The following is a 57,553-nucleotide window of genomic DNA, read 5'->3' as shown; positions in this document are numbered from 1 at the left end:
TACAACCTCTACTTCACGCCCGACGGCTCGAAGGCCATCGTCGTCGCGGAGCGCCTGCACCGCCTCGACTTCCGCGACCCGCACACGTGGAAGCTCATCAAGAGCGTGTCCATCGGCCCCGCGGGCGTCGACCACCTCGACTTCACCGCGGACGGGTCGCAGCTCGTCGCGAGCTGCGAGTTCTCGGGCTGGCTCGAGCGCGTCGACGTCAACACGATGACCGTCACGGGCTCGTTGCGGGTCGGCGGTCAACCGATCGACGTGAAGCTGTCGCCCGACGGGACCGTGATGTACGTCGCGAACCAGTCGCGAAGCGGCGTGTCCGTGATCGACCCGGCGACGATGCGCGAGGTGCAGTTCATCCCGACGGGGTCGGGCGCGCACGGTCTGTACCCGAGTCGCGACGGCAAGCTGCTCTACGTCAGCAACCGCGCGGCCGGCTCCATCTCCGTGATCAGCTTCGCCACCCGCTCCGTGATCGCCACCTGGCACATCGGAGGATCGCCCGACATGGGCGGCGTGACCGCGGACGGCAGCCAGCTGTGGCTCAGCGGCCGCTACAACTCGGTGGTCTACGTGATCGACACGGCGACGGGCCGCGTGATCCACACCATCCCCGTCGGCAACGGCCCGCACGGGCTCGACGTCTTCCCGCAGCCCGGCCGCTACAGCATCGGACACACCGGCAACTACCGCTGAGCCGTCGTCGAGCTCATCCGACGGCGAGCTCGACGGCGCCGTTCACGTACGACGACGGCGCGGCCTCGCCACCGACGAGATAGGCGGTCGAGCCGATGACGGCCGCGCCCGCGTCAGAGATCGCGCGCGGCAAGTGCGCGACGGTGTGCAGCGAACCCGTTGCCGGGTCGAGCTCGGAGACGTCGTCGGTCCAGCTACCGGCGACGTGACCACCGAGGACGTACACGTGGCCGTCGAGCGTCACCGCGGTCGCGTGCGAGCGCGTCTGCGGCATGCGCGCGAGCACCGACGCCGCGCCGGTCGCGAGGTCGATCACCTGCACCGCGTTCGTGTCCACGCCCGCGTTCTCGCCGCCGCTCGTCGCGCCCCCGACGACGAACAGCTTCCCGCCGACGACCGCGACCGCGGGGTACCGCACGGGGACGGGAAGACGTGCGATCGAGCGGAACGCGACGCCGTCGCTCGTCGCGAGCACGTCGGGAACGAGGTTCGTGCCGTCGTACCCGCCGACGACGTACACCGTGCCGTCCGCCGACGCCGCGCTCACGTCGGCTCGGCGCGTCGGCAGGTGCCCGATGACACGCGCCGCCGCGCCCGCGGTCGTGAGCTCCTGCACGGCATCCGTCGTTGCCGACGAGCCGCCGCCGAACACGACCGGCCGTCCGCCGACCAGAGCACCGGCGGCGTCGTGCACCGCCATCGCGAGTGACCCGTCGGACCGGGCCGCGCCCGTCGTCGCGTCGACGGCGAGGACCGCGGCCGTCGTGCCGCCGACGGACGTACCGCCGAGCACGACGAGCTGGTTCCCGACCGCGACCACGACCTCGCGCGCGAGCGCGTGCGGCAACGACCACGGCGCGACGGAGACACGCACGGTGGCGGGTGCGGGCGCGGCGGTGGTGGACGTCGGCGACGACGGCGCGCGCGTGGTGGCGCCCGTGGTCGTCGCACCGTGCCCACCCTTGCTCGCGCTGCTCGAGCACCCGACGACGCCGAGCGCGAGCGCGACGAACGAGGCGCACGTCGCCGCGCCGCGCACGCGACGACGCGTCACGACGCGACCGGGACGCCCTCGAACACCGCGGCGCGCACGCCGCGCGCCGAGAGCTCGCCGAGGAACGGCACCGCGCTCACCAGCGTGGCGAGACTGTGCGCACCCGCCGGCCGCGCCTCGGCGAGCACGTCGAGCGCGCCGGCGAGCGCGGCCGCGGTGACCGCGAGAACGCTCCCGGCGGCGGTCGACGTCTGCTCGATCACGCCGTACACGATGCTCTCGCGCGCACGACCACGGCTGCCCCATACCTCGACGCGCGCGGCACCCCATCCCGCGCCCGGAACCGGCGGGCGGAGCCATCGCAGCACGGGCCGCTGCTCGGGCGGCTCCGCGTAGCGAACGGTGACGTGCGACAGCCCGGCGAAGCTCGACGCGAGCAGCTCGACACCGTTCGCCACGAGCGTGCACTCGAGCGCGCCGATCGGGTCGGGGAACCACACGAGCTCCGCACCCACGCGACGGCGCGACTCGACGAGCTGCCCGTCGTGCCACTCGAGCGCGTGCTCGTGTCGCGCGCGACGAACCGTCGCCGCGGACGCGGGCCCGGCCGCGCCCGCACGCGCGACGTGGACCTCGTCGACCGTGTCGAGCGCTCCGGCCGCGTGGCGGGCGAGCACATCGGAGAGGCCGGGCGCGAGCCCGCAGCCGACCGCGATCGCGACGTCGCGCGTGCGTGCGTCACGATCACGCGCAAGCAGGTCGTGGAGGATGCGCGTGTCGTCGCACGACGACGCGAACGGGACACCGACCTCGAGCGCGCGGTCCGCGACGAGCGGGTCGGCATCGCCGTTCGCCGCGCAGGCCACCGCGTCGACGCCGTCGGGCAACGGTGCATCCGCGCTCCAGTCGATCACCTCGACGCGATCACCCAGCGCGTCGGCGACCATCTCGGCCCGGTCGGACCTGCGGTCGGTGACGAGCAGCCGGTCGACGGCGGGGGTATCGATGATCTGGCGGGCGGCACGGGCCCCGACCGCGCCGAGACCAACCAGGAGGAGCGTCGTCATCGGGCGGCGTCCGACGTCAGCGGAAGTCCGGGCCCTGCAGCTCGCGCCAGCCGCCGCTCGTCGGCGGGACACCTCCGGTGCCGCGCAGGCGGATGACGCCTCCCACGAGCGCGGCGATGACGGCGACGAGCAGACCCCGGCGGAACACCCTCACGGCGGCGAGTGTACCGACACGCACACGAGCACCCGCAGCCCGCCTCGCGGGCGCGACGCCCGCTCAGCTGATCGTGATGTCGGACGGCTCGACGCCGCCCGCGACGGGAGGCTCGGGCTCCGTCTGCAGGAGCACGTACCGATGCACGATCGCGGCGATGACGCCGCCGACGAGCGGCGCCACGATGAACAGCCACACCTGCCGGAGCGCGTCACCCCCGAGCACCACCGCGGGACCGAGACTCCGGGCCGGGTTGACGGACGTGCCGGTGATCGGGATGCCGAGCAGGTGCACGACGGTGAGCGCCATCCCGATCGCGAGCCCGGCGAAGCCGGCCGACGCGACGTAGCTCGTCGCCGACAGCACGACGAGGACGAACAGGAACGTGAGCACGACCTCGGCGCCGAACGCGCCGCTCACGTTGATGTGCACGAGCGAGTGCTTGCCCCAGCCGTCGGCGCCGAGACCGGTCGTCGAGCGCGAGTACTGGGGCGACCCCTCGAAGATCGCCCACAGCACGACGGCCCCGACGATGCCGCCCGCGAACTGCGCGATCCAGTATCCGATCGCCTCGCTGATCGTCATCCGGCCCGACGCGACGAAGCCGATCGTGACGGCCGGGTTGACGTGACATCCCGAGATCGGGCCGATCGCGTACACGAGCGCGAGCAGCACGAGCCCGAACGCGAACGCGGTCGTCACGACACCGGCCGAGGTGCTCGCGCCCGCGAACTTGAACCCGAACGACAACGTGGCGACGCCGACGGCGAACACCACGAGCATCATCGTGCCGAGGAACTCGGCGACGAGCTTCCGACCGTCCACGGGCGCGCCTCCCCGTCCGGCGACCCGCGGATGATCGCGCCGCAAGCCGTCGAGTGCTATCACCCTCGCGGCGACTGCTGCTGCGCGACCCCGACGCCGACCCGATCGCCATCATCGGTGCGCGTCGTTAGCCTTCGCGCGCGAGTCGCGCGACCAGGAGGAAGCGATGGGCCTCTACCGGGAGCAGATCCTCCCCCGCGTGCAGGACAAGGTCATGTCGGTCGCGCGGATGCGCGACGTACGGGCACGCGTCTGTGCCGGCCTGAAGGGTCACGTCGTCGAGATCGGCTTCGGGACGGGCCTCAACGCGACGTACTACCCGGGCGAGGTGACGAAGGTGTACGCCGTGGAGCCGTCGCGCGTGTGCATGCGCATCGCACGACCGAGGATCGAGCAGGCAGCGGTCCCCGTGGACGCGGCCGGTCTGACCGGTGAGCGTCTCGATCTGCCGTCGGGCGCGTTCGACGCGGTCCTCTCGACGTGGACCCTGTGCACGATCCCCGACGTTCAGTCCGCGTTGGCGGAGTTGCGCCGCGTCCTCAAGCCGGGTGGCACGTTGCACTTCGTGGAGCACGGCCACGCGCCGGACCCTGCCGTCGCGCGGTGGCAGCATCGCATCGAGCCGGTGTGGAAGCCGATCGCGGGCGGATGCCATCTCACGCGCCGCATCGACGAGCTGATCGAGGGCGCGGGGTTCGCCGTCGAGTCGATGGACCGCTACTTCATGGACGGCGAGCCCAAGTCCTTCGGGTACACGTTCGAGGGACGGGCGACCAAGCCGTGACCGTTCGGTCCGGTCAGTCAGTCAGTCAGTGGGGCTAGGTGGAATCGAACCACCGACCTCACCCTTATCAGGGGTGCGCTCTAACCGACTGAGCTATAGCCCCGGGGAGACGTTCACGTTACCCGAGCGGCTGTCGCGTCAGATCCTCGGGCCGATGTCGTCCTCGACGATCACGACCTCGACGCCGCCGACGAGCTCGGCGAACAGGTTGTAGAACGCGGCGGCGACCACGGTGATGATCGTCATCAGCGCGACGAGGACGAGACCGACGAGGATCGTGCCCTCGAGGATCTGCGCCGACAGGAACTTGAAGTCCTTCGAGCTGAGCAGGTCGCCCATGAAGTGCTCGACGTCGTGGATGACACCGAACGCGTCGGCGATCAGCCACAGCACCACACCGGCGACGATCGTCACGATCAGGCCACACAGGTAGAAGCACAGCGACAGCTTCAGCACCGACCACAGGTCGAGCTTCTGCACGGTCTGGCGGTAGCGGCGCTGGGGAAGGCGCGCCGCCGGGCTCACCGGGAGCGCGTCGCGACCCGCCTTCTTCGATCGTCTGGACGCGGCACCCGACGCCGGGTCGACCGCTGCATCGAATCGGGCCACGTCCCTACTCCCCGTCGGCCTCCAGGACCGGCGCGACGGCTACGACGTTCTCGCCCTCACCGAGGCGGGCCACCCGGACGCCCGTCGCGTCCCGCCCCTGAGAGGAGATCTCGCTGGCTCCCATGCGGATGATATTGCCGCCCGAGGAGAAGACGAGGATCTCGTCGTCCGCGCCCACCATGAACGCGGCGACGACCTCGCCGCGACTCGCCGTGACGCGCATGCCGCGCACACCTTGCCCGCCGCGTCCCTGCCGGTTGAACCGGTCGAGCTTCGTCCGCTTGCCGTGGCCGCTCGAGCTCACGAAGAGCATCACCGCGTCGTCGCGCGCGACGTCGCAGGAGACGACCGCGTCCTGCGCGTTCTTCAGCTTCATGCCCCGCACACCCGCGGTGGCACGGCCCATCGCGCGGACATCGTCCTCGCTGAACCGGATCGTCATGCCGGCCTTCGACACCATGAAGATGTCGTCCGAGCCACGGGTCTGCACGACACGCACGAGCTCGTCGTCGTCGCGCAGGTTGATCGCGATCAACCCGGTCCGCAGCGACGAGTCGTACTCGGACATCTTCGTCTTCTTCACGATGCCGTGCTTCGTCGCGAAGAACAGGAACGCGCCCTCCTCGTAGGTGCGCGTGTCGATGACCGCCTGGATCTTCTCGTCCGGTTGGAGCGCGACGAGGTTCACGAGCGCGGTGCCGCGCGCGGTGCGTTCCTTCATCGGGATCTCGTGGGCACGCAGCCGGTACACGCGGCCTCGGTTCGAGAAGAACAGCAGGTACGAGTGGGCGGTCGTCTGGAGCAGGTGCTCGACGTAGTCCTCGTCACGCAGGTTCCCGCCCTTGACCCCCTTCCCGCCCCGGCCCTGGCGGCGGAAGGCGTCGACCGGGACCGTCTTGACGTAGCCCTTGTGCGAGAGGACGACGACGACCTCTTCGTCCTCGATGAGGTCGAGCACGTCGAGGTCGCCGGTGTCGTAGGTGATCTCGGTGCGCCGGTCGTCGCCGAACTCGTCCCGGACCTCGATGAGCTCCGTCTTGATCACGCCCCGCAGCTTCTGCTCGTCGGCAAGGATCGACTCGAGCTCGGCGATCGTCGCGGTCAGCTCCTCGTACTCCTCACGCAGCTTCTGGCCCTCGAGCTGGGCGAGCCGGCGCAGCTGCATGTCGAGGATGTGGCTGGCCTGGATCTCGGTGAACGAGAACGGCTCCGCCATCAACGCCTCGCGCGCGGCGTTGGCGTCCTCGGAGCCGCGGATCAGCGCCACGATCGCGTCGATCATGTCGAGAGCGCGGATCAGGCCCTCGACGATGTGCGCGCGGTCGCGCGCCTTCTTGAGCCGGTACTCGGTACGGCGGCGGACGACCTCGACCTGGTGGTCGACGTACACCTGGATCGCCTGCTGGAGGTTGAGCAGACGCGGCACGCCGTCGACGAGGGCCAGCATGTGGCACGGGAAGTTCGTCTGCATCGGCGTGTGCTTCCACAGCTGGTTCATCACCACCTGTGCGTTCGCGTCGCGCTTCAGGTCGACGACGAGCCGCGTGGAGTCACCCGACGACTCGTTGCGCACGTCGCGCACGCCGTCGATCTTCCGCTCGTTCACGAGCTCGGCGATCTTCTGCCCGATCACCTCGACGGACGTCTGATACGGCACCTCGGTGACGACGATCCGCTGCGTGCCCTTGCGGTCCTCGTCGATCTCAGCGACGGCGCGCATCTTCACCGAGCCACGACCGGTCCGGTACGCGTCGAGAATGCCCGCACGACCGAGGATGAGCGCGCCGGTCGGGAAGTCGGGACCCTGCACGAACTGCATGAGGTCGTCGGGTGTCGCGTCGGGGTGGTCGATGAGGTGGACGCACGCGTCGATCACCTCACGCAGGTTGTGGGGCGGGATGTTCGTCGCCATCCCGACCGCGATGCCGCCGACCCCGTTGACGAGCATGTTGGGGAAGCGCGCGGGCAGGACGACCGGTTCGTTGTTCTGGCCGTCGTACGTCTCCGCGAAGTCGACGGTGTCCTCGTCGATCTCGCCGAGCAGCTGCATCGCGAGCGGAGCAAGCCGGGCTTCGGTGTTGTGGTTGACGAACCCGTTGGCGAGGAAGGCGTGGCTCTCGGAGTCGACCCGGATCGAGTAGACCGGTTGGACGCCCGCATCCTCGACCGACTCGACCGTCGCGAAGTACCAGTCGTTCGCGACGAGCGGCGTGATGACACGCTGGCACTCGTCGCTCGGGATGTGCGCGAGAACCTCGCGGCCTTCGCCGCGGTCCCACCGGTCGATCGCGTCGAGCGTGTGCTTCTCGAGCCACTTCTTGTCGGCCCCGCGCGCACCACTCGCGTCGCGGATGTACTCGGCGACGAACGGGATGCGGTCGGTGGTGCGCGTGCTCGGGCCGACCGGGACCTGCGCGAGCTCGCGCTCGAGCTTGTCCTGCTTGGCGCCGAGGAAGCCGACGTACGAGGCGAAGCGCGCGGCGTCGCGGCGGTTGCCGATGAACAGCTCGATCTCGCCATTGGCGTAGTGCGCTTGACGGGCGACGATGCCGAACTCGAGCAGCAGGAGCTGGACGTCCTTGGCGAGCTGTTCGCTGCGAGTCGAGTAGCAGACCTGGATGCTGTTGCGTGGGTGCAGCGACGACGAGGCGTCCCCCTCGAACAGCGCCTGCAGGAAGACGCGCTTGAAGTCGGGGCTCGCGGTCCACACGAACGACGGCACCCGCTTGTCGGCGCTGCGCAGATCTGCGAGTTCACCAATCCCGCTCTCACGGAACTGCTGCGAGTGAGTGTCGAGGCGGTAGAGAGCCTTGCCCGACGGTTGTGCGACCGTCCGGACACGGCGATACCCGCCGACGAGGAAGTCGAACGCGTCGAGGACCGCTGCGAAGTACGCGCCATCGGTGTTCGCGAATCCGACGCTCTTCTCCGTTGCCCAACCCTCGGCGACCATCGCGCCCGCGAGCAGAGCGAGCTTGCGATCGCGGTCGGTGAGCTCGCCGAGCTCGTGCTCGCGCGCACGCGAGATCACGACGCGCGCGCCGGGCTCGATCTCCTCGAGCAGCTTCCACTGGAGCATCGGCACGCCGGCGATGCGTTCGACACACAGGACCGGATGGTTGGAGGTGCCGGTCAGCTCGAACCCTTCACGCGTGCGCAGACGCAGCGCCGGGTGGTCGCCGCTGTGGAACAGCTTCGTCGCGCGAACCGGATCGCCGTACTCGTCGCGGACCTTCAGGTCGACGTCGACCTCCGAGTTGGGCTCGATCTCGGCAAGCTCGTCGATGCGCCGCGTCGCACCCTCGACACGAACGAGTGTGTCGCCGGTCACACAGTACCTCATGGCCGCCGGGCGGTCGTTCGGGTCGGGGGAGCCGAAGTTCCCGTGACCGTCGATGAGCGGGTACCGGAGCGAGAAGTCCTGCGCCATGCGCGCGAGCGCGTCGTAGATCGCGGTGTCGCCGTGCGGGTGGTACTTGCCCATCACGTCGCCGACCGCGGTCGCGCACTTGCGGTGCTGACGGTCGGGACGCAAGCCGCCCTCGTACATCCCGTACAGGATCCGGCGGTGTACGGGCTTCAGCCCGTCGCGCGCGTCCGGCAACGCGCGCGCGGTGATGACCGACATCGCGTAGTCCAGGTAGGAGCGCTCCATCTCCTCCTGGATCTCGATGGGCTCGATGTTGCCCAGCGTCTGCTGGTCGTCGGGCATGCGCCGACACCCCTTCCCGACTCGGTTTCCTTGGCTCCCTCGGGCCGGCCCGTCCCGCGCATCCGCGCACGGGCCGGCTTCGTCCGCGCCGACCCGCGCACAGCTCGATCAGATGTCGAGGAAGCGCACGTCCTTCGCGTTCTCCTGGATGAAGTCGCGCCGACCCTCGACGTCGTCACCCATCAACGTGGAGAAGATCTCGTCCGCGATCGCGGCGTCCTCGACCGAGATCTGCAGCAGCGTGCGCGTCGACGGGTTCATCGTCGTGACGCCGAGCTCCTGCCAGTCCATCTCGCCGAGGCCCTTGAACCGGTTGACCTCGATCTTGCGGCCCTCGTGTTCGGCCTCGAACGCACGCAGCGCGGCGTCGTCCTTCAGGTACGTGCGGTCGTTGCGTCCGAGATCCGCGCGGTACAGCGGCGGCTGCGCGATGTACACGAACCCGCGGCGCACGAGCTCGGGGAGCTGGCGGTAGAAGAACGTCAGCAGCAGCGTGCGGATGTGCGCACCGTCGACGTCGGCGTCGGTCATGAGGATCACCTTGTGGTACCGGATCTTGTCGCCGTCGAACTCCTCGGCCACGCCGGCGCCGATCGCGGTGATGAGCGCCTGGATCTCCTCGTTCTTGAGCATCCGGTCCATGCGCGACCGCTCGACGTTCAGGATCTTCCCGCGGATCGGCAGGATCGCCTGGAACGACGGGTCGCGTGCGCGCTTCGCGCTGCCGCCCGCGCTGTCACCCTCGACGATGAACAGCTCCGCCTCGTCGGGGTTGCGGGAGGAGCAGTCGGCGAGCTTGCCGGGCATCGCCGCGCTCTCGAGCAGCGACTTGCGACGCGTGAGGTCGCGCGCCTGGCGCGCCGCGAGGCGTGCACGCGCGGCCTGCGTCGCCTTCGACACGATCTGGCGCGACTCGGTCGGGTGCTCCTCCAGCCAGTCGCCCAGCTTCTCGTTCATCGCCTTCTCGACGAGCGAGCGCATCTCGGTGTTGCCGAGCTTCGTCTTCGTCTGGCCCTCGAACTGTGGGTTGCGCAGCTTGACGGAGATGATGGCGGTCAGCCCCTCGCGGATGTCCTCACCCGTGAGGTTCTCGTCCTTTTCCTTCAGCAACCCCTTCGCGCGCGCGTACTTGTTGACCACGTTCGTGAGGGCCTTCTTGAAGCCCTCCTCGTGCATGCCGCCCTCGGTCGTCGCGATGTTGTTCGCGAACGAGTGGATGCCCTCGTAGTAGCCCGTGTTCCACTGCAGCGCGCACTCGATCTCGCCGTTGTCGTACGCCTCGTCGAACGACACGACCCGCTTGAACAACGGCTCCTTCGACGAGTTCAGGTGCTTCACGAAGTCGACGATGCCGCCCGGGAACTTGAAGACCTGCTCGACCTTCGGGTCGGGACGCTCGTCCGTGAAGCGGATCTCGAGCCCCTTGTTGAGGAACGCCATCTCGCGCAGCCGCTCGAGCAGCGTCTGCGCGCGGAACTCCACGTCCTCGAAGATCGTCGGGTCGGGCCAGAAGGTGACGATCGTCCCGCGCCGCTTCGACGGCCCGATCTTCGTGAGCTTGTCCTGGGGGACACCGCCCTTCGCGAAGTGCTGCACCCACTTGCCGCCGTCGCGGTGGATCTCGAGGTCGAGGCGCGTCGACAGCGCGTTCACGACGGAGACGCCGACGCCGTGCAGCCCGCCGGAGATCTTGTAGCCCTCGCCGCCGAACTTCCCGCCCGCGTGCAGGACGGTCATCACGACCTCGGCCGCGGACTTGTTCTTGTAGTCCGGGTGGTTGTCGACGGGGATGCCGCGCCCGTTGTCGAAGACGCGGCAGCCGCCGTCGGCCAGCAACGTGACCTCGATGCGGGTCGCCTCGCCCGCCATCGCCTCGTCGACCGCGTTGTCGACGACCTCGTACACGAGGTGGTGCAACCCGGACGGACCGGTCGAGCCGATGTACATCCCCGGGCGCTCGCGCACCGGCTCGAGGCCCTTGAGAACGGTGATGTCCTTTGCCGCGTATGCCACGCGCGCGCACCTCGTCGGGATGGAGTCGAGGGCCGGGCCCGAACCCTTCGGAGTGGGGGTGCCGACCGGCGGGCGTCAGGTGGAAAACCCGACGAAAGACCTGGTCAGGGCCCGTATTGCCACTCCTGTCAGTGTACCAGACGGGTGTGACGCCCTCGTGCTCCTCCGACCGCGCGCGGTAGCCGGGTCAGCGGCGTCGTGCGCCGCGACCCGCCGGCTGACCGCGCCCCGCGCGCGTGCGGCTGTGACGCCCGCGCGACGTGTTGCGACGATGACGGCGACGGTCCTGTCGCGAGACGGTCTCGTCGGCGGTCGCGCCCGCGACGCGCGTCGCGCGGGAGCCGCGTCGCGGGCGGCGGCGGCGGCGACCCGTGAACGCGACGACGATGCCGACGAGAACCGCGAGCGCGATCACCGTGCCCGCCGCGACGAGCGCGACCGTCAACATGCTCGTGGAGCGCGTCTGCTTCGCGGGTGTCTGCGTGTCGTTGTGCGGCTTGACGTTCGCGAGCGCGGACTTCGTCGCACCCGTGACGGTGACGACACCGTCCCAGTCGAACGTCTTGCCGTTCTCCCACGCGAGATGCACGTGCACCGGGTACGTGCCCTCGCGGGCGTCGTCCATCCACGGCACCTTGTACGTGATCGACGTGCCAGGGACGAACGTGTCGATCTTGAACTCCTTGACGAGCTGCGTCTTGTCGACCCGCACGATGCCGTTGCCGTGCGCGTAGCCCGTACCGGTGTTCGCGAGGTCGAGGCCGAGCAACACCCCGCTGTGGTTCGCGATCGCCTTCGCGCCCGTCACGGTGAGGTTCCCGACCGCCACGCCGGGCGTGTCGATCTCGACCGCGATCGTGCGCGCGAGCTGGACGTCGGCGACCACACCGAAGTGCCCGGTCGCCGACGGCGCCGAGTGCGCGACGGGCGAGTAGACCGTGATCCCCGCGAGGTGGACACCGGGCGTCGCGTCGAGCGGCACGTGCACGGTGAACGGCTCGTCACGCGTCTCACCCGGTTGCATCGTGAACTCGACGTCGCGCGGCGTGACCCACGTGCCCGCGGCCGTCTGCTGCGCGGTCGGGCTCGCGAAGGACGACCCGGTCTCGGGCGACGTCAGGCCGTCGACACCGGCGAGCCGCACGTCCACCTCGTGGTCGTTCGGGTTCGTGACGCGCACGCTCTGGGTGAGCGTCGCGCCCGGCGCCATCGCGAGCTGGTAGTACCCGCCGGTCTGCACGAGCGCCGAGCCCGGCGCGGGCACCGCGCCGATCTGGTCGCTGGTGTTCCCCGCCGACGCAGCCTGCGCCGTCGCGACGAGCGCGACCAAGGCGACGGTCATCACTGCCGTGAGCCTGCGCATCGTGCGTTGCTTCCCCTCTTGTCCTCTGTCGGGCGGCGAGCAGCGGCCCCGGGCGAGTGGACCCGGGGCCGCGTGCTCGAGTGGTGGTTGGTTACGGGGCGGTGACGAGGTCGACCGTCGCCGTCGTGCTGTAGGTGCCCGCGTAGGCGTCCGCGGGGACGTGGAGCACGAACGGGCGGGGCGAGACGAGGTACACGCCCATGCCGGCACCGATCGCCGCCGAGACGACCTTGTGCGCAGCGCCGTCGTCGACACCCGGTGCGTCGAACACGCTGGGGGCCGCCGACGTCGTGCCCGGGTCGGTCGTGACGACCGGAGCCTTCGTGTCGACCGAGCCCGTCGCGAGCGTGTGCGGCGTGCCGCCGCCCGTGCTCAGCTGGGTCAGCGTGTAGTCGACGTGCCAGCCGGAGCCGCTACCGGTCGCGTCGTTGACCATGAAGCGGGTCAGCGCAGCGCTCGTGAGCTGCGGCGAGCCGTTCAAGGTGATCGTCGCGAAGTTGCCGAGCGTGGGCTTCGCGATCGTGTTGTCGAACGACAACGACCCCGCGTTCAGCGTGGCGGTGGCGGTGTTGTTGTTGCTGTCGTCCGCGACCGCCGGTCCGGCGAACACGGCCGTCAACAAGGTGGCGACGGCGAGGCCGAGCACCACCCTCTTCGTCTTGGACATGGTGATCCTCCTGATCGGGCGCACCCGGACCTCCGTTCCCGGGTCGGCGCGTATGACGACGCTCCTGCGCCGTTGATCGGAGAATCGGCAGGTCGGAGGGGGTTCGAAGGAGTTGCTGGAAGGAATTCGGCACCGTATGGGCGGTTTCGCTCACGCCCGGCGGCGCTCCCTCCGACCCTCGGCAACCGCGGCGGCGCGGGCCCGACGGCGGCGGCCCGGTGCGGGCGTGGCGCGGCGGCGCGCCGCGACGGCCATGCCGGCCCCGACGACGAGCGCCGCCGCCGCGGCCCCCAGCACCCACGGCACCGGTGAGGTGCCGCCGTGCGACGCGCCTCGTGCGGTCGCACGCGGCCGCGCTGGCGCTGCCACGCCTCCGACGCCGACGAGGCCCGACCAGTCGAGGCGCGAGCTCGCGTAGTCGAGCCCGAGCTGCGCGGGGTACCGCGCTGTGCCGGCGGAGTCGGGCCACGGCGCGTCGACGTCGACGCTCGTCCCGGGCACGAACGTGCGCACGACGACGTCACGCTGGATGCCGAGCGCGGGGACGTGCAGCGTTCCCGTCGCGCGCACGAGCGCGTTGCCCGCGTTCGTGACCTTCACGACGAGACGCCGCGCGCCCGCATCGCCCACGATCGCCGCTGACGTCACCGCGAGGTGCGGCGCCAGCGCGCCCGGCACGTCGACCTCGACGCCGAGGACCCGCTGCGACTCCATCGTCACGTCGACCGCGACGTTGGACGACCCGGAGTCCGTCGCGCTGCCGGCCGCCGCGCGCGCGGAGACGCTGATGCCGCCGAGGTGCTGCCCGCCGGGCGCGCCCGCGGGGACCCGCACCGCGAACGAGACGTGCGCCTGCTTGCCGGCCCCCAGGGTCACCGCCGGCACGTCGGGCTGGATCCACGTGCCGACGCCCGCGGGCGTGTCGGACGGGAGGCCGTAGACGGCGCCGCGGCCCACCGCGCTCCCGGCGTCGACGCCGCGGACCTGCGCCGTCACCGAGGCGCTGCCGTGATTCGTGAGCACGAGCGTCTCCCTGGCCGTGGTGCCCGCGGCGGCGTGCAGCACGAAGTACGAGCTGGTCGGGTCGACCGACGAGCCGGGCGCCGGTGCGGCACCGACGAACGCCGCGGGTCCGGATCCCGATGCCGACGCGGGCGCGGCCGCGAGCGCGACCGCGACCGCCAACCCGACCGTCGCCGCCGCTACCCGCGCGCCCCGCCGTCCCACCGCGCTACGGGCCCGTGGACAGCGTGACCGTGAACGTCGACGTGTACGTGCCCGCGAAGGCGGCGGCGGGGACCGTGAGCACCGCGGGGCGGGGTGAGAACAGCCACGTGCCCGGGCTGCCGAGGTGGTCGCCGGTCGCGGGGTCGGCGACCGCGACCGCGCACCCCTGCGCGGTGTCGAGCGCGGACGAGCCGGTGCAGTCCTGCGCGGTGGGTGGCGTCGAGGTCGTCCCGCTGCCGGCGGTGACCGCGGGCGCGGCCATCGTCACCGACCCCGACGGGAGCGCGTGTGTCCCCGTCGTCAGCGTGGACATGCGGAACACGAGGTTCCAGCCGGCGCCGCTGCCCGTCGAGTCGGTGACGGAGAACGGCGACAGCGCGGCGCTCGTGAGCTGGGGCGAGCCGTTCAGCACGACCGCCGTGAACGACCCGAGCGACGGCGCGCCGGGAGGATCGAAGTCGAGCGTCCCCGCGCCACGCGCGGGTGCCGCCGTCGTGAGGACGAGCGCGAGCAACGACACGGTCGCGACCGCGGCCGCGACGCGAGCGCGCCGCGTGGCGCTCCGTGCGCGTTCCACGCAGTCAGTGTGGTCGATCGCGTCGCGCGATCCGTGTTATTCGCGTGGGCCGCGCGACGGGTCGACGGCGAGGCGTACCCGCTCGACGGCACCGAGGCCGACCCGTGCCTGCAGTCGCGCGAGCAGGTCCGCTTCGAGGTAGCGCAGCTGTGTCGCCCACGGCGCGGAGTCCACGGCGATCGTGAGGACGCGGTCGCGCAACGTGCGCGGGTGGCTGTGCGACGCGATCTGCCCGCCGACGAGGTCGGGCCACGCGGCCCGCAGCTCCCGGATCGTGGACGGGTCGGGCAACCCCAGCCCGCGGGTCACCTCCGGCAGCACGTCGCCGAGGCGCTTCGGCGCCGGGGGCTCGGGGCGGGCGTACCAGCCCCCCCGCTCGTCGTCGTGGGCGCTCACGACGGTCCGTCCAGCTCGGTGAGACGGCCGTCCGCCACCCGCAGCCAGCGCTGGGGCCGCACCCCGGTGGGGACCACACCGGCCGTCGTCAGCAGGGTCTGACCGTGCGGGAGGTGCTCGACGAGCGCCGCCGCCCGGCCCGGGTCGAGCTCGGAGAACACGTCGTCGAGCAACAGGACGGGATCCTCGCCGACGACGTCCGCGGTGACGCGGTGACCGGCGAGGCGCAGCGACAGCGCGAGCGTTCGTTGCTCACCCTGCGACGCGTGCGTGCGCGCGTCGAGACCGTCGACCTGCAACCTCCACTCGTCACGATGGGGGCCGACGACCGTCGTCGCGCGCGCAAGCTCCTCCCGACGCCGACCCGCGAGCGCGGCACGCAGCGCGTCCGCGACGTCGTCCGCGCGATCGCGCTCGACCACACCTTCGGCCCACTCCGCCTCGTAGCGCGCGTCGATCGCGACCTCTGCGCGCGCGAGTGACCGGTAAGCGTCGACAAGTGGCGGGTGCAGCCGGTCGATCAGCCGCAACCTCCCGCGCACGAGCTCCGCACCCGCGCGTGCAAGCTGCTCGTCGAACACGTCGAGCGTGAACTCGTCGTCGTGACCGTGGAGGCCGGCACGCAACAATGCGTTGCGCTGACGGAGCACGCGCTCGTAGTCGGCGCGGGCCGCGTCGTACCGGGGTGCGCTCGCGACGAGGAGGTCGTCCAGGTAGCGGCGCCGCTCGGACGGCCCACCCTTCACCAGCTCGAGGTCGTCCGGCGAGAACACGGTCACCCGGAGCGAGTCGGCCAGGTCGCGCCGCCGGGCCAGGGCCCGCCGGTTGACCTGGATCCGGTTCCGGCCGACGGCCCTGATCTCGGCCTCGAAGAGCTGGTCACGGCCGTCGCGCTCGAACTCGGCCCGGACCACCGCAGTCGCGGCACCGGACCGCACGAGCGCGGCGTCGGGGACGCCCCGGAACGACTGCGCCGTCGCCACCCAGCCGACCGCCTCGAGCACGCTGGTCTTGCCCTGACCGTTGGCGCCCACTACGACCGTCGATCCCTCCGCCGGCGCCAGCTCGAGCTCCTGGTAGCAGCGGAAGTCCGTCAGCCAGAGCTGCCGCAGACGCACTGCGGCTACGAGATCCGCACCGGCATGAGCAGGTACAGGAAGTCACCGCCGTCCGTCGCGCGCAGGGTCGCGGGCTTGAGCGCGTCGACCGTCTCGACGACGACCTCCGACGACGTCACCGACTCGATCCCGTCGAGCAGGAACTGGGCGTTGAACGCGGCGGTCAGATCGCCGCCCTCGTACTTGGCCTCGACCATCTCACGGGCCTCGCCGACCTCCTGCGCGACGGCGGACAGCTCGACACCCGCGGTGCTCATCGCGAGGCGGATCGGCGCCGCGTCGCGGCCTTGGCCGACGAGCCGCACACGCCGCACGGCCTCGCCGAGCGCCTCACGGTCGACCGTCAACCGGTTGGGATAGCCGGACGGGATGAGCTGCTCGTAGTTCGGGAACTCGCCCTCGATGAGCCGGGTGGTCACCTCGGCCGGGCCGATGCCGAACTTGGCGTCCCGGTCGGCCAGCGTCACGTCGATCGTGCCGTCGCCCAGCAGCCGCTGGACCTCGCTCAGCGCCTTGCCCGCCACGAGCACCCGCTGCCCGGGCTCCAGCATGCTGACGCCCTGCAGGTCCCGCACCGCGAGACGGTACGAATCGGTTGCGACCAGGCGGAGGCCTCCCGACGCCGAGGTCAGGAGGACCCCGGTGAGGATCGGCCGGGCGTCGTCCTTCGACGCGGCCGGGACCACCTGGCGCAACGCCTCTGCCAGCGCAGGCGCCTCGACCTGCACCGCCGCGCCACCCACGTCGGCGAGACGCGGGAAGTCCTCGGCCGCGAGGACGCGCAGGGAGAAGCTCGACCGACCAGACGTGATGTGCGCTTCGTCATCGTGCACGTGGACGTCGACCGGACCCGGTTCGAGCGCGCGCACGATGTCACCGAACAACCGCGCCGGAACCACTGCGACACCGTCGTCATCCGACTGCGCGGGTGCGTGCACACGAATCGTCAGCTCGAGATCCGAACCAACGAGCTCGAGATCGCTTCCCGACGCGGTGACGCGCAGACCGGACAGCACCGGGAGCGCGCCGCTACGCGACGCGACGGCGCGTTGCGCGGTCGAGATCGCGTCGGCCAGCGTGTCGCGCTCACACCGGAACTTCACCGCTGACCCCCTGTGTTCAAAGAGATGTTCTTCTGAGCCGTTGTCGTCTTCTGGCCTGTGAATTGGGGACGAACACGCGATGACGCAGCTGAACGACGAGATCCGCGTCCACGTTCCGTCCACAGGTTTCCACAACGAATGACCGGTGCGGACGGCGGCGTTGCGCGCTGTCCAGAGTGCCGCGTGCGATATCCCCAGCTGTCCACAGCGTTATCCACTGGTACCGAGCTTGATGCGTCCGATGAGCTCGTTCACTTGCTCGAAGATCGTGTGGCGCTCGGCCATCTGACCTTTGATCTTCTCGACCGCGTGCATCACCGTCGTGTGATCGCGGCCGCCGAACTCCTCGGCGATCTTCGGATAGCTCGCGTCCGTGAGCTCGCGGAACACGTACATGCCGATCTGTCGCGCGGTGACGAGCGGACGACGCCGGCTCTTGCCGCACAGATCGTCGACCGTCCACCCGAACATCTTCGCCGTCTCGTCGAGGATCAGCTGAGGTGTGATGACGCGCGGCGTCGTCGGCGGAAGGAGGTCGGCGAGAACCGTACGCGCGACCTCCTCGGAGAGCGGCGAGTGGTTCAGGCTCGAATACGCGGCGACACGGATGAGCGCGCCTTCGAGCTCGCGCACGTTGTCGGTGATGTTCGACGCGATGAACGCCAGCACCTCGGTAGGGATGCCGTCGAGGTGCTCCGACTCGGCCTTCTTGCGGAGGATGGCCAGCCGGGTCTCGAACTCCGGTGGCTGGATGTCGGTGATCAGGCCCCATTCGAAACGGGTGCGCAGACGGTCCTCGAGCGTGGCGATGGACTTCGGCGGGCGGTCCGACGAGATGACGATCTGGCTGCCGCTCTGGTGCAGGTCGTTGAACGTGTGGAAGAACTCCTCCTGGAGCTCCTGTGTCCGCTCGAGGAACTGGATGTCGTCGATCAGCAAGACGTCCAGGTCGCGGTAGCGCCGCTTGAACGCGGGCATCGACTTGGCCCGGATCGCGTCGACGAACTCGTTCATGAACGCCTCGGTCGAGACGTACCGCACGCGCTTCATGCGGTGCATCGTCTGCACGTAGTGGCCGATCGCGTGCAGGAGGTGCGTCTTGCCGAGGCCGGCCGCGCCGTAGATGAACAACGGGTTGTACGACCGCGCCGGCAGCTCGGCCACGGAGAGCGCGGCCGCGTGCGCGAAGCGGTTCGATGCACCGATGACGAACTGATCGAAGGTGTACGTCGCGTTCAGCGTGCCCGGCGCCCACACCGACCGGTCGCCGCCCATCTCGGGCACCGTGGTCCCGCCGACCGCGCTCGGGGAGGAGACCGACGCGACCGGTGGCGAGGCGACGCTTGCCGGTGGCGCGGTGACGGGGTCGTCCTCCCGGGGCGCGGTGTCGACGAGCAGCTCGAGCGTGATGTTCTCGCCGGTCGCGTCGCGGAGGGCGTCGAGCACCATCCCGCTGTAGGTCGAGCGGATTCGTTCCTGGGCGAGCGCGTTGGGGACGGCCAGCACGAGGACGCCGCCGCCGTGGCGGACTGGGTGCACACCGTGGAACCACGTGGCCCAGGTGGCTTCCGCGAGCTGACCGCGGAGGATCTCGGTGGCGCGTGCCCAGACGTCTCCGGCCGTTGGCGCGGCGTTGCCAGCGTTTTCCACAGAGGCATCCACAGGTGTGGAGAAGGGTCGTGGTCCGGAGGACGTGGCCGTCGCGCTCGCTGAGCCGGCGGGTCGGTCCTCTCCTCGGACTGTCCGTTGGACTGTGTCGGCCTGTCCGGACCTCGCGGCCCCCGGGAAGTGCGCCTCACCGAGGCCGTCGCGGCGGGCGAGGCCGCGGAACGTAGCACCGGCCCCTGGGAGCGACAAGGGGAGCCGGGGGCCGCTGGTCAGCGTGGTCGGATGCCCTGTGGTGGCGCCGTCCACATGCCGCGCGACGTCCCCGGCGTGAGCTCGCATGGCGCGGCCCGGGCGCCGCGTTGCGGGTCGGCGGGAGCGAGCCTAGAATCGCCCGTCCGCCCTGTGCCCGCCGCGCGGCGCGGTCCCCCTTCTCCTCTCGCTGCCGCAGGCGGATGCCGCGTGCTCGAGGAGGCCATGCGTGAAGCGCACGTTCCAGCCGAACAACCGCCGGCGCAAGCGGAAGCACGGGTTCCGTTCCCGGATGCGGACACGCGCCGGTCGGGCGATCCTGCGCGCGCGCCGATCGCGGGGTCGCCACCGCCTGTCCGCCTGATCTGGCGGGTTCGCGACCGTGCGACGTTCGCGGCGTTGCGCCACGCGCGTCCGTGGCGACAGGGACTCGTGACGGTGCGCGCGGTCTGCGTGTCGCGTCACGGCGACCCGCCGCGCGTCGCCTACGCGGTCGGTCGCGCCGCGGGCACCGCGGTGCACCGCAACCGTCTTCGTCGACGTCTCCGTGCCGCGGTCCACGAGGAGCGCGCAGCGTTGCGTGCCGGAGCGGCGTACCTCGTCGGCGCGGCCCCGGGCGCACACGGCCTGGACGCCGCGACGCTCCGGCGCGACGTCGCCGGCGCGCTGCGGCGCGCGAGCGGGGCGCTGCGATGAGCGGGAAGCCGTCGCCGGTGGCGCGCGCGATGATCGCGGCCGTCCGCGGCTATCAACGGGTTGCCGCAGGCACGCCGAGCCGTTGCCGGTACTGGCCGACGTGCTCGCAGTACATGATCGAGGCGCTCGAGCTCCACGGCGCGCTGCGCGGCGGGTGGCTCGGTGCACGGCGGTTGGCCCGATGCCATCCCTGGGGCGGCCACGGCGTCGACCCTGTACCGGACCCGAACGTACGTTCGATTGATCCCGAGCCGGTCGCGGCCGGGCGAGAGACCAGGCACTGACGCATGGACCCCCTGTACAAGTTCTTCGGCTGGCTGCTCGCCGTCTTCTACGCCGCGATCCCGAACCTCGGCGTGGCCATCATCCTGCTCACCATCGGGGTGATGTTGATCCTCTTCCCGCTGACGGCCAAGCAGGCCAAGTCGATGCTGGCGATGCAACGCGTGCAGCCCGAGATCAAGCGGCTGCAGGCGAAGTACAAGAACGATCGCCAGAAGCTCAACGAAGAGATGATGAAGTTCTACAAGGAGAACCAGATCAACCCGCTCGCGGGTTGTCTGCCTCTCGTTGTGCAACTTCCCGTCTTCTTCGCGCTCTACCGCGCGCTGCGGAGCCCGTACAAGTACGTCCCGGTCGACTCCAAGCTCTTCGAGGCGTTCTGTCATCCCACCCACTCGGTCGCCGGCTGCAAGGCGCTGCCGGGGGGACCGCATCACCTCAAGTTCCTGGGGATGGACCTGTCGCAGACGGCCACGCACGTCACCGGCGGGTTCGTGCACGCCCTGCCGTACTACATCCTGATCGCGCTGATCATCTTCACCGGCTACCTCCAGTCGCGGCAGACGACACGCAACCAGCCCGCGGGCGGCAATCCCCAGATGGCGATGGTCGGCAAGATCATGCCGGTGTTCTTCGGGGTGATCTCGCTCGAGTTCCCCGCCGGCCTCAACCTCTACTTCTTCATCAGCAACCTGTGGCGGGTCGGTCAGCAAGAGCTCATCATGCGCAAGATCGCGCACCCGTCGAAGTTGCCTCCCGTCAAGACGAGCATTCCCGAGGACGAGGTGATCGAGGTCGAGGCGGGCACCAGTCGCACCAAACCGGGCTCATTCCTCGAGCGCCTGCTCAACCCGACGGCGCCCGCCAACGGCAAGTCGGACGGCAAGACGGGCGGCAAGGCGTCCGCCGGACCGGGCGGGAACGGCAAGGGTGCTGCCGGGCCGCCCAAACCCGCAGCCGCGAAGGCGCAGGGCGCGCGGCCGGCCCAGGGGCAGCAGCGCAAGCGCAACAAGAAGCGGCGGCGGTGACACCGGATGGAGTGGATCGAGACCACCGGCCGGACGCTGGACGAGGCCGTCGAAGCCGCGCTCGACGAGCTCGGCGTCCACGAAGAGGAGTTCGAGTACGAGGTCCTCGTCGAGCCGCGGGCGGGCTTCCTCGGCCGATTTGGGGGGACGGAGGCCCGCATCCGCGCGCGCGTCAAGCCGATCTCGCGGGAGAAGCCCAATCAGCGCCGTCGGCGGAACCGGCGCGGCGAGCGTCCTGAACGGAGCGAGCGGGGCGGGCGCGCGACGAGTCCTCCCGACGGCAAAGGCGACCGCGAGACGACTGGTGCACCGGCCCGGGTCGGGATCGCGGCGGGCGACGCGCCCGCAGCGGCGGTGGTCCCGACCACCCCGACCGAGGGCGAGGCTGCCCGTGGCGGGAGCTCGGGTTCCGCGGGCGGGGCACGCCGGCGCAGGCGGCGCCGACGGCCGGCGGGTGCGCAGGCGACGACGACGGACGAGGGGACGACGATGGACCAGGATGCCGAGGTGTCGATCGAGGAGCAGGCGAAGGCCGCCGAGGTCTTCACGCGCGGGCTCGTCGATGCGTTCGGGGCGTCGGCGCATGTGGGTACTGTCGTCACGCCGGACGACGATGCCGTCCTCGTCGAGGTGACCGGCGACAACCTCGGGCTCCTCGTCGGCCCGCGCGGCGCGACGCTCCACGCGATCGAGGAGCTCGTTCGCACGGTCGTGCAACGGCAGACCGGTGGCCACGGGGTCCGCATCAACGTCGACGTCGCCGGGTACCGGGCGAAGCGTCGCGACGCACTCGAGGCGTTCACGCGCCAGCTCGCGGCGCGGGTGCTCGAGACGGGCCGGGAGCAGGCGCTCGAGCCGATGTCGGCCGCCGATCGCAAGGTCGTCCACGACGTTGCGGCCACGATCGACGGCGTGGAGACCACGTCGGAGGGCGAGGACCCGCGCCGTCGCGTCGTCCTGCGCCGGAGCTGACCGCGGTCGTCGCCACGACACGTCTGCCGTGGGCAGCGGCGGGTCACCGCCTGCGCTGATCGCGGCGCTCGAGCGGGCCCGGCAGCTCGGGTTCCTCGGGCCCGCGCCCGTCGCGCAACAGATTGATCACGCGCGGGCCCTCGAGCGCTTCGTCGCGGCGCCGCCCGAGCGGGTGCTGGACCTCGGCTCGGGCGGCGGGCTCCCGGGTCTCGTGCTGGCGCTGGCGTGGCCGGCTGTTCACCTCGCGCTGCTCGACGCGCAGCAACGGCGAGTGGACCATCTCCGGATGGCTGTCCGCGAGCTGAACCTCGAAGACCGCGTGGAGATCCTCCACGGGAGGGCCGAGGTCCTGGCGCGGGACCCCCGACGGCGCGGCCACTTCGGGCTCGTCGTGGCCCGCTCGTTCGGTCCACCGGCCGTGACCGCCGAGTGCGCCATCGGGTTCCTCCCGCCCGGAGGCTCGCTCGTCGTCTCCGATACCGAGCAGCCCGGCCGATGGCCGGAGGCGGGCCTTGCCCGGCTCGGACTGAAGGTCGTTCGGCGAGAGCACGAGCCGGGGACGGCGTTCATCGAGCTCCGGCTCGACGAAGCGACGGGCCACCGGTGGCCCCGACGCAACGGTGTCCCCGGCAAGCGGCCGCTCTGGTGATGGCACCGATGTTCCACGTGAAACATCGGTGCGCGCTCCCGGCACCGCCCGCCCGATGTTCCACGTGAACCATCGCGGGCAGACCGGAATGTTTCACGTGAAACGTCGTCACGCCCGGATTTGGGCGAGTACGCTGCACCGGATCCGGCGTCCCGTCGACCATTGCTTGACGGTCGCACGCCGCGCCGCGGAGTATTTGCCCCGCGGTCTCGAGAGAGGAGCCCGATGAGCACCGACGGGCAGGAGCTCAAGCGACGACGCGGCCTGTTCGGCTCCCTGCGCCGGCAGGCGAACGAGGACTCCGCCGACGAGACCGCCGACATGGTCGACCGGGCGGTGAGTCCCGACTCGGACGGAGCGGGGGCCGTTCCCGCCAGCCACGCGGGCGACACCGAGGAAGGAACCGCTCCGGCGGAACGGGGCGGGCACGTCGTCCCGGGCCCGACCCCTGTCGTCGCGGGCGTCAGCCCGTCCGGGCACGTCCGGGTGTTCCCGACGCCCGGTGAGGAGGCCCGCCCGGACGAGGCCATTCGCCCGGAGGCCGCCGGCACCCCGGTCGCTACGGAGCCCGCAGCCCGCGACGACGCCGATGCGGACACGGATGAGACGCCCGCAGGCACTCGAGGCGAGCCGAACACGGCGCCGCCGGTCGACGCAGTCGCGGTGCCGCCCGAGGGCCCCGCGGATCCGCCGCCCTCGCCGGCCGAGGTGATGGCCGGGGCGGTCAGCGAGGCGATGGAGGACGTCGGGACCGAGGCAGACGCCGACGCCGAGCCGGACACCCTCGACCTCCCGTGCATCCTGGCGATCGCGAACCAGAAGGGTGGTGTCGGCAAGACGACGACCGCCGTCAATCTTGGTGCTGCACTGGCGGAGCTCGGGTTCCGGGTCCTCGTCATCGACCTCGACCCGCAGGGCAACGCCACGACCGGCCTCGGGATCAACGCCCGGAACCTGCAGAGCTCGATCTACGACGTGATCATGAACGACGTCGGGATCGAGGACTGCGTCGAACCCACGAGCCTGAAGAACCTCTTCGTCGTACCGGCGACCATCGATCTCGCGGGCGCGGAGATCGAGCTCGTCCCCGCCTTCAGCAGGGAGCTCAAGCTCCGGCGGGCGCTCGACGAGGTGCGTGACGACTACGACTTCACGCTCATCGACTGCCCACCGTCACTCGGCCTCCTCACCGTCAACGGACTGGCCGCCGCCGACGCCGTGGTCGTGCCGATCCAGTGCGAGTACTACGCGCTGGAGGGCTTGAGTCAGCTGCTGCGCAACGTCGCGCTCGTCCGGACGAACCTCAACCCGGCCCTCGACGTCCAGGGCGTCGTGCTGACGATGTACGACGCGCGCACGAAGCTGGCCGACCAGGTCGAGGAGGAGGTGCGCCACCACTTCGGCACCAAGGTGTACCGGGCGGTCGTCCCCCGGACCGTCCGGCTCGCCGAAGCGCCGTCGTTCGGGCAGCCCATCATCGTGTTCGATCCGACGTCTCGGGGCGCGATCGCGTACCGCGAGCTCGCGAAGGAGGTCAGCCGTGGCGCGGCAAGGCGGACTGGGTAAGGGCCTCGGGGCGCTGATCCCGACGGGGGCGCCGACCGAGGGCGGCGGGCTCGAGCAGATCCCCGTCGCGTCGATCCGGCCCAACCGCTTCCAGCCGCGGGCGCGCTTCGACGAGGAGGAGCTCACCGCGCTCGCCGAGTCGATCCGTGAGGTCGGCGTCCTCCAGCCGGTGCTCGTCCGCCCGATCGGCGACGAGTACGAGCTCGTCGCCGGCGAGCGGCGGTGGCGGGCCGCGCGACGGGTCGGGTTGCAGACGATCCCCGCCGTCGTGCGCGAGACCGACGACACGGGCGCGCTCGAGCACGCGCTGGTCGAGAACCTGCAGCGCTCCGATCTCAACCCGATCGAGGAAGCCGCGGCCTACCAGCAGCTCATCGAGGAGTTCCAGCTGACGCACGAGCAGGTCGCGACGCGGGTCGGCCAGAGCCGGGCGTCCGTGTCGAACAAGCTGCGCCTGCTGCAGCTCCCGCCCGCGGTCCAGCGTCTCGTCCAGGAGCGGCAGCTCGACATGGGTCACGCCCGGGCCCTGCTCGGGACGCCCGACCGCGCGTTCCAGGAGCAGCTCGCTCGGCGCGCCGTGAAGGAGGATCTCTCCGTCCGGTCGGTCGAGGACGCGATTCGTGCCCGTGAGCGTGACGACAACGACGGCGGGAACGGCGGCCGCTCGCCCGCGGCGAACAGCGCGACCAAGCGCTTGCGCCCACCGGGGCTGCTCGAGCTCGAGGAGCTCCTCGGCGACTACCTCGACACGCGCGTGAAGGTCGAGATGGGGACGCGCAAGGGACGGGTCATCGTCGAGTTCTCGACACTCGAGGACCTGGAGCGGATCTACCGCGTCGTCACCGAGCCGGCCGCGGCCGGCGCGGGAGACCACGCGCCGGCATGACCGGACCGAGCCGCTAGACCGGCACCTCGGCCGGCTCCTCGAACCCGCGACGCACACCGCGCACGATCGCGTCGCCGACGTCGCGCACGTGCCGGACGAGCGCGTGCAGCGCGCCGGCGTCGTCGCGCTGGACGGGCTCGCACACCACCGCCGCCATCCGCGTCTCGCGCAGCAGCGCGTAGGTCTTCGCGCACGGCTCGGCCGCGCACGGTTCGAGCACCGCGCCCAACTCACGTTGGATCGCGGAGGCGAGACGGAACCCGCTCTCCGAGCGGAAGGTCGCGGTCGCGAAGAAGGCGCACCGGCACGTCGCCACATCACCGGGACGGACGCCGAGGAACAGGTCGGCGCCGAAGCGGTTGGCGCCGGCGGCCACGAGCGAGTCGTCGACGGTCGTCGCGTCGAACACGACGTCGGCGCCGTGCTCGAGCAGGCCGCGCTCGACCACGGTCCCGAGGACCTCGAGCCCGGGCACCGTCGAGATGTAGACGCGGCTGCCGTGGAGCGGGCGTCCGTGGCGGAGCGACTCGCGCTCGCGCACCGCGGCGACCGAGCCATGCGTTCCCTCGCCCAGCCGGGCCAGGGCGCCGAGGGTCGCGGGGCCGGCGATCCCGTCCACGGCGATGCCCGCGTTGCGCTGGAACTCCCGCACCGCGGCCGCGGTCTGGTCGCCGAGGATGCCGTCCTCGCGGCCGGCGTCGAACCCGAGCGCGTTCAAGCGGTGCTGGAGGGTTGCGACGTCGTCGCCCCGGAGCATCGGGCGCCGGACGTACAGCAGGCGGTCGCCCAGATGGAAACCGCTTTCCACGAGGGCGTTCCACGTCTGCGGCCCGCAGATGCCGTCGACCCGCAGCCCCCGCTTGTCCTGGAAGCTCTTGACAGCACGTTCCGTCCCGTCGCCGTAGGCGCCGGGCGGGTCGGGAACGGCCTCCCCGAGCCGGGCGAGCCGCTGCTGCAGGTCGCGGACCGCGTCGCCCGCGTCGCCGCGACGGAGCAGCGTCAAGCGATGAACTCGGCCAGGTCCTGGAGGAGCTGTCCCTTGCCCTTCGCGCCGACGAGCCGCTTGACGGGCTCGCCGTCGCGGAAGATGAGCAGCGTCGGGATGCTCATCACGTCGTACCGGCGCGCGGTGTCGGGGTTGTCGTCCACGTTCAGCTTGGCGACGGTCACCTTGCCGCGGTGCTCCGAGGCGATCTCCTCGAGAGCCGGGGCGATCATCTTGCACGGACCGCACCACTCGGCCCAGAAGTCGACGACGACCGGGTTCGACGAGCCGCCGACCGTCTCGTCGAACGTCGCGTCGGAGACGGTGAGGATGTCGTCAGCCACGGAACGCTTCCTTTCGCCTTGGCGCCGGGAGACGATGCGCCGGAGGACCTTGGGATACTACCGACGGCACGGAACACCACTCGGGGCGCTCGCATTCCGCGGCGCGACTGTCACGTGCGGGCGTGCTGCTCGGCCTGCGCGTGCGCCTGTGCCTCGAGCCAGCGTTCCGCCTCGATCGCCGCCATGCAGCCCGTTCCCGCGGCAGTGATCGCCTGCCGGTACACGTGGTCCTGCACGTCGCCGCACGCGAACACGCCCTCGACGGACGTGCGCATCGACGCGTCCTGCGTGATCACGTACCCGTTGGCGTCGAGGTCGAGCTGACCCTTGAACAGCTCGGTGTTCGGGGTGTGACCGATCGCCACGAACAGGCCGCCGACCGCGAGCTCTGACGTGTCCCCGGTCCGGACGTCGCGCAACGCGACACGCTCCACCTTGTCGTTGCCGAGCACGTCGTCGACGACGGTGTTCCACCGGAAGTCGATCTTCGGGTTCGCGAACGCGCGGTCCTGCATGATCTTCGACGCGCGCAGCTCCTCGCGACGGTGCACGACGGTGACCTTGCTCGCGAACTTGGTGAGGAAGATCGCCTCCTCCAGCGCGGAGTCACCGCCGCCGACGACCGCGATGTCCTGATCGCGGAAGAAGAAGCCGTCGCACGTCGCGCACGTCGACACCCCGTGGCCGAGCAGACGTTGCTCCGACTCGAGGCCCAGCATCAGCGCGGACGCGCCCGTCGAGACGATCACCGACCTGGCGCGGTACTCCTCACCCATCGCCCAGACGCCGAACGGCGCCTCGGACAGGTCGACGCGGTCCGCGTCGGCGGTGACGAACTCGGCCCCGAAACGCTGCGCCTGCGCGCGGAAGCGCTCCATGAGCTCGGGCCCGAGGATCCCGTCCGGGAAGCCGGGGAAGTTCTCGACGTCGGTCGTCAGCATGAGCTGCCCGCCGGCGGCGAACCCCTCGATCACGAGGGGTCGCAGGTCGGCCCGGGCGGCGTAGATCGCCGCGGTCAGGCCCGCGGGTCCCGAGCCGACGATGACGACGTTGCGTGCTTCGGACATGGCCGGGTCCTCGTCAGGCCGATCGTGCCGACCGGCGTGACCAGCAGAACGCGCCCGCGAGCACGGAGATTCCCCCGAGGACGAGCCACGCCGCCCAGATCGGGAGCGCGATCGCGAGGAGCCGGAAGACGAGGATCGCGCCGAGGAGCAGCGCGGTGACGCCGAAGAAGGCGGCGAGGAGGCCGTAGACGATCGTTCGGGCGACGGTCTGGACCGGCCCGACCGTCCGGTCCCGGACCGTGCCGACGACGCGCTCGACGGTGTCGGCGGCGTCGCTGGTCCAGTCGCTCATCCCCTCCTCCTGCGCCGGGGGTGGCGCACGCGCTGCACCGCGGCGTGCCCCGACCCGAGAGGCGGAGCGTAGTGCGCGACCCGGGCGACGACCCGAGCCGTCGGGACGGGCCCCGTCCAACATTCCCGTCCCCGCGGCGGGCTACGCACCCGGCCCGGCCGACGTCACTGCGACTGCGAGACGAGGACCGAGCAGTCGCGCCGATCGACGACGAAGACGATCGTCCGCGCGCCGTGGTGCATGCCGACGACGAACGCGGGTCGGCCGCCGTACGTCGCGGTCGCGAGGAGCACGACGCGATCGACGTGACGCGCCGCGGGACCGTCGAGGGTCGCGGCGCAGTGCAGTGCCGACGCACCCGGCCCGTCGACGCGCGCCGTCGTCGCGTGCGACAGCGCGGCCGCCCGGACGGACGGCCGCTCGAGCACGGCGCGGAGCGCGGTCGGTTGCGTCACGTCCCCGACGTCGCCCGCGTCCGCGCCGCGCGCGACCGGCGGCGTCGAGGCGTCGCTCGATCGAGCGGACGTGGTGCTGTGCCGTGTCAGGACGACGACGAGGACGGCTACCGCGACGATCGCGCCGAGCGCGGAGGCGCCGACGACGATCGTGCGTCGTGACGATGTGCGCGCGCTCGGCTCGCGTCGCGGCTCACGACGCAAGCCGGACCTCGAAGACGTGCAGCTCGTCGGTGGGCGGGAGCGATGTGAACCAGATGAGCACGTACTTGGCCGCGCGGGGCTTGGTGATCGTCAGCGTCGCGTCTGCGGGCAGGTCGGAGCCGGTCGCGACGGCGCTGCCCCACGCTCCGAGCGACGTGCCGGGCGAGTCGGCGACGAAGACGTCCGCACTCCAGCCGCTGGCCTGCGTGTCGACGGCGACCGTGCGCACGGCGGCGGGGTTCGCGAGCTCGAGCCACACCCCGACGCCGGGCTTGGCGTGACCGAAGTCCCGGCTGGCGTAGTGCTCGGTGCTCCAGAAGGTCGCGGGATTGCCGTCGTGGAGCTGCTGCACCTCCTCGTGGTGCTCCGTGTGGTCGCCGAGCGGGTCGAAGTCCTGCGCCGTCGCGATCGGCAGCGGCGCGTGTGTCGCGGTCGGCGTCGCCTGCGCCGGTCCCGACGCCCCTCGGCGGGCCGACTTGTTGCCCCCTCCACCGGTGAGCACGACGAGCGCGACGATCGCCGCGACCGTTGCGAGCAGTGCAGCGACGATCCCGCGCGCGAGGCGGTGCGGTGACGGCGCGTCCGTCGCGGCGTCGGGTGCCGTGTCGTCGACGAGCGCGTCGCGGGTGGGCATCGGTGGCGGCGTGCGCGCCACCGTGAGCTGCGGACGTGCGGCCGCGGTGCGGTGCTCGTCGGTCAGCGCGGCGGCGATCGTGAGGTCCAGGAACTGCTCGCGACGGAAGGGCGCGAGGGCGTCACGCACCTCGCGTGCCGACCCCGGCCGGTCGTCGGGCTCACGGGCGAGGCACCGCGCGATCACCTCCTGCACCGCGCGCGGGACCTCGGGACGAGCGAGGCCGACCGGGACGGGCACGGCGTGGAGCCGCGCGACCGCGTTGGCGATCTCGCTCTCGCCGTCGAAGGGCGTGTTGCCGCACAGCATCTCGTAGAGCACGAGGCCGAGCGCGTAGATGTCCGTCCGCTCGTCGACCGGCTCGGCGGACACCTGCTCGGGCGCGAGGTATCGCGCGGTGCCGACGACCGCGCCCGCGCGCGTGAGCTCGCTGCTCCCCGCCGCCTTCGCGATCCCGAAGTCGGTCACCTTCACGCGGCCGTCGGGCTCGACGAGGACGTTGCCCGGCTTCACGTCACGGTGCACGAGGCCGCGTGCGTGCGCGTGGGCGAGCGCGTCCGCGACCTGCGCGCCGATGTCGGCGGTCTCGTCGACGTCGAGACGCTTGCGCGCGTCGAGGAGGCGCCGCAGCGTCGTCCCCTCGACGAACTCCATGACGATGTACGCGACGCCGTGGTCCTCGCCGGTGTCGTACGTCGCGACGATGCCGGGGTGCGCGAGGCGCGCGGCCGCGACCGCCTCGTGGCGGAAGCGCTGGTGGACGGTCTCGTCGTCGGCGAGCGTGGGGTCGAGGATCTTGACGGCCACACGGCGCCGCAGGACGGGGTCCTCGGCCGCCCACACCTGGGCCATGCCGCCGCGCGCGACCTCCTCGAGCAGCCGGTACCGGCCGCCGAGGACACGACCCGACGAGAGGACGTCGGTCATGCGACGGGAAGGAGCGCGCTCACGCGACGATCAACGGGGAACCTGGTACGTCACGCCGATCACACGCGGGCCGGCGTGCGTGCCGATGACCGGGCCGATCTGGCCGACGACGATGTCGTCGCGCTTCACGACGGGCGCGAGCAGGTCGAGGAACTCGTCGAGGTCCGGCGCGTCGCCGTGGAGCACGCACACGTTCTCGAATCTCCCCGACTCGAGCTTGTCGGCGACGTGCTTGAGCGCCTTCGATCGCGTCCGCACCTTGCCGGCCTCCGCGACGACGCCGTCGCGGACCTCGACGACCGGCTTGATCGCGAGCACGGAGCCGAGCAGGTGCTGCGCTGCGCCGATGCGCCCGCCCTTGCGCAGGTACTCGAGCGTGTCGAGCGTGCCGAACAACTTTGTCCGGTCGCGACGGTCGATCACGTCGGCGAGGATCTCGTCGATCGACGCGCCGTCGTCCGCTCGGCGCGCGGCGGTGAGGCACAGGCTGCCGAGACCCATGGACACGGCGAGCGAGTCGACGATCTCCACGCGGCACTCGTCGGCGACTGCACGCGCCGCGACCTGCGCGGCCTGCATCGTCGCGGAGAGCTTCGACGAGAGGTTGATGCACACGATGCCGTCGGCACCGTCGGCGATCAGCCGCCGGAACGCCTCCGTGAACGCGCCTGCGGACGGCGCGGACGTCTCGGGCAGCACCGGCGACGTCGCGAGCCGCCGCCAGAACTCACCGGTGCCGAGCTCCTTGCGGTCGACGAGCTCCTCGCTCCCGAACCGGATCGTCAGCGGGACGATCTCGATGCCGAGCTCGTCGACGAGGTCCTGGGGAAGGTCGCAGGCGCTGTCGGTGACGACTCGTACCCCCATGGGGTCCCTCCTCGGTCGACGGCCGATGTCCAGCCTCGCTCACGCGTCGCTCTTGGCGCCTGCGGCGCCGGGCCGCGCTCCGCTCATGCTCGCACGGCTGGGTGGCCTCCGGTGCGTCGGCGCCGGCGCAGGGCGGCCCGCAGGTCGCCGATCTCGTCGCTGCGCAGCACGACCAGCACGCCCCCGTAGACCAGCCCACCGACCACCCCTGCCGCCGCGAGCGCCGCCAGTGCGCGGCGCGCGGACGAATACCCGACGCCCGTGGCGACCAACCAGGCCACCACCCCGAGCGCGACCGACGCGATCGACACCCGGACCAGGGACCGTACCGTCTGCCGGCCCTCGAGGCGGACCAGTCGGCGGCGCAACGCGAGCATCGCGGCGACGGACGCGACGACGTACGCGACGGACCACGACAGCGCGAGTCCCGCGACGTGCCACAGCGGGTAGAGCGCGAACGCGAGCACGATGTTGATCGCGTTCTCGAGGCAGTTCAGGTAGAAGGGCGTGCGCGTGTCCTGCAACGAGTAGAAGCCGCGCAGCGCGAACAGGTACAGCGAGAACGAGAACACGCCGACGCCGAACAGTGCGAGCGTGCTCGCGGTCCGCCCCGCGGACTGCGTGCTGAAGTGGCCGTAGAGCAACAGCCCGTTCACGATCGGGCGCGCGAGCACGACCATGATGACCGCGGCCGGCAACACGACGAGCGCCATGAGACGCAGCCCGAGCGAGAACTGGTCGCGGAACGCTCGCAGGTCACCCGCGCTCGCCGCGCGCGACAGCTCGGGTACGAGCGCCGTCATGAGCGACACCGCGAACAGCCCGTGCGGGAGCTGGAAGAACGTGAACGCGGCGACGTACACGGACGCGTCGCCCGACCGCCCGTACGACAGGAACAACACGACGAGCGCCGCGATCTGGTTTGCGGCGACGTAGCCGAACGTCCACGCGGACAGGCGCGCGAGCTTGCGCACCGCGGGATGACGCCACCGCGTCGTGAACCGAACGTGGACACCGGCGCGTCGGAGCGCGGGAAGGAGCGCGAGGGCCATCGCGACGATGCCGGCGGTCGTCCCGGCGCCGAGCAGCAGGAGCAGCGGCAGCGAGTGGTCGACGCTCGACACCGAGAGCTGGTGCGTCGTCGCGTACGGGAGGCCGACGAACACGCCGATCACGACGACGTTGTTCAGGACGGGCGCGAACGCCGCCGCCGCGAACCTGCGGCGGGCGTTCAGCATCGCGGTGGCGAGCGCGGTCATGCCGTAGAACAGGATCTGCGGCATGAACAGGAACAAGAGCGTCGTCGCGAGACGCTGCTGCACCGCGCGGTCCGCACCGTGCAGACGCAACGTGTAGAGCTTGATGATCCACGGCGTCGCAGCGAGACCGAGCAGCGTCACGATGACGAGCCCGACCATCGCGACCGAGTTGATCGCGTCGGTCGCGTCGTTGTCGTCGTTGTGCAGGTTCTCGACGTAGAGCGGGACGAGCGTCGCCGTCAGGATGCCGCCGAGGAGCAGCTCGTAGACGATGTTGGGCGTCGAGTTCGCGATGTTGTAGACGTCGGTCAGCCGCCCGAAGCCGATCGACGCCATCGCGGAGACGCGCAGGAACCCGGTGATGCGCGACAGGGCCGTGCCGACGCCGACGATCGCGCTCGAGCGGACCAGCTGACGTGGTGTGCCCGGTGTCGCGGTCGCGTTCTCGGTCGCGGGGTCGACGCTCGACGGGGACGGCGCGCGGACGCGCGTCCGGTCAGCCGGCGGACCCACGACTCGGCGCGGTCGGTTCCCACGCGGTCGCGCCGCGGACGCGCGGTGTCCGTCCGGACTCCCGCGCCTCCCGGCGACCGCGCCTGCGTCGCCGGTAGTGGTTGGCCCACCAGCCCGCGAGGAAGAAGCCGGCACCGAGCATCAGCACGAGACCGACGCCGCTGACGACGGTCGAACGCACCGTGAAGCGCGTCTGCTCGAAGCTGATCTGCCCGTCGGGCGACGTCACGCTGACGCTGAGCGGGAACGTGCCCGACGTCCGCGCCTCGACGGCGAAGCGCGCCGTCGTGTTCCGCGGCGGGAGCGTGAGGACCCGGTCGGCGCCGTCCGGGAAGAACAGCTTCTCGCTCTGGAACCGGACCCGGACCTTCACCGGTTGGTCCGTCGCGTTCTGGAACGAGAGTGGGATCTCGGCGCGGCGCGCGGTGATCGTCACCGTCGAGTTCTGCGGGCCGCGGATCTCCGCGACGAACGCGCCGATGGTGTCCTCGATAACGCCGAGCTCGCGCGCGGCGCGCCGTCGCCCGCTCGCGCCCGTCCATGCCGAGCTCATCGAGACGAGGATGGCGCGGTTGCCGCGTTGGATGCGGGGGTCGTCCGGTGTGACGAGCGTTCCGAACGACGCGAGACGATCGGTCTCGGTCCGGACGTCACGCGCGCTCACCGGCAGCGACGGCGAGGTGCGGAGGGGCTGTGTGGTCCGGACGAGAGGTTGCCGCGACCGGCCCGACGTCTCGGCCGGCACCGTGTCGAGCAACGTCCCGACGCTCTCCACCTTGACGAGCGGGTTGTCCCGCAGCCCGGCGAGGACGGTCGTGACCGCCGTCTGCGTCGACGCGTCGACGTTCCACATCGTCGGCATCGCGACGACCACGCCGCGCTGGGTGCCGGGCGCCTCGAACGCGACGACGGCGAGGCCGGCGAGGAACCGCTGCGCGCGCAGCGCCGGTGACGCGTCGCCGGGCGCGAGGAGCGACGCGAGACCGGGATCCGTCGCGACGGCCGTCAGCACCCGTCCGTCGGCGCCGAGCTCGAACGGGCGCGCGGGTGTGAACTTCGACGAGATCGGCGTCAGGCGTGACGGGTCGACGACCACCCGGTCGACCCCCGAGTCGTGGAGGTCGCCGAGCGAGCGCTGGTCGATCGGGTCGACCGCGACCGTGCGGGTGTCGGCGCGCACACCGAACACCGAGGTCAACGTGTCGGCGCCGAACGACAGCTGCGCGCCGATCTCGCTCGCCAGCCCGGCGTCGACAAGCGCGGGCATGTCGACCGGGACGTAGGCGCCGGCGAGGAACGACTGCGTCGAGTCGCGGAGCGCGGCGAACGTCGCGGCGAGATCACGGTCCTGGTTCGCGAGCGCGGACCACGCCTCGACCGTCTCCGGGCCCGGTTCGACCGTGATCGGCAGCCCGGCGGCCGCCTTCACGAGCGACGCGATCCGCCCGAGGCGGCCGTCCGGGCCGAGCTCCCGGACGACGGACGGGTCGGGCGATCCGTCAGGGAGGTAGGCGGGGTTCGCGACCGCGGGCCAGATCCACGCGGTCGCCAGCGGCTGCGCGATCGCGTAGCCGCCCGGCTGCGTCTGGCTCACCGCGACGACGTACGTGACGAACCCGTCGACGCGGCCTCGCGTGTGCAGGTCGTAGAGCTCCACCTCGAGCGCGTAGACGCCTTCGCTGGCCGGCGCGCGCACCAGCCCCGTGATCGTGTACACGTCGCCCGCGGCCGGCAACGACGCGAGGGGCGCGGTCGTCACGTGCATCCGGCCGCCGAGACCCGTCTCCCCGATCGTGTCCTCGAACGCGGTACGCGAGGACAGCGACGAGTGCAGTGCGAACGACACACCGAGCCGTGCGACGTCACCGTCGATGCGGACGCGCATCGCGACGTCCGAGTCGAGCGGGCTCCACGCCGGTTGCTGCAGCAGCGTGATGGTGCCGGCCGGTCCTCGCGACGCTGTCGTCGTCGTCGTGCCGTTCGCCGCGCGCGCCGGTGTCGCGTCGAATGCGAGCAGCGCCGACACCACGACCGCGACAACCGCGACGACGGCCACGACCGAGGCGACGTCGCGCGTACGTCTCACAGCTCGCGCCCCATCACGCAGAGCCCGACGGGGAGTCGCGCGAATCCGCACGCCTCGTACAGGTGCAACGCGGCGTCATTGTCGCACTGCGTGTTGACCAGCGTGCGCGAGACGTGATGGCGGTGCAGCCAGTGGAGCGCGTCGGTGACGACGGCGCGACCCCAGCCGCGGCCGCGCACGGACGGATCGACCGCGATGCGTTGGAGGTACCCGGTCGCGCCCGCGCGACCCGAGATGGCGTACGCGACGACGTCTGGCCCGTCCTCCGCGACACGAAACCGCGTGACCGGCGTCGCGTGGAGCGCGTCGTCGAGCCCCTGGGCGTCGAGCCGCCAGAACCCGTCGAACGCGCGGCCGTCGAGCGCGAGGACGAGCTCGCGGTCCGCCCGCCGGGCGCGACGGGTCGGCAACGTCGTGTAGGGAAGGCGGACCATGTCGTGGGCGAGGAGGTGGAGCCGCTCGCGTACGGCGAAGCCGGCGTCCACGAACGGGAGCGCGTCGGCCGGCGCGAGGGCGTTCGTGACGACCGACGTGTAGCCCTCTGCGGTCAGGGTCCGCAGGGCGCGCTCCACGAGGTCGCCGTCGGGCGGGCGCTGCGCGCCGACCGAGACGAAGGCGACCTCCGTGCTCCCGCGCCAGGCGCCGAGACGCGCCCAACCACCGCGCCAGCGCAGCACGTGGTGAGGCGGAGGATCCGGGCGCTGCGCGCCGACCATCGGGGGCGACAGTACCGGCCGGACCACTCGACCAGGGGCCGCCGGGCCGGTGTCCCATTCGTACGGCGCGACGATGGACGGCGTGCTCCTCGTCGCGACCGACCCCGTGTTCGCCGCCCACGACACCGGGCGTGGCCATCCGGAGCGCGCGGCGCGGCTCGAGGCCGTCGAGGTCGGCATCCAGCGTTCGGGCGTCGTCGACGCGCTGCAACCGCTGCCACCGCGCGCCGCGGAGCGCGCGGAGCTGGAGCGCGTTCATCCCCCCGACCACCTGGACGCGCTGCACGCCCTGTGCGCGCGCGGCGGGGCCGTCGACCCGGACACGGTCGTCTCACCGGGATCGTGGAAGGCGGCGGTGCACGCCGCCGGTGCCGGCCTCGCCGCGATCGACGCGCTCGACCGCGGTGCCGGTGACGCGGCGTTCCTCGCGCTCCGACCCCCGGGTCATCACGCGACGCCGTCGCGCGCGATGGGGTTCTGCCTTCTCAACAGTGTCGCGATCAGTGCCGCCGCGCTCGCTGACCGCGGCGAACGCGTCGCGATCGTCGACTTCGACGCGCACCACGGGAACGGGACGCAGGCCTGCTTCGAGCGTGACGGCCGGGTGCTGTACGTGTCGTTCCACCAGTGGCCGCTGTACCCGGGAACGGGGCGGCTCGACGAGATCGGCCACGACGGCGGCGTCGGCACGAACTGCAACCTTCCCTTCCCGCCCGGCGCGACCGGTGACGTGTACCTCGCCGCGTGTGACGCGGTGGTCGGCCCGCTGGTGGAACGCTTCGAGCCCACGTGGCTGCTGCTCTCCGCCGGCTTCGACGGCCACCGCGCCGATCCGCTGACCGGCTTGTCGCTGAGCGCGGGCGACTTCGGCCTGCTCACGGAGCGGCTGGCCGCGCTCGTACCCGCAGGCCGGCGGATCGCGTTCCTCGAGGGCGGCTACGACCTCGACGCGCTCGCCCGGTCGGTCGCGACGACGCTCCCCGCCCTCGTCGGCGCCCGTCCGCCCCACGAGGAGGCCCCGAGCGCGGGCGGACCGGGCCACGTCGTCGTCGACGCGGTCGCCGACCTCTGGTCCGACCTCGGCGTCTGAACCGAGCGCGCTCCAGGCGGAGCACACGCTCAGGTTCCGGGCGAAAGGTGCCGATAACGCCGCGGTGCTGGAGCTGGACGAGCTGCTTCGCGACGCCGTCGACCACCGGGCGTCGGACCTCCACGTGAAGGTCGGTTCGCGACCCTTCCTGCGAATCGACGGACGACTCGAGGAGACCCGGTTCGACGTCGTGACGGCTGCGGACACGGAGCGCGTCGCGTTCGCCATCATGCCCAAGCAGCGCGCCGACGAGTTCCTCGCGACGAACGAGGCCGACTTCGCGTACACCGTCGCGGGCCTCGGTCGCTTCCGCGTCAACGTGTTCCGTCAGCGCGGCTCCGTCGGGCTCGTGCTGCGCCGCGTCCTTCCCGGGATCCCGAGCTTCGAGGACCTCGGGCTGCCGACGGTCGTCCGGCGTCTCGCGGAGGAGCCGCGCGGCCTCGTGCTCGTCACCGGTCCGACCGGCTCGGGCAAGACGACGTCGCTCGCGGCCATGATCGACCACATCAACGAGACGCAGCAGCGTCACATCGTGACGATCGAGGACCCGATCGAGGTCCTCCACACCGACAAGCAGTCGATCGTCAACCAGCGCGAGGTCGGTACGGACACCGAGGACTTCCATGCCGCGCTCAAGCGCGTCCTCCGTCAGGACCCCGACGTCATCCTCATCGGCGAGATGCGCGACCCCGACACCGTCTGGGCCGCGCTCGCGGCCGCGGAGACCGGCCACCTCGTGTTCTCGACGCTCCACACGATCAGCGCGACGGACACGATCAACCGGGTCATCGACTTCTTCCCGTCGCACCAGCAGCGTCAGGTGCGCATGTCGATCGCCGGGTCGCTGCGCGGCATCATCAGCCAGCGGCTGCTCGAGCGGTGTGACCGCGCGGGCCGGGTGCCCGCGGTCGAGGTGCTCGTGGCAACCGGTCGCGTGTTCGACCGGATCGTCGACCCGGACAGCACCCACGACATCGAGCAGATCATCGCCGAGGGCGAGTATTACGGCATGCAGACGTTCGACCAGAGCCTGCTGTCGCTCTACAAGCAGGGGATGGTCAGCCGGCGTGACGCGCTCGCGACCGCGACGCAGCCGCACGATCTCCGTCTCAAGATGGAGCAGTTCGAGCTCGCGCGCATGGAGGCCGCGAACTCCTAGCCGCGAACTTGTAGCCGCGTCAGCTCGCGGGCGCCGGTGCGTAGGGATCCCGACGAGTCCGGCGGACGATATTCCCCGGTCCATCCCGGGCCAGCGGCAATCGGTCCGATCCCGGCGCCCGCGGACCGCGACAATGGGGCGTGATCCCCGAACGGCTGCAGGCGGTCCTCGCGGCGGGCTCCCCGGTGCAGCGGCTCGCGGCGCGCCTCACCGACGCCGGTCACCAGTGCTACCTCGTCGGCGGCAGCGTGCGCGACGCGCTGCTCGACCGGCCGCCCGTGGACCTCGACGTCTGCACCGACGCCCGCCCCGACGCCATCGAGCGGATCGTGCGCGGCTGGGCCGACCACGTCTGGACGAAGGGCAAGCGGTTCGGGACGATCGGCTGCGAGGTCGACGGCACGCGCTTCGAGATCACGACGTTCCGCGCAGACGTGTACCGCCCCGAGAGCCGCAAGCCCGACGTGACCTACGCCGACGACGTCGAGACCGACCTGTCGCGGCGCGACTTCACCGTGAACGCGATGGCCCTCCGTCTCCCCGACCCGCTCCTCGTGGACCCGTTCGACGGCGCGGTCGACCTCGCCGCGCACCGGCTGCGTACGCCGCTCGACCCCGAGGTGTCGTTCCTCGACGATCCGCTGCGGATGCTGCGCGCGGCGCGCTTCGTCGCCGCGTTCGACCTCGTCCCGGATCCCAGTCTGGTCACCGCGGTCGAGCAGCTGCGGAGCCGGCTCGAGATCGTGAGCGCCGAGCGCATCCGTGACGAGCTGACCAAGCTCCTGCTCGTCGACGACCCGTCCGAAGGTCTGTGGTTCCTCGCGGACACGAAGTTGAGCGACGAGTTCCTTCCCGAGCTCAACGCGATGCAGCTCGAGCAGGATCCGATCCATCAGCACAAGGACGTCCTCGCGCACACGATCGCGGTCGTGCGCAACACTCGGCCCGAGCTCAAGGTCCGGCTCGCCGCGCTGATGCACGACGTCGGCAAGCCGAAGACGCGCTCGTTCGCCCGTGGTGGCGTGAGCTTCCACCACCACGAGGTCGTCGGCGCGCGGATGACCCAGGAACGCCTGCGCGCGCTGAAGTACCCGAACGACGTCGTCGAGGACGTCACGAAGCTCGTCTACCTCCATCTCCGCATCCACACGTACGCGATGGGATGGACCGACAAGGCCGTGCGCAGGTACGCGCGCGATGCGGGCCCGTTGCTCGACGATCTCAACCACCTCGTGCGGTGCGACTGCACGACGCGCAACAAGCAGCGCGCCCGCGCGCTCGCGCGCCGCATGGACGAGCTGGAGGAACGCATCGAGGCGCTGCGCGCGCAGGAGGAGCTCGACCGCATCCGCCCGCCGCTCGACGGACGGCAGGTGATGGCGTTCCTCGGCATCCGGCCCGGGCCCCTCGTCGGCGAGGCGCTCGACCACCTGCTCGAGATCCGCCTCGACGAGGGACCGATCCCCGAGGACGAGGCGTACCGGCGTCTCGCCGCGTGGGCCGACGAGCGCGGCCTGCCGCACGCGTGACGACCGCGCCGCACTGCTCGCGCGTCGCCGTGCTCGGCGAGTACCGCGACGGGGTGCGCGCGCTGTCCGAGGTCACGATGGGCGTCGACGCCGACCGGTGGGCCGTACGCGCGTGCGGCACGTGGACGATCGAGGAGGTCGCGCGCCACGTCCTCGCCGTCGCGGACTGGTACCACGCGTGGCTCGACCGGGGCCTCGCCGGCGACGGGTCGCCGCCGTTCACGTCCGACGAGCTCGAGGCCCGGAACGCGCAGGAGCTGGCGCGACGGGTCGCGGTGCCGGGAAACGTCGCGATCGAGCAGTTCACCGAGCGGGCTGCGTCGTACGGGGCGCGGGTGCGCGACGCGTGGGACACGCCCTACGGGTTCCCGTCGGGGACCGTTACGGCGGGCCTGCACCTGGCCGTCGCCGCGGCCGAGTGGCACCTGCACGCGTGGGACGTCGCGCGCGCCGTCGGCCGTGAGCACCGCCCCGGCGATCCCGAGACGCTGCTGAACGCGGTCATCGACTGCTTCGCCGTCGCGCGCGGCGGCGTCGAGGGCAACATGCTGCGCACGTTCGCACCGGCGGTGGCGCGCTTCGGCGACCCGTGGGCCTCGTTGCTGCGGCGGTCGGGACGGCGGCCGCCGTTCAGGTGGCTGCGGCGCCGAACGTGATCTCGGGTTCGACCCGGACCTCGGTACGCAGCGAGCTCGCGACGAAGCACTCGCGGTGGGCGACGTCACAGAGGTGACGCACACGTGCCTCGTCCACGTCGCCGTTCACGGTGACGTGCGGTCGCAGCACGATCTCGGTGATCCACATCGGCCGGTTCGACGTGGGCATCACACCTTCCGCCGTGTCGTCGTACGCGACGACGTCGACTCGGGCGCGCGCCGCGACCGCGAGGAACGACAGCAGCTGACACGACGCCGCTGCGAGCACGAGCAGCTGCTCGGGGTTCAGCCGTGACGGGTCGCCGCGGAACGCCGGGTCGGACGACAACGGGACGGTCGCCTCGACGGGAGGGACCGTCGCGTCGTGCGCGCGGTCGTACGCGTCGTAGCCGCCGGCCGTGGACCCCCGCCACGAGCAGGTCGCGAGGTAGCGGTGCTCGGCCAACTCACAGCCCTTCCTTGCGCGCCCGCCAGACGATCGTCGGTGCGACAGGCAGGTCCTCGTCCGCCTCCGGCGCGGGCGGGGGTTCCGTGATCACCTCGACCCGGAAACCCGAGCGGGTGAGGCCCATGAAGACGCTGGACACCGTGCGCGGGTGGACGGTCACGGGCTCACCGTCGCGGTCGACGACGATCGGCGACTCGTCGAAGTAGGAACGGCGGATCTCGAGCCGGTCGAGGGGCAGCTCCATCGCCCCGTTCCGCGACCCGGCAGCCGCGGGACCCATCTCCCGCGCGATGAGCAGCGCGAGCGGGTGCTCGTAGGACAGCACGAAGGTCCCCTGTGGTCGCAGCACGCGGTGCACCTGGCGGAAGACGCGCCCGACGTCGGCGACCTCCGCGAGCGCGTGGGCGCTGAACGCGACGTCGATGGAGTCCGCGCGGAGGAACGCGAGGTCCGCGAGATCCCCGAGGTGCCATTCGACGCGGGCCTCCGCGCGGTCGGCGAGCGCACGCGCGTGCGCGAGCTGCGCGTTCGACGCGTCGACCGCGATGACCGTCGCACCCTGACGTGCGAACGCGACGGCGGAAGCGCCGCTGCCGCACCCGAGGTCGAGGACCCGACGACCGTTCACGTCCCCGAGGAGCCGCAGCTCCTGCTCGGTCGGCGCGTCCGGCCCGTAGGAGATCGTGTCGGTGGGGAGCGTGCTCGCGTCGCGTCGGCGCGCGATGCGGTTCCAGCTCTCGGTGTTCCCCGTCGTCATCGACGTCATTCTGACTGCTCGCGTGCGGCGAGCATGGCTTCCGCGGCCAACGGGACGGGCAGCGAGCCGTAGGACAGGAGCTCGTCGTGGAAGCGCCCGATGCGGAACGACGCGCCGTCGAGTCTCTCGCACCGCGCCCGGAGTCGCAGGATCTCGTCCTTCCCGATCGCGTAGCCGATCTGGTACGTCGGCGTCGACGTGTAGCGGCGCACCTCGTCCATCGCGTTCGGGCGCTCGAGGTCCGCGACACGCACGAGCATGTCGACCGCGGCGTCCAAGTCGATCTCGCCGGTGTGCAACCCGATGTCGACGACGACGCGCACCGCCCGCCACAGCTGGTCCTTCAGCTGGAACGTGCGCATCACCGCGTCGTCGCGGTCGAACCCCGCGTCGAGGAGCATCTCCTCGCAGTAGAACGCCCAGCCCTCGACGGTGAGCGGCGACTCGGCCATCGCGGCCACGACGCCCGCGTCGCGGTTGGCGCGCGTGAGCTGGAGGTGGTGGCCGGGATAGCCCTCGTGGATCGCGGTCAGCACCACCGACGCGTGCGCGTGCCCGCGCAGCCGCTCCGCTGCGTCGTCGCCGTCGGGAACCGTCACCCAGAACACACCCGGGCTGTCGGGCTCGAAGAACCCGGGCGGGTCGTAGGCCGCGTACGGCACGAGGTGGGCCCAGAAGCGCGGCGACGGCCGGACGTCGAGCGGGTCGTCGGTGGCGGTGGCGACGTCGTGCTCCTCCACGAACGCGCGCGTGCGCGCCATCTCGTCCCGGTAGCGCGCGAGCAGCCCGTCCAGCGGGGGATGGTCGTCCTTGTGATGGGCGACGAGCGCGCGCCAGTCGGGATCGAGCTCCTCGAGCCGCGTGAGGGTCTCGGCCACCAGCGCGTGTCCGCGCGCCGCGATCGCCTCCGGACCGTCGGTCAGGTGGTGCTGCGCTCGAAGTCGCTGCGCGACGACGTGCTCCCCCGCGACCCACGGCCCGCTGTCCGGCAGCGAGCGCAGGTGCGCGGCGACGGCGTCGAGCGCGTCGGCCGCACGCGTCGCGGCATCGACGATCGAGCCGGAGCGCATCGGCTCGGGCACCGCCTCGAGAAGGTCGTCGCGGAGGAACGCCGCGCCCGCCGCTGCGGTCTCGTGGGCCGACTCGCTCCACACGCGCGGCACGTCCGACCACGTCCGTCGGGCGCCGTCGAGGAACGCGGGCAGCTCCGCGAGGCGACCGCGCAAGGCGCTGATGCGCGTCTCGACCGGCGCGGTGTCGCGGAGCAACAGCGCGAGGCACGCCGCCAGCGCGCCGTCGATCGCGCCCTCCGGGTTCCGGCGCCATTGCTGCTCCTGCTCGAGCGCGAGGAGCTCCGTGGCGAGCGCGCCGTCGAGGGCCCGCGCGTCGATGCCGTCGTCCCGAGTCGTCGCGAGCTCCGTGCGCAGCGCCCGCAGCTCCGACGCGAACGCCTCGAACGTCGCCGCGGTGTGCTCTCCGAGACGGTCGTCGTGGTCGTGGACGCCGAGATACGTCGCGCGCGCCGGGAACGTCTCGCACACGAGGTCCGCGTACGCCTGCCCGAGCGCTGCGACCGGGCGCATCGGCGGCACGATACGGCACGATACGCGACAGCACCCCCGGCGGCAGCCGGGGGTGCTGGAACAGCGTTGGGCGCGACCTACGACTGGTTCGCGAATTCCTCCACCATGTCGTGCGCCTCGTCGTCGCGGTACTGCACGGGCGGCGACTTCATGAAGTACGCCGACGGGCCGAGCAGCGGGCCGCCGATGCCGCGGTCCTTGGCGATCTTGGCGCACCGCAGCGCGTCGATGATCACGCCGGCCGAGTTGGGCGAGTCCCACACCTCGAGCTTCAGCTCGACGTTGAGCGGCACGTCGCCGAAGTTGCGGCCCTCGAGCCGGATGTACGCCCACTTGCGGTCGTCGAGCCAGGCGACGTGGTCGGACGGGCCGATGTGCACGTCGTCGGCTTCGATGCCGTGGTCGATCTGGCTCGTGACGGACTGCGTCTTCGAGATCTTCTTGGACTCGAGGCGCTCGCGCTCGAGCATGTTCTTGAAGTCCATGTTGCCGCCGACGTTGAGCTGGTACGTGCGGTCGAGCACCAGCCCGCGGTCCTCGAAGAGGCGGGCGAGGATCCGGTGGACGATCGTGGCGCCGACCTGGCTCTTGATGTCGTCGCCGACGATCGGCACACCCGCGTCGGCGAACTTCTGCGCCCACACTGGGTCGCTCGCGATGAACACGGGGATCGCGTTCACGAACGCGACGCCGGCGTCGAGCGCGGCCTGCGCGTAGTGCTTCTGCGCTTCCTCGCTGCCGACCGGGAGATAGCTCACGAGCACGTCGGCCTGCGTCGCGCGCAGCACGCGCGCGACGTCGACCGGCTCGAGGGGCGACTCCTCGATCGTCTGGCGGTAGTACTTGCCGAGACCGTCGAGTGTCGGACCGCGTTGCACCTGCACGCCGAGCTCGCCGACGTGCGCGAAGCGGATGGTGTTGTTCTGCCCCGCGAAGATCGCCTTGCCGACGTCGAGCCCGACCTTCGCGGCGTCGACGTCGAACGCAGCGACGAACTCGACGTCGCCGACGTGGTAGCCGCCGAGCACTACGTGCATGAGGCCCGGCACCGACTCGGCGGGGTCGGCCTTGCGGTAGTACTCGACGCCCTGGACGAGGCTGCTCGCGCAGTTCCCCACGCCCGCGATGGCGACGCGGATCCGACTTCGACCGCTGGTGCGGTTCATGCGGTGGCTCCTTCCTGTGACGCTTCGGCCGCCGCCGCACGTTCGGCGGCGATCAGCTCGTCGACCCACTCGAGGTCGCGTTCGGTGGACTTCCGGCCGTGCTCGAGCAGCGACAGCGCGTACCGGTCCTGGCCGGCGCGCGACCCGCGCGCGCGGTGCAGGCGCGCGACGAGGTCGGCGCGGCGCTGCTCGAGGAGGGCCATGCGGGCGTCGCGCGGGAGGTACCGGCAGAACGCGAGCTTGAGCGCGAAGGCCCGCTCGTCGTCCGTACCGGGCGCGGTGTCGCCCGTCAGCAGCTCGAGGAACATCTGCTCGCCCCGTTCGGTGAGGCGGTAGGCCTTGCGGTTGCGCCGCCCGGGCTTGGCGAGCCGGCGGACTCGGGCTGCCGCGGCCTCGCCGCTCAGCGACCCCGTGGCGGGCATCGGGGGCGCGGGTGCCTCGTCACCGGGCTCGACGACCTCGACAGCCCCCGCCCGCTCGAGGCGGCGCAGCGCGGGATAGAGCGACCCGTACGAGACGCCCCAGAGGAACCCGAGCGTGTCGCCCAGGCGCTTCTTCAGCTCGTAGCCGTGGAGCGGTTGCTCCTTGAGGAGGCCGAGGACGGCGAGCTCGAGCATTTGGGGTCGGGCTCCGGGGGTGTTCGGCGATATGACGGAATGATATATCGAGCCGATATATCGGTCGTCAGTATGACGGTACCCGGCGGCCGAGTGCAAGCACCGTCCCCGACGTGTGCCGGAGGACACGACCCCGCCCGCGCGCCGCGATCGGCGCCGGTCGGGCGTCGGTACACTGCTCGCCGTGGCTCGCCACGTGGACTACGCCCTCGCCCGGCGCGCGGTGTTGCGTGATCTGCGGCGCGGGCGTGTCGGCCGTCACGACGTGTGTGATGCCCACCCCGAGCTGGTCCGGGCGGCGCTGAACGTCGGCGAGGAGGCACGACGCGACTGCCCGGTCTGTGGGAACGCCAGCCTGCGGCTGGTGTCGTACGTCTACGGCGACGCGCTCAAGGCCGCGAACGGCCGGTGCATCAGCTTCCCCGGCGAGCTCGAGAAGCTCGGCGCCTCGATCGACGAGTTCGCCTGCTACGTCGTCGAGGTCTGCCCCGACTGCCGGTGGAACCACCTCGACCGCCGGCTCCTCCTGGGGCGCCGGCACGCCGGCTGACCGAGTGCGACGCTCGGCGCCGCGCTCCTACTCCTCGACGGGTTCGTTCGGGTACTGCGAGATGCAGGAGATGCACCACAGCTCCGGCGGGTCGACGACCTCGTAGGACGCCGGCGCGTCCCACCGCTCGGGGGTGACGTACACGCGGCGGACGAGCACGAGCTCGTCGTCCTCGTGGGCGCAGTTCTCGCACGCGCGCATCGCCCTGAATGTAGGGCCCGGCGCGGGCGCCCGACCTGGGCGTTCACTCGTCCGCCTGGGTAGCATCGCCGCGCCGCCGGGAGCCGAGCGTGCCCCGGACGGTGGAGGCCCGTGTCATGACCGCGAACGCGTCGCGCAACGCGCGCCCGCTCACCGCGCCCGACGTCCGCACCCGGAAGGGCTCGGACACCCCGCTCGTCATGGTCACCGCGTACGACGCGCCGACCGCGCGCATCGCGGACGCCGCCGACGTCGACATGATCCTCGTGGGCGACTCCGTCGCGATGGTCGTGCTCGGCTACGACGACACGCTGCAGGTCACCATCGACGACATGGCCCATCACGTCGCCGCCGTCGCGCGCGCCAAGCCGCGCCCGATGATCATCGGCGACATGCCGTGGATGTCGTTCCACGTGTCACGCGAGGCGGCCGTCGAGAACGCGGCCCGGCTGGTCCGCGCGGGCGCCAGCGCGGTGAAGCTCGAAGGCGGCGCGAAGCGGGCCGAGATCGTGCGCGCGATCGTCGACGCGGAGATCCCGGTGATGGGCCACCTCGGGCTCACGCCGCAGTCGGTCCACGCGCTGGGCGGGTTCCGCGTACAGGGCAAGGAGCTCGACGTCGCGCGCGCCATCGTGGACGACGCGACCGCGCTCGTCGACGCGGGATGCTTCGCGATCGTGCTCGAGTGCGTGCCGGACGCGGTCGCCCGTGTCATCACGGACGCCGTGCCCGTACCGACGATCGGCATCGGCGCGGGCCGTCACTGCGACGGTCAGGTCCTCGTCTTCCACGACGTCGTCGGCCTCGACGACCGCATCAGCCCGAAGTTCGTGCGGCGGTACGCGGACCTCAAGGAGGACGCGACGCTCGCGGTCGCGCGCTTCGCCGACGACGTGCGCAACGGGTCGTTCCCGTCGAGCAACGAGACGTACCACGTCGCCGACGATCTCACCGAGGCCCTCGGGCTGTACGGGGCGACGCCCGCCGACGCGTGACGCCACGACGCGCGGTCGCGCTCGGTGCCGGGGCACTCGCGATCGCGCTCGTGGTCGCCGCCTACGCGCTCGCGCGCGACCGCAACCAGGCCGCGCGCGCGCAGCCCCTCGCGCCCGATCTCGCCGGTGCGTTGCGCGACGCACGTCCCGCGTCCGACCCGTTCCTCACGTGGCCCGAGGCGCGCGTCGCGCTCGGCGGGCACTGCCTCCGCGTGATCGTCGCCGCGAGCGAGACGCAACGCGAGGAAGGCCTGCGCGCGCGTCGCGACCTCGGGCCGTACGCGGGGATGCTGTTCGTGAATCCCACGGACGTCGCGACCGCGTACACGATGTCCGGCGCGCCGCTCCCGCTCGACCTGACGTTGTTCGACCGCGACGGCCGGCCGCTCGAGCACCACGCGCTCGAGCCGTGCTCCGGCACGATCTCCCAGTGCCCGGTGACTCGCCCGTCGCAGGAGTACCGACTCGCGCTCGAGACGCCCCGGGGCACACAACCCGTCGCTCCGCTCGGCGGCTGTGGCTGACGACGGCAGCACGGTCCATAGCGCTCGCGCCGCGGGACGGATGCCATGCTCGCGGTGTGGAAGTCGTCCGACGCGCGACACCCGCGGACGTCAGGAGCGTCCTGTCGCTCTGGACACGGGCCGCCGCCGCGCCCTCGGTCACCGACGACGAGGAGTCACTGCAGCGGATGGCCGCGCGCGGTGCGCTCTTCGTCGCCGAGACGGACGACACGATCGTCGGAAGCGTCATCGCGACGTTCGACGGGTGGCGCGGGAACGTCTACCGCCTCGCTGTCGACCCCCGCTACCGGCGCCGGGGAGTCGCCCGTCGTCTCGTCGAGCACGGCGAGCGTCACCTCGCGGATCAAGGGTGCGTCCGGGTCAGCGCGCTCGTCGTGCGGGACGAGCCCGCGGCGACCAGCCTGTGGTCCGCACTCGGATACGAGCTGCAGGACGCGATGCTCAGGTTCGTCAAGACGGGGCCGCTCGGCGGGCGCTGACCGCCTGGCCCGGGTGGCTGTCACACCCCTTCGGTAGCGTTCGTCGGGATAGGACGTGTCGAGACGGCGGGACGGTCGCGCCGGCGGGCCTCACGGGACCCTCTGGGAGCGCGGGACCCTTCTGGTAGATTGCCCCGCTTGGTCATGCGGCCCGCCCCGTCGGCGGGCGTCACGCGAGACCCGATCTTGCTCCTCGCGGTCCGGCGCACACGCCCGGGCTGAGCTGGGAGCCCGCACCGAGTCCGAGGACCCGGGCGGTCCGAAGGAGGTGACGGCCGTGCGGCCGTACGAGGTCATGATCATCTTCGACGCGGACCTGGAGGAGGAGACGATCCGGTCCGCCGTCACCCGCTACGTCCAGCTGCTCGAGTCGCGGGGCGCGGAGCCCGGCTACGTCGACCACTGGGGGAAGCGGCGGTTCGCCTACGAGCTCAAGCACCGGTGGGAGGGCTACTACGTCGTCCTCCAGGTCCGGGCCGAGCCGCCGGCGATGGACGAGCTGCACCGCGTCCTGTCTCTCGCTGACGAGGTTCTCCGTCACAAGGTGCTGCGCATCCCGGAGGAGGTCTACGGGCCGCCGAAGGCTGCGGGCGCCGCCGCGGCGGAAGGGTAGGGAGGCACTTCAGATGGCGAACGGCAACACGGTCACGATCGTCGGGAACATCACCCGCGACCCCGAGCTGCGCTACACGCCGAGCGGGCAGTCGAACACCCGCTTCGGCGTCGCGGTCAACCGTCGCTGGCAGGACCGCGCGTCCGGTGAGTGGCAGGAGGCGACGAGCTTCTTCGACGTCGTGTGCTGGCGCGACCTCGCGGAGAACGTGAGCGAGTCGCTCGGCAAGGGCAGCCGGGTGATGGTGACCGGCCGGCTCGAGCAGCGCACCTGGGAGACCAAGGAGGGCGATCGCCGCAACGTCGTCGAGATCATCGCGGACGACGTCGGTCCGAGCCTGCGCTTCGCGACCGCGAAGGTCGAGCGCAACGAGCGCCGCGGCGGCGGCGACGCGCCGGGCGGTGGCAGCGGTGGCGGTGGCGGGGGCGGCGGTGGCCGCCCCGCGCCCGAACCGGTGCCGAGCTACGAGGACTACGGCGAAGAGCCGTTCTGATCAGAACGATCGCGTGCGGACGAAGCCGGGCCGTGCGCGGATGCGCGGGACGGCCCGGCCCGAGGGAGTCATGTCATGGCGAGAGATCGCGAGAGGCGCAAGGGCGGTGCGGCCGACCGCCGGCGCACCCCGAAGAAGAAGGTGTCGATCCTCACGTCGGAGAACATCACGTGGGTCGACTACAAGGACGTCAACCTGCTGCGGCGGTTCATGTCGGAGCGGGCGAAGATCCGAGCCCGGCGCGTCACGGGCAACTCCGCGCAGCAGCAGCGCGCCGTCGCGCAGGCGATCCGCGTCGCGCGCGAGATGGCCTTGCTGCCCTACAGCGTCCGGCAGGTGACGCAACGCAGCAAGGGTGCGCGCGGCCGCGATCGGGACCGCGATCGCGACCGTGGGCGCGAGCAGCAGGCCCCCGAGGCGGCCGAGCCCACGGAGGCGACGGAGATGCCCGAGGGCGTGACCGTCGGTGCCGCGGGTGACGGCGAGGCCACGGGCGAGGCGACCGGGAACGCGCCCGCGCCGGCCGCGACCGCGGCCGAGGAGGGCGGCGAGGCGTGAGGATCGTCCTGCGCGAAGACGTCGAGCATCTCGGCACGAAGGGCGACGTCGTCGACGTCGCGGACGGGTACGCGCGCAACTTCCTCGTGCCGCGCGGTCTCGCGATGCGTGCGAGCAAGGGCACGATCGCGCAGGCGGCAGCGATGCGACGCAACCGGGAGGCGCGCGACCGTCGTGAACGCGAGGCGGCGACCGCGGTCGCGGCCCAGCTGCGCGACAAGCGCGTCGAGGTCCGTGCGCGCGCGGGCGAGGGTGGCCGCCTGTTCGGCTCCGTGACGGCTGCCGACATCGCGGACGTCGTACGCGACCAGCTCGGCGTCGAGATCGACCGGCGCCGTGTGCAGCTCGACGAGCCGCTGAAGGAGCTGGGCGACCACGAGGTCGGCGTGCGCCTGCACACCGACGTCGACGCGGTCCTCACCGTCGCGGTCGTCGCCCAGTAGCGCCCGGCTCGTCCCGAACGAGACACGCGCACCACGAGATCCGCGGTGCGCGTGTCGCGTCGCGGCACCATGGACCGCTGCCCGTGTCGTTGCTGACACACCCCCGTGGTTCGCTGTGGATCACGGCCGGGTTGTCCACACGCAACGCACACGCAATCCACATCCAAATCACAGGGTTTCGCTACTTCCAACCCACAGCCCCGCGACGCGACGATGCCCCGCCGGGCGGGGTGCAGGAGCGGAGACACGGTGGTCCAGTCGATCGAGCAGGTGCGACGGCCGTCCTCGGGGACGGCGCGGGTCCCGCCGCACAACCTGGAGGCGGAGGAGTCGCTGCTCGGCGCGATGCTGCTCTCGCGCGACGCGATCACCGCCGCGCTCGAGTGCCGCGTCGAGGCGTTCGACTTCTACAAGCCCGCGCACGGGCACATCTTCGACGCCGTCGTGTCGCTCTACGGGCAGGGCGAGCCCGTCGACCCCGTCACGGTCGCCGAAGAGCTTCGCCGCGCGAACCTGCTCGACCAGCTCGGCGGCAAGCCGACACTGCTGCGCATCCAGGCGACGACACCGGCGTCCGCGAACGCCGGCCACTACGCGCAGATCGTCGGTGAGCTCGCGCTGTTGCGCCGGCTGATCAGCGTCGCGGGCGAGATCGCCGAGCTGGGCTACGAACCGCCCGACGACGTCACCGAGACGTTGGACCGCGCCGAGTCGCTCGTGTTCGAGGTCGCCGAGCGTCGGGTGTCGGAGTCGCTCGTCGGTCTCGCGACGTCGCTGAACACCGCGCTCGAGCAGCTGGAGTCCCTCTACGGCCGCGACGAGCAGCTGACCGGCGTCCCGACCGGCTACCACGAGCTCGACAACATCCTGCTCGGACTGCAGCCGTCGAACCTCGTCGTCGTGGCCGCCCGTCCCGGTCAGGGCAAGACGAGCTTCGCCCTGGGCGCGGCGGCGAACGTCGCGCTCGAGGTGCGCAAGCCCGTCCTGTTCTTCTCGATGGAGATGGGCAACCTCGAGCTGACCAAGCGGATCCTCGCGTCCGAGGCGCGCGTGGACGCGAAGAGACTGCAGACCGGCAACATCCCCGAGGGCGACTGGAACCGGCTCAGCCACGCGGTCGGCCGGCTCGCGGAGGCACCCTTCTTCATCGACGACAACCCGCACACGACCGTCATGGAGATGCGGGCGAAGGCGCGGCGCACGAAGGCGCGCTACGGCGACCTCGGGCTCGTCGTCGTCGACTACCTGCAGCTCATGACGTCCACGCGGCGCGCCGAGAACCGCCAGGTCGAGGTGGCCGACATGTCACGCGGCCTCAAGATCCTCGCCCGCGAGCTCGACTGCCCGGTGATGTGCCTCTCGCAGCTCAACCGCCAGCTCGAGTACCGCACCGACAAGCGGCCGATGCTCGCCGACCTGCGCGAGTCCGGGAGCATCGAGCAGGACGCCGACGTCGTCTGCTTCATCTACCGCGACGAGCAGTACAACCCCGAGTCGGACCAGCGCGGCACCGCCGAGGTCATCGTCGCGAAGCACCGCAACGGCCCAACCGGTGTCGCGCGCCTCGCCTTCCTCGACCACCTCACGAAGTTCGCCAACATGGCGCGTGAGTGAGTTGAACGACGCGCGCGCCCTCCTTCGACGCGCGGTCGACGCGCTGGGCGGCGAACGACGGCCAGGGCAGGACGAGCTCGCCGATGCCGTGGCCGACGCGTTCGAGCGTGGCCACCACCTCGTCGCCGAGGCGCCCACCGGCTCGGGGAAGTCGCTCGCGTACCTCGCGCCCGCGGTCGCGTCGGGCCGCCGTACGGTCGTCTCGACCGCGACCATCGCGCTGCAGGACCAGCTCGTCGGCAAGGACCTCCCGCACCTCGCCGAGCACGCGGGCGTCGACGTCTCGTTTGCCCTGGTGAAGGGCCGCTCGAACTACCTCTGCCGTGCGAAGCTCGCCGCGGCATCGGCGCCGGACGCGCTCTTCGACGTCGCGCCCGGGCCCGCGTTCGACGAGGAGCTCGACGCGTGTCGCGCGCTGGCCGCGACGTCGGAGACGGGCGACCGTGCCGACGCCGCGGACGTGTCCGACGCGACGTGGTCTGCGGTGAGCTGCTCGCCGATGGAGTGCCCCGGCGCGGCACGGTGTGCGTACGGCGCCGAGTGCTTCGCCGAGCACGCGATCGCGCGTGCGGCTGACGCGGACGTGGTCGTCGTGAACCATGCGTTGTGGTGCGCCGACCTGGCGATCGGCGGTTGGATCGTCCCGGAGCACGCGCAGGTCGTCGTCGACGAGGCGCACGCACTTGCCGACGCGGCGACGAACGCGTTCGGCACGTCGCTCACGCCCAACGGGATCAGCCAGCTCGCGAGCCGGGCGCGCAACCTCGGTGTCGCGCAGTCGGCGACGGATGCGCTCGAGCGCTCGGTCGGTGCGCTCACGACCGCGATCGGGTCGGCGGACGGGCGCGTGCGCCCAGGCCGTGATACCGCGCTCATGGACGCGCTCACCGGCGTCCGTCAGCGCGTCCGCGACGTCGACGGCGCGCTCGCGAAGCTCGAGCGATCGGCGAGCGACGGGACCGCGGTCGCGCTCGCGCGGAGGCTCGTCGCCGCGCGGGTGGACACGCTCGCCCGGATGATCGACGACCACGACGACGACGTCGTGTGGGTCGAGTCGGACCGGGGACGGCCGTTCCTGCGGGCCGCGCCCGTCGACGTCGCCGCCCGTCTCGGTCCCGTGCTCGCGCAGAAGCCGACCGTCTTCGTCTCCGCGACTCTCGGCGCGCGCGAGCCGTTCCCCGCGTTCGCCGGCAGCATCGGGCTCGACCCGGACGCGCCGCTGCGTACGGCCCACGCATCGCCGGACAACGACGACGGCGATCCGGAGGCGGACGGCCCCGGTGCCGGCTACCGCGCGCTCGCGGTCGCGCCCGCGTTCGACTGGCGGCAGCAGGCGTTGCTGTACGTGCCCAAGCGGACGCTGCCACCGCCCAGCGACCCGCAGTGGGCCGACGCCGCGGGCGACGAGCTGTGCCGGCTCGTGGAAGCGGCCGGCGGCCGCACGCTCGTGCTGTGCACGACGAACGCGAACGTGACCCGGTTCGCGGCGCTGCTGCGCGAGCGCGTCGACGTCACGGTCCTCGCGCAGGGCGAGGGCTCGCGTGCCGCGCTGACCGCGCGGTTCCGCGACGACGAGACGTCGGTGCTCGTCGGCACGCGGTCGTTCTGGGAGGGTGTCGACGTCATCGGGCGCTCGTGCGTGCTCGTCGTGATCGACCGGCTGCCGTTCCCGACGCCCGCCGACCCGTTGCTCGCCGCGCGTCGCGAGCTCGTGGAACGTGACGGTGGCTCCGGGTGGCGCTCGGTCGACCTCCCCGCCGCCAGCCTCGCGCTCTGCCAGGGTGTCGGCCGGCTGATCCGGTCGCGCACCGACCGCGGCGTCGTCGCGGTGCTCGACGTACGCCTCGCGCACGACCGCTACCGCTATCGGAACGTCCTGCTCGACGCGCTCCCGCCCGTCCGGCGTTGCATCGACCGCGCGGAGGTGGCGCGCTTCTTGCGTGACGCGGTCGCGTCGGTCCCGCTCGGTACCGCGGACTCAGAACAAGCGGAGCGGACGGTCGACGCCGTCGCGTAGCGCGTCGACGTCGATCTCGACGCACTCGACGCCCCTGCTCTCGGCGAACACGCGCGCCTGCGGCTTCACGCGCGTGGCAACGAGCATCCCGCGCGTCGGCGCGAGCCGCGAGTCGCGATCGAGCCGCTCCTGGTACCGCAGGAGCTGCTCGACGCCCGCGATCTCGCCGATGCGCTTGACCTCGACCACGACCGCCTGCCCGTCGCCGTCGCGGCACAGCAGGTCGACGGGCCCGATGTCCGTCGGGTACTCGCGCCGGATCAGCACGAAGTCGTCCTTCAGCGCCTGGACGCGCGCCGCGAGCAGCGCCTGCAGCTCCGCCTCGACGCCGTCCTTCTCGAGCCCCGGGTCGTCGCCGAGGTCGATCACGTGATCGTGCAGCACCTCGTCGAGCTCGATCGTGAGCCGCTCACCGCGCGCGTTCGTCGCGACGATCCGTCCGGGCTCCTCGCGCAGCGTGCACGGTGGCGTCATCCAGTTGAGCGGCTTGTACGCGCCCGAGTCGGAGTGGATCGAGACGGAGCCGTCGGCCTTGATGAGGACGAGCCGTGGTGCACGCGCGAGGCGCGCGCCCAGCCGGCCCTCGTACTCCACGGAGCACCACGCGACCACGAGACGCACGCGGCGGGTTGTATCACGGCTCGGCCCGAGGGAGCCGACGACGCCCCTCCCGGTACGATCCGCCCCGTGAGCTTCTACGACGAGGTGCTGCGCGAGCTGCTCGCCGCCGTCGGGGCCGCCATGTTCTTCGGCAACCTGTACGCGCTCGCTCGTCGACGAGCCGACGCGCGCGAGCACGCGGCCCGGTCCGCGTCACGGGGCCGGAAGGCCTCCGCGCGTGGCCCTGCGCCCAGGGCGCGCAGCGCGAGCGGCTCACGGCAGCAGACCAGCGACCTCGCGCAGGCGCCCGTCGCGCGGACGCTCGTCTACATCGTGCTCGGCTTCGTGATGATGGTGGCGGGCATCGCGGCACTCGTCGCCCGCTGAGCCCGACACCGCGTGGCACGACGCCCGCGCGCGCAGCGCGTCGAGCGTCAGCTCCCAGCGGATCCGGCGTGCGAGCCACTCCACGGCCGCGGTCGCGTCCTCCATGCGGACCTCCTCCGCGTCGCAACGGACGCTTCCGAGGGTCGCGGACCGACGTGAAGCGCCTGTGTCGACGCGAGGGCGAGCGCGTGATCGTTGCGTGAGGACGTGGTGACGCCGGCCCGCGGGTCGCCGACCCGGGCGGCGGCGTGCTGGACGACGGCGCGGGCGACCCAGACCGACCGGTCCTCCCAGCGGCGAGCCTGCACCAGCCGGGCGACCGCGCCGAGCGCGCACAACGCCGCCACTGTCACGTCGGGCACGCCGAGGCGAGCGACGCCGTCGATGGCCGCGGCGAGACGAGGCGGGAGCCCGTCGAGGTAGCGCTCGGGTCGCCACGGACCGAGCGCGTCCTCGTGGAGCGCGTACAACGCGCGGCCCGCATGGACCTGCTCGCGCGCGAGGTCGAGGAACTCGCGCACCGATCGCGTGTAGCGGTGCTCGGCGCGGAGTTCCTCGTCGTACACGCCGGTGAGGCCGGCCGCGTGGCACCGGAGGCCGAAGTCGCGGTCCTCGTGGTGCGCGTGCACGTAGTCACGGTTCGTCATCCCGACTGCGAGGCACTCGTCGCGGCGGATCGACAGGTTCCCGCCCCAGAGGTCGAAGAGCACCGCGTCGCCGTCCGTGTAGCGCGCGACCACGCGCCCGTAGTCGCGTGCGTAGACGCGTGCCGTCGCGTTGCCGCGACACGCGCGGGCGGAGACCGGCATGGTGCCGACGACGACCGCGTGGTCGTGGTGCGCGTGCGCGCGGAGGTGACCGGTCGCGAGGAGCGGGCCGGCGACGACGTCGTCGTCGAGGAACAGCAGGATGTCGCCGCGAGCGAGCCCGGCGCCCGTGGCCCGGGCCTGTGCGGGGCCGCGCGCGGCGCCCGTGACCACGCGCACGCGAGGATCGGTGTCGGCGAGCGCGGCGACTGCCCGGCCCGGTGGACCGGCCCGGTCCAGCACGACGACGACCTCGGACGTCGCCGGGTCGTCGAGGACGCTGGCGACGGCGTCGGCGGCGCGGGAGCCGCCGTCGCGGGTGGGCACGATCACGGACAGCGAGCGAGAATGTTCGCGCTCATCGTGGTGAGTCACGCACGGCTCCCGGTAGAAGGTGACGCGTCGTGCTCGGCAGGATACGAATCGTGCCGCGCCGAGCGTACCCGGGTCAGCGGGTGCGGACCGCGGATGCAGAGGGGGAGCACATGGGGCGGGTGGTGGCGATCGGGCTCGACTCGGGGTCGCGGACGCTCGTCGACGTGCTCGCCCGCCAAGGGGTGCTGCCGGAGCTCGGCCGGTTGCGGCCCCGGGCCGCGCGGTACTCGTTGCGCAGCGGTCCCGCCCACCGCCACGGCATGCTGTGGCCGCAGTTCGTCACGGGCCGTGCGGCGCGCTTCGACGGCGACTGGCTCCGCCTGACCTTCGACCGCGACACCTATGAGGTGTTCCAGGAGCCAGCGCGTGATCGCACGGGCGGGTCGCCACCGTTCTGGGACCGCGCCGGCGCGCGCACGGTCGTGTTCGACGTCCCCCGCACGACGTGCGGCGGACCCGGCGTCCAGGTGACGGCGTGGGGTGGCCACGCGCCGTTGTACCCGCGCGCCGCGAACCCCCCGGGGCTGCTCGACGAGGTGGACGCCCGCTTCGGCGTCCACCCCGCGTTCGGCAACGACTACGGCTGCGGCTGGCACGACGAGCGGCGCGTCGAGCGGCTGACGGGCGCGCTCGTGGAGGGCGCGCGACGACGCGCGCGCATCGCGCTGCACCTCCAGGAGCGGTTCCCGTCCGAGTTGTTCGTCACCGTGATGTCCGAGACGCACTCGCTGTCGGAGTTCGCCTGGCACGGTGTCGACGACGCGCACCCGCTCGCGCACGAGCGCGGCGCGCACGCGGCCCGCCAGCTGACGCGCGTCTATCGGGCGATCGATCGCGCGATCGGCGAGCTGGTCGCGCACGCCCACGACGCGCACGTCGTCGTGTTCTCGCTCGACGGTATGCGTGCCGGTCACGGCGATCTCGCATCGATCGTGCTGTTGCCCGAGTTGATGCACCGGCTGGCGTTCGGGCGTGGCCTGCTGCGGGATCCGGACCACGAGTCGTGGAGGCGCGCCGGCTACCCGGTCGTCGTGCCGCGACGCGCTCGTCCCTGGCGGCTGACGATGGACGAGTACCTCGTGGACCGGCCCCGAGCCGGCTTCGGCGCGGCGGTGAAGCGTCATCCGCTGTACCACGCGGCACGCGTCGGCGCACCGGCGCGAACCCTGCTCTCGCGGGTGAAGCACGTCCCGCACGGTGTCCTGGGGCTTCCGATACCGCGCGAGTGGCATGACGAGACCGGCGGCGTCCTGCCGCGCGAATCGACGCGCGAGATGCTGTTCATCGGCCACTACCAGCCCTACTGGGAGCACATGCGCGCGTTCGCGCTGCCCACGTTCGGCGACGGCTACGTGCGCGTCAATCTCGCCGGCCGCGACCGGCACGGCGTCGTCGCCCGCGACGAGTTCGGGCGCGCGTGCGCGGAGGTCGAGACGATGCTCGCCGCGATCCGCAATCCGCGCACGGGTCACGCGGCCGTGCTCGACGTCGAGCGTGTCGACGGAGGTCCGTACGACCCCGCCGTCGATCGCTACGCGGATCTCGTGGTGCGCTGGTCGGAGCCGATCGACGCGTTCGAGCACCCCGACGTCGGGATCGTTGGGCCTTTCCCGCTGCACCGGACGGGCACGCACGCCGACGGCGGGTTCGCGTGGATCGCGGGTCCTGGCGTCGCGCCTGGCGACCACGGTGAGGCGTCGGTGCTCGACCTCCCGCCCACGATCCTCGGCCTGCTCCGCCGGCCGGTGCCCGCGGACGTCGTCGGCTCGCCGCTCGCCGGTACGCGCGCGCCGGCGGGCGCGGCGCGCGTCCCGTCGGTCAGCGGGACAGGGCGATGATGCGCTCGGCGACGAGGACCGCGAGGTCGGGCGGCGTCGCCGGTCGGGGAGGAGTCGTCGGGCGGCTCATGGCCCCTCGATCGGCGTCACTCGGAACGTCGTGAGCCGACCTCCGCAAGATCATCCCCGGATCAACCGGCCCGCCCGGGCCCTCGTCCGACGACGTGATCTCAGGCGCCGAGGCCGAGCATCGTGCGGAAGTCCTCGGTCGTGTTCACGTGCGGGAACGGCTCGTCGGGAACGGGCACGTGCAACGCGTCGCAGATCGGTTCCCACCCGTCGCCGGGCTGCCATTCCATCAGGCGGTCCGGCGGGACCGCCTCGCGCACGCGCTCGTTGTGGGCGGTGTACGCGCGCTTCGCCGCGTCCTCGTCGTCCCACTCGGGCGTGAACCGTGCGCGGAACACCGCGTCGATCATGGCGAGCTGGGCGGCCGCGACCGGATCGGGCGGGACGGGCCGG

59 protein-coding genes, 1 tRNA gene and 1 pseudogene (2 of these 61 running past the window's edge) are annotated in these 57,553 nt (G+C 71.8%); 26 read left to right on the top strand and 35 right to left on the bottom strand.

Features of this window, described 5'->3' with window-relative positions; translation table 11 throughout:
- Positions 1-699: the 3' portion of a hypothetical protein gene (locus tag VFC33_17675; protein ID HZR15069.1), read on the top strand. It extends 459 nt beyond the left edge of the window; the window shows 699 of its 1,158 coding nt (coding positions 460-1,158); its start codon lies off the left edge, out of view; it ends in the stop codon at positions 697-699.
- A 13-nt stretch (positions 700-712) separates the two neighbouring features.
- On the opposite strand, the gene VFC33_17670 is transcribed toward VFC33_17675, so the two are convergent.
- The 4 genes from VFC33_17670 to VFC33_17655 all read right to left on the bottom strand — a co-directional run bounded on the left by VFC33_17670 (position 713) and on the right by VFC33_17655 (position 3,739).
- Positions 713-1,753, bottom strand: a complete 1,041-nt coding sequence (locus VFC33_17670) for a kelch repeat-containing protein (GenBank protein ID HZR15068.1) — start codon at positions 1,751-1,753, stop codon at positions 713-715.
- Positions 1,750-2,760, bottom strand: a complete 1,011-nt coding sequence (locus VFC33_17665; protein ID HZR15067.1) for a hypothetical protein — start codon at positions 2,758-2,760, stop codon at positions 1,750-1,752. The genes VFC33_17670 and VFC33_17665 overlap by 4 nt, the downstream gene beginning before the upstream one ends.
- 16 nt (positions 2,761-2,776) lie before the next feature.
- On the bottom strand, positions 2,777-2,914 hold the full coding sequence (locus VFC33_17660; protein HZR15066.1) for a hypothetical protein: 138 nt from the start codon (positions 2,912-2,914) through the stop codon (positions 2,777-2,779).
- Positions 2,915-2,977: 63 nt separating this feature from the next.
- Complete coding sequence (locus VFC33_17655) at positions 2,978-3,739, bottom strand: aquaporin (GenBank protein HZR15065.1); 762 nt, start codon at positions 3,737-3,739, stop codon at positions 2,978-2,980.
- Positions 3,740-3,905: 166 nt separating this feature from the next.
- On the opposite strand from VFC33_17655, the gene VFC33_17650 reads away from it, so the two are divergent.
- Positions 3,906-4,523, top strand: coding sequence for a class I SAM-dependent methyltransferase (locus VFC33_17650; GenBank protein HZR15064.1), 618 nt, complete (start codon positions 3,906-3,908; stop codon positions 4,521-4,523).
- 29 nt (positions 4,524-4,552) lie between these two features.
- Here VFC33_17650 and VFC33_17645 read toward each other — a convergent pair.
- The 12 genes from VFC33_17645 to dnaA form a co-directional block, all read right to left on the bottom strand.
- Positions 4,553-4,626, bottom strand: a tRNA-Ile gene (locus tag VFC33_17645).
- A gap of 35 nt (positions 4,627-4,661) precedes the next feature.
- Positions 4,662-5,132 carry a DUF3566 domain-containing protein gene (locus VFC33_17640; GenBank protein HZR15063.1) on the bottom strand — a complete coding sequence of 157 codons (471 nt, stop codon included), beginning with the start codon at positions 5,130-5,132 and terminating at the stop codon, positions 4,662-4,664.
- Positions 5,133-5,136: 4 nt separating this feature from the next.
- Positions 5,137-8,844: a DNA gyrase subunit A gene (gene gyrA / locus VFC33_17635; GenBank protein ID HZR15062.1), complete on the bottom strand. Its 3,708-nt coding sequence runs from the start codon at positions 8,842-8,844 to the stop codon at positions 5,137-5,139.
- Positions 8,845-8,952: 108 nt separating this feature from the next.
- Entirely contained in the window at positions 8,953-10,857 is a 1,905-nt protein-coding gene (gene gyrB / locus VFC33_17630) for a DNA topoisomerase (ATP-hydrolyzing) subunit B (GenBank protein HZR15061.1), read from the bottom strand.
- Positions 10,858-11,044: 187 nt separating this feature from the next.
- A complete protein-coding gene (locus VFC33_17625) occupies positions 11,045-12,199 on the bottom strand; it encodes a DUF916 domain-containing protein (protein ID HZR15060.1) in 1,155 nt (384 codons plus the stop codon).
- Between the two features lie 112 nt (positions 12,200-12,311).
- The gene (locus VFC33_17620) at positions 12,312-12,887 is read right to left on the bottom strand and encodes a WxL domain-containing protein (GenBank protein ID HZR15059.1); all 576 of its coding nucleotides are present in this window, start codon (positions 12,885-12,887) and stop codon (positions 12,312-12,314) included.
- A gap of 150 nt (positions 12,888-13,037) precedes the next feature.
- Positions 13,038-14,072 (bottom strand): DUF916 domain-containing protein, encoded by a 1,035-nt coding sequence (locus VFC33_17615; protein HZR15058.1) that lies wholly within the window; start codon positions 14,070-14,072, stop codon positions 13,038-13,040.
- A 46-nt stretch (positions 14,073-14,118) separates the two neighbouring features.
- Entirely contained in the window at positions 14,119-14,691 is a 573-nt protein-coding gene (locus tag VFC33_17610; protein ID HZR15057.1) for a WxL domain-containing protein, read from the bottom strand.
- Between the two features lie 36 nt (positions 14,692-14,727).
- The gene (locus VFC33_17605) at positions 14,728-15,087 is read right to left on the bottom strand and encodes a DUF721 domain-containing protein (GenBank protein ID HZR15056.1); all 360 of its coding nucleotides are present in this window, start codon (positions 15,085-15,087) and stop codon (positions 14,728-14,730) included.
- Positions 15,084-16,205 (bottom strand): DNA replication/repair protein RecF, encoded by a 1,122-nt coding sequence (locus VFC33_17600; GenBank protein ID HZR15055.1) that lies wholly within the window; start codon positions 16,203-16,205, stop codon positions 15,084-15,086. Before VFC33_17600 ends, VFC33_17605 begins: the two co-directional genes overlap by 4 nt.
- Before the next feature lie 5 nt (positions 16,206-16,210).
- Positions 16,211-17,308: a DNA polymerase III subunit beta gene (dnaN, locus tag VFC33_17595; GenBank protein HZR15054.1), complete on the bottom strand. Its 1,098-nt coding sequence runs from the start codon at positions 17,306-17,308 to the stop codon at positions 16,211-16,213.
- 210 nt (positions 17,309-17,518) lie between these two features.
- The gene (dnaA, locus tag VFC33_17590) at positions 17,519-18,958 is read right to left on the bottom strand and encodes a chromosomal replication initiator protein DnaA (GenBank protein HZR15053.1); all 1,440 of its coding nucleotides are present in this window, start codon (positions 18,956-18,958) and stop codon (positions 17,519-17,521) included.
- A gap of 436 nt (positions 18,959-19,394) precedes the next feature.
- On the opposite strand from dnaA, the gene rpmH reads away from it, so the two are divergent.
- The 8 genes from rpmH (at position 19,395) to VFC33_17550 (ending at position 25,244) form a co-directional block, all read left to right on the top strand.
- Positions 19,395-19,529 carry a 50S ribosomal protein L34 gene (gene rpmH / locus VFC33_17585; protein ID HZR15052.1) on the top strand — a complete coding sequence of 45 codons (135 nt, stop codon included), beginning with the start codon at positions 19,395-19,397 and terminating at the stop codon, positions 19,527-19,529.
- On the top strand, positions 19,499-19,861 hold the full coding sequence (locus tag VFC33_17580) for a ribonuclease P protein component (GenBank protein ID HZR15051.1): 363 nt from the start codon (positions 19,499-19,501) through the stop codon (positions 19,859-19,861). Before rpmH ends, VFC33_17580 begins: the two co-directional genes overlap by 31 nt.
- The gene (yidD, locus tag VFC33_17575) at positions 19,858-20,145 is read left to right on the top strand and encodes a membrane protein insertion efficiency factor YidD (protein ID HZR15050.1); all 288 of its coding nucleotides are present in this window, start codon (positions 19,858-19,860) and stop codon (positions 20,143-20,145) included. The genes VFC33_17580 and yidD overlap by 4 nt, the downstream gene beginning before the upstream one ends.
- Positions 20,146-20,148: 3 nt before the next feature.
- Entirely contained in the window at positions 20,149-21,171 is a 1,023-nt protein-coding gene (locus VFC33_17570) for a YidC/Oxa1 family membrane protein insertase (GenBank protein HZR15049.1), read from the top strand.
- A 6-nt stretch (positions 21,172-21,177) separates the two neighbouring features.
- Entirely contained in the window at positions 21,178-22,143 is a 966-nt protein-coding gene (gene jag, locus VFC33_17565; GenBank protein HZR15048.1) for an RNA-binding cell elongation regulator Jag/EloR, read from the top strand.
- A 28-nt stretch (positions 22,144-22,171) separates the two neighbouring features.
- The gene (locus tag VFC33_17560) at positions 22,172-22,792 is read left to right on the top strand and encodes an RsmG family class I SAM-dependent methyltransferase (GenBank protein ID HZR15047.1); all 621 of its coding nucleotides are present in this window, start codon (positions 22,172-22,174) and stop codon (positions 22,790-22,792) included.
- Positions 22,793-23,527: 735 nt separating this feature from the next.
- Entirely contained in the window at positions 23,528-24,358 is an 831-nt protein-coding gene (locus VFC33_17555; protein ID HZR15046.1) for an AAA family ATPase, read from the top strand.
- Positions 24,333-25,244, top strand: coding sequence for a ParB/RepB/Spo0J family partition protein (locus VFC33_17550; protein ID HZR15045.1), 912 nt, complete (start codon positions 24,333-24,335; stop codon positions 25,242-25,244). The genes VFC33_17555 and VFC33_17550 overlap by 26 nt, the downstream gene beginning before the upstream one ends.
- A gap of 13 nt (positions 25,245-25,257) precedes the next feature.
- Here the strand turns inward: VFC33_17550 and VFC33_17545 are convergent, their stop codons facing one another.
- From VFC33_17545 to VFC33_17500, 10 genes are all read right to left on the bottom strand, one after another.
- Entirely contained in the window at positions 25,258-26,247 is a 990-nt protein-coding gene (locus VFC33_17545; protein ID HZR15044.1) for a peptidoglycan-binding protein, read from the bottom strand.
- A complete protein-coding gene (gene trxA / locus VFC33_17540) occupies positions 26,244-26,573 on the bottom strand; it encodes a thioredoxin (protein ID HZR15043.1) in 330 nt (109 codons plus the stop codon). Before trxA ends, VFC33_17545 begins: the two co-directional genes overlap by 4 nt.
- Positions 26,574-26,683: 110 nt before the next feature.
- On the bottom strand, positions 26,684-27,640 hold the full coding sequence (gene trxB / locus VFC33_17535) for a thioredoxin-disulfide reductase (GenBank protein HZR15042.1): 957 nt from the start codon (positions 27,638-27,640) through the stop codon (positions 26,684-26,686).
- Between the two features lie 13 nt (positions 27,641-27,653).
- Positions 27,654-27,932 (bottom strand): hypothetical protein, encoded by a 279-nt coding sequence (locus VFC33_17530; GenBank protein HZR15041.1) that lies wholly within the window; start codon positions 27,930-27,932, stop codon positions 27,654-27,656.
- Between the two features lie 164 nt (positions 27,933-28,096).
- Positions 28,097-28,591, bottom strand: coding sequence for a hypothetical protein (locus VFC33_17525; GenBank protein HZR15040.1), 495 nt, complete (start codon positions 28,589-28,591; stop codon positions 28,097-28,099).
- Positions 28,581-30,152 (bottom strand): protein kinase, encoded by a 1,572-nt coding sequence (locus VFC33_17520; GenBank protein ID HZR15039.1) that lies wholly within the window; start codon positions 30,150-30,152, stop codon positions 28,581-28,583. Before VFC33_17520 ends, VFC33_17525 begins: the two co-directional genes overlap by 11 nt.
- Positions 30,153-30,182: 30 nt before the next feature.
- Positions 30,183-31,019, bottom strand: coding sequence for a DegV family protein (locus tag VFC33_17515; GenBank protein ID HZR15038.1), 837 nt, complete (start codon positions 31,017-31,019; stop codon positions 30,183-30,185).
- Positions 31,020-31,102: 83 nt separating this feature from the next.
- Positions 31,103-32,791: a murein biosynthesis integral membrane protein MurJ gene (gene murJ / locus VFC33_17510; protein ID HZR15037.1), complete on the bottom strand. Its 1,689-nt coding sequence runs from the start codon at positions 32,789-32,791 to the stop codon at positions 31,103-31,105.
- Positions 32,775-34,877, bottom strand: a complete 2,103-nt coding sequence (locus VFC33_17505) for a DUF6049 family protein (GenBank protein HZR15036.1) — start codon at positions 34,875-34,877, stop codon at positions 32,775-32,777. Before VFC33_17505 ends, murJ begins: the two co-directional genes overlap by 17 nt.
- Positions 34,874-35,593, bottom strand: a complete 720-nt coding sequence (locus tag VFC33_17500; GenBank protein HZR15035.1) for a GNAT family N-acetyltransferase — start codon at positions 35,591-35,593, stop codon at positions 34,874-34,876. The genes VFC33_17505 and VFC33_17500 overlap by 4 nt, the downstream gene beginning before the upstream one ends.
- 73 nt (positions 35,594-35,666) lie before the next feature.
- On the opposite strand from VFC33_17500, the gene VFC33_17495 reads away from it, so the two are divergent.
- The 4 genes from VFC33_17495 to VFC33_17480 all read left to right on the top strand — a co-directional run bounded on the left by VFC33_17495 (position 35,667) and on the right by VFC33_17480 (position 40,027).
- Positions 35,667-36,683, top strand: a complete 1,017-nt coding sequence (locus tag VFC33_17495; GenBank protein ID HZR15034.1) for a histone deacetylase — start codon at positions 35,667-35,669, stop codon at positions 36,681-36,683.
- A 64-nt stretch (positions 36,684-36,747) separates the two neighbouring features.
- Entirely contained in the window at positions 36,748-37,842 is a 1,095-nt protein-coding gene (locus VFC33_17490; GenBank protein HZR15033.1) for a PilT/PilU family type 4a pilus ATPase, read from the top strand.
- 140 nt (positions 37,843-37,982) lie between these two features.
- Positions 37,983-39,371 (top strand): CCA tRNA nucleotidyltransferase, encoded by a 1,389-nt coding sequence (locus VFC33_17485; GenBank protein HZR15032.1) that lies wholly within the window; start codon positions 37,983-37,985, stop codon positions 39,369-39,371.
- Positions 39,368-40,027 (top strand): maleylpyruvate isomerase family mycothiol-dependent enzyme, encoded by a 660-nt coding sequence (locus VFC33_17480; protein HZR15031.1) that lies wholly within the window; start codon positions 39,368-39,370, stop codon positions 40,025-40,027. The genes VFC33_17485 and VFC33_17480 overlap by 4 nt, the downstream gene beginning before the upstream one ends.
- Here VFC33_17480 and VFC33_17475 read toward each other — a convergent pair.
- The 5 genes from VFC33_17475 to VFC33_17455 all read right to left on the bottom strand — a co-directional run bounded on the left by VFC33_17475 (position 40,002) and on the right by VFC33_17455 (position 44,598).
- Entirely contained in the window at positions 40,002-40,472 is a 471-nt protein-coding gene (locus tag VFC33_17475; GenBank protein ID HZR15030.1) for an OsmC family protein, read from the bottom strand. The two genes, VFC33_17480 and VFC33_17475, sit on opposite strands and share 26 nt — an antisense overlap.
- Position 40,473: 1 nt before the next feature.
- On the bottom strand, positions 40,474-41,232 hold the full coding sequence (locus VFC33_17470; GenBank protein HZR15029.1) for a methyltransferase domain-containing protein: 759 nt from the start codon (positions 41,230-41,232) through the stop codon (positions 40,474-40,476).
- A 5-nt stretch (positions 41,233-41,237) separates the two neighbouring features.
- On the bottom strand, positions 41,238-42,815 hold the full coding sequence (locus VFC33_17465; GenBank protein ID HZR15028.1) for a DUF885 domain-containing protein: 1,578 nt from the start codon (positions 42,813-42,815) through the stop codon (positions 41,238-41,240).
- 77 nt (positions 42,816-42,892) lie between these two features.
- Positions 42,893-43,981: an inositol-3-phosphate synthase gene (locus VFC33_17460; GenBank protein HZR15027.1), complete on the bottom strand. Its 1,089-nt coding sequence runs from the start codon at positions 43,979-43,981 to the stop codon at positions 42,893-42,895.
- Positions 43,978-44,598 carry a PadR family transcriptional regulator gene (locus tag VFC33_17455; protein ID HZR15026.1) on the bottom strand — a complete coding sequence of 207 codons (621 nt, stop codon included), beginning with the start codon at positions 44,596-44,598 and terminating at the stop codon, positions 43,978-43,980. The genes VFC33_17460 and VFC33_17455 overlap by 4 nt, the downstream gene beginning before the upstream one ends.
- 184 nt (positions 44,599-44,782) lie before the next feature.
- On the opposite strand from VFC33_17455, the gene VFC33_17450 reads away from it, so the two are divergent.
- Positions 44,783-45,148, top strand: coding sequence for a DUF5318 family protein (locus VFC33_17450; protein ID HZR15025.1), 366 nt, complete (start codon positions 44,783-44,785; stop codon positions 45,146-45,148).
- Positions 45,149-45,175: 27 nt separating this feature from the next.
- Here the strand turns inward: VFC33_17450 and VFC33_17445 are convergent, their stop codons facing one another.
- Positions 45,176-45,349, bottom strand: coding sequence for a hypothetical protein (locus VFC33_17445; GenBank protein ID HZR15024.1), 174 nt, complete (start codon positions 45,347-45,349; stop codon positions 45,176-45,178).
- A gap of 89 nt (positions 45,350-45,438) precedes the next feature.
- Between VFC33_17445 and panB the strand changes: the two genes are divergently transcribed.
- The 9 genes and pseudogenes from panB (at position 45,439) to VFC33_17400 (ending at position 53,085) form a co-directional block, all read left to right on the top strand.
- Positions 45,439-46,344 (top strand): 3-methyl-2-oxobutanoate hydroxymethyltransferase, encoded by a 906-nt coding sequence (panB, locus tag VFC33_17440; protein HZR15023.1) that lies wholly within the window; start codon positions 45,439-45,441, stop codon positions 46,342-46,344.
- Positions 46,341-46,868 (top strand): DUF192 domain-containing protein, encoded by a 528-nt coding sequence (locus VFC33_17435; protein HZR15022.1) that lies wholly within the window; start codon positions 46,341-46,343, stop codon positions 46,866-46,868. Before panB ends, VFC33_17435 begins: the two co-directional genes overlap by 4 nt.
- Positions 46,869-46,924: 56 nt before the next feature.
- On the top strand, positions 46,925-47,347 hold the full coding sequence (locus VFC33_17430) for a GNAT family N-acetyltransferase (protein HZR15021.1): 423 nt from the start codon (positions 46,925-46,927) through the stop codon (positions 47,345-47,347).
- Positions 47,348-47,624: 277 nt separating this feature from the next.
- Positions 47,625-47,960, top strand: a complete 336-nt coding sequence (gene rpsF / locus VFC33_17425) for a 30S ribosomal protein S6 (GenBank protein ID HZR15020.1) — start codon at positions 47,625-47,627, stop codon at positions 47,958-47,960.
- Positions 47,961-47,973: 13 nt separating this feature from the next.
- On the top strand, positions 47,974-48,453 hold the full coding sequence (gene ssb / locus VFC33_17420) for a single-stranded DNA-binding protein (protein ID HZR15019.1): 480 nt from the start codon (positions 47,974-47,976) through the stop codon (positions 48,451-48,453).
- Between the two features lie 75 nt (positions 48,454-48,528).
- Positions 48,529-48,780 (top strand): annotated as a pseudogene (gene rpsR / locus VFC33_17415) (30S ribosomal protein S18).
- A 227-nt stretch (positions 48,781-49,007) separates the two neighbouring features.
- Positions 49,008-49,454: a 50S ribosomal protein L9 gene (rplI, locus tag VFC33_17410; GenBank protein ID HZR15018.1), complete on the top strand. Its 447-nt coding sequence runs from the start codon at positions 49,008-49,010 to the stop codon at positions 49,452-49,454.
- A 249-nt stretch (positions 49,455-49,703) separates the two neighbouring features.
- The gene (gene dnaB, locus VFC33_17405) at positions 49,704-51,068 is read left to right on the top strand and encodes a replicative DNA helicase (protein HZR15017.1); all 1,365 of its coding nucleotides are present in this window, start codon (positions 49,704-49,706) and stop codon (positions 51,066-51,068) included.
- The gene (locus VFC33_17400) at positions 51,061-53,085 is read left to right on the top strand and encodes an ATP-dependent DNA helicase (protein HZR15016.1); all 2,025 of its coding nucleotides are present in this window, start codon (positions 51,061-51,063) and stop codon (positions 53,083-53,085) included. Before dnaB ends, VFC33_17400 begins: the two co-directional genes overlap by 8 nt.
- On the opposite strand, the gene nucS is transcribed toward VFC33_17400, so the two are convergent.
- Positions 53,047-53,706 carry an endonuclease NucS gene (nucS, locus tag VFC33_17395; GenBank protein HZR15015.1) on the bottom strand — a complete coding sequence of 220 codons (660 nt, stop codon included), beginning with the start codon at positions 53,704-53,706 and terminating at the stop codon, positions 53,047-53,049. The two genes, VFC33_17400 and nucS, sit on opposite strands and share 39 nt — an antisense overlap.
- A gap of 66 nt (positions 53,707-53,772) precedes the next feature.
- Between nucS and VFC33_17390 the strand changes: the two genes are divergently transcribed.
- On the top strand, positions 53,773-54,072 hold the full coding sequence (locus VFC33_17390) for a hypothetical protein (protein ID HZR15014.1): 300 nt from the start codon (positions 53,773-53,775) through the stop codon (positions 54,070-54,072).
- Positions 54,073-54,119: 47 nt separating this feature from the next.
- On the opposite strand, the gene VFC33_17385 is transcribed toward VFC33_17390, so the two are convergent.
- On the bottom strand, positions 54,120-55,211 hold the full coding sequence (locus VFC33_17385) for a glycosyltransferase (GenBank protein HZR15013.1): 1,092 nt from the start codon (positions 55,209-55,211) through the stop codon (positions 54,120-54,122).
- 152 nt (positions 55,212-55,363) lie between these two features.
- Between VFC33_17385 and VFC33_17380 the strand changes: the two genes are divergently transcribed.
- On the top strand, positions 55,364-57,091 hold the full coding sequence (locus VFC33_17380) for a hypothetical protein (GenBank protein ID HZR15012.1): 1,728 nt from the start codon (positions 55,364-55,366) through the stop codon (positions 57,089-57,091).
- A gap of 170 nt (positions 57,092-57,261) precedes the next feature.
- On the opposite strand, the gene VFC33_17375 is transcribed toward VFC33_17380, so the two are convergent.
- Positions 57,262-57,553: the 3' portion of a sulfotransferase gene (locus tag VFC33_17375; protein HZR15011.1), read on the bottom strand. It continues 332 nt past the right edge of the window; 292 of the gene's 624 nt are visible here — the last part of the coding sequence; its start codon lies beyond the right edge, outside the window; the stop codon is at positions 57,262-57,264.

This window comes from Acidimicrobiia bacterium, from assembly GCA_035651955.1.
Classification (GTDB): Bacteria; Actinomycetota; Acidimicrobiia; order IMCC26256; family JAMXLJ01; genus JAMXLJ01.
The sequence above is the reverse complement of the archived record's forward strand: the minus strand, read 5'-3'. Positions and strand labels throughout refer to the sequence as shown.

Bases quoted from the DNA above. Each gene is read 5' to 3' on its own strand.
- ssb (HZR15019.1), top strand. From the start codon at position 47,974: ATGGCGAACGGCAACACGGTCACGATCGTCGGGAACATCACCCGCGAC.
- VFC33_17620 (HZR15059.1), bottom strand. From the start codon at position 12,887: ATGTCCAAGACGAAGAGGGTGGTGCTCGGCCTCGCCGTCGCCACCTTG.
- VFC33_17530 (HZR15041.1), bottom strand. From the start codon at position 27,932: ATGAGCGACTGGACCAGCGACGCCGCCGACACCGTCGAGCGCGTCGTC.
- yidD (HZR15050.1), top strand. From the start codon at position 19,858: ATGAGCGGGAAGCCGTCGCCGGTGGCGCGCGCGATGATCGCGGCCGTC.
- gyrA (HZR15062.1), bottom strand. From the start codon at position 8,844: ATGCCCGACGACCAGCAGACGCTGGGCAACATCGAGCCCATCGAGATC.
- VFC33_17460 (HZR15027.1), bottom strand. From the start codon at position 43,981: ATGAACCGCACCAGCGGTCGAAGTCGGATCCGCGTCGCCATCGCGGGC.
- trxB (HZR15042.1), bottom strand. From the start codon at position 27,640: ATGTCCGAAGCACGCAACGTCGTCATCGTCGGCTCGGGACCCGCGGGC.
- VFC33_17650 (HZR15064.1), top strand. From the start codon at position 3,906: ATGGGCCTCTACCGGGAGCAGATCCTCCCCCGCGTGCAGGACAAGGTC.
- jag (HZR15048.1), top strand. From the start codon at position 21,178: ATGGAGTGGATCGAGACCACCGGCCGGACGCTGGACGAGGCCGTCGAA.
- VFC33_17570 (HZR15049.1), top strand. From the start codon at position 20,149: ATGGACCCCCTGTACAAGTTCTTCGGCTGGCTGCTCGCCGTCTTCTAC.
- VFC33_17555 (HZR15046.1), top strand. From the start codon at position 23,528: ATGGAGGACGTCGGGACCGAGGCAGACGCCGACGCCGAGCCGGACACC.
- VFC33_17455 (HZR15026.1), bottom strand. From the start codon at position 44,598: ATGCTCGAGCTCGCCGTCCTCGGCCTCCTCAAGGAGCAACCGCTCCAC.
- VFC33_17515 (HZR15038.1), bottom strand. From the start codon at position 31,019: ATGGGGGTACGAGTCGTCACCGACAGCGCCTGCGACCTTCCCCAGGAC.
- VFC33_17665 (HZR15067.1), bottom strand. From the start codon at position 2,760: ATGACGACGCTCCTCCTGGTTGGTCTCGGCGCGGTCGGGGCCCGTGCC.
- VFC33_17625 (HZR15060.1), bottom strand. From the start codon at position 12,199: ATGACCGTCGCCTTGGTCGCGCTCGTCGCGACGGCGCAGGCTGCGTCG.
- VFC33_17445 (HZR15024.1), bottom strand. From the start codon at position 45,349: ATGCGCGCGTGCGAGAACTGCGCCCACGAGGACGACGAGCTCGTGCTC.
- VFC33_17380 (HZR15012.1), top strand. From the start codon at position 55,364: ATGGGGCGGGTGGTGGCGATCGGGCTCGACTCGGGGTCGCGGACGCTC.
- VFC33_17470 (HZR15029.1), bottom strand. From the start codon at position 41,232: ATGACGACGGGGAACACCGAGAGCTGGAACCGCATCGCGCGCCGACGC.
- VFC33_17465 (HZR15028.1), bottom strand. From the start codon at position 42,815: ATGCGCCCGGTCGCAGCGCTCGGGCAGGCGTACGCGGACCTCGTGTGC.
- VFC33_17520 (HZR15039.1), bottom strand. From the start codon at position 30,152: ATGACCGACGTCCTCTCGTCGGGTCGTGTCCTCGGCGGCCGGTACCGG.
- VFC33_17495 (HZR15034.1), top strand. From the start codon at position 35,667: ATGGACGGCGTGCTCCTCGTCGCGACCGACCCCGTGTTCGCCGCCCAC.
- VFC33_17500 (HZR15035.1), bottom strand. From the start codon at position 35,593: ATGGTCGGCGCGCAGCGCCCGGATCCTCCGCCTCACCACGTGCTGCGC.